Raw genomic sequence first — 57216 nt, 5'->3', positions numbered from 1 at the left:
CTTCCCCGGACTGGACCGTGACGGCCCCGCCCCTCCGCGCGCAGATCACTTGTGTCAGCGCCAGCCCGTAGCCACGGGCGCGGGACTGACTGTCTTTAGTGGAGTATCCGCGTTCGAAAATCTTCGTGTGGTGTTCCTCCGGGATTCCTGGACCCGTGTCGCGCACCCGCACACTGACCGCCCCGGCATGGTCCCCGAGAGTCACCTCCACCTGTCCCGGGCCGCTGTGCTGTGACAGGGCGTCGAGCGCGTTGTCGATGAGGTTTCCGGCCACCGTGACGACATCAGCGACAAGGGGGTCGGGGAGGGGGCCGAGCGCCGACTCATCGGAAACGGCGAGTGTGCTGCCCTGTTCGGTTGCGAGGCTGGTTTTCGCGATCAGCAGCGCCGCCACAGCGGGATCCTGGATCAAGAACTTGACGCTATCGGTGAGTTGCGCACGCGTCCCGCCGACCTTGCGGACGTAATTCTGAACCTCCTCATGTTCGCCGAGTTCGAGCAGTCCCGAGATCACGTGAAGCTGGTTACTGAATTCGTGTGCTTGTGCGCGCAAAGCATCGGTCGTGGTTTTCGACACCGTGAGTTCGCTTTGCAGCGCGAGCAGATCCGTGCGGTCGCGCATCGTCGTGACTGACCCGGCCGGTACACCCGCTTCTGTCAGCGGCATCCGGTTGAGCGTGATTACACGGTCACGCACTGCAATGACCTGTTCCCCCTGGGGTTCGTCGCTGACAAGCGCAGCCTGCAACTTCGGGTCAAGCCCGAGTTCTGAGATGTTGCGCCCGGTGGCATCGGGCGGCAGGCCCAGGAGTTCGCTGGCTGATTCGCTGACGACAGTGATTCGTCCCGTCGCGTCCAAGCCAAGCACACCTTCGCGGATACCATGCAGCATCGCTTCGCGGTGCCGGACAAGCCGCGTGATCGCGTCCGGTTCTAACCCGAGAGTCTGACGCTTGACCCGGCGTGCCAGCAGTAGTGACCCCGCGAACCCAATGACGCCCGCGATAGCGAGATACGCGAAGATACCTGGCGCGGCGGCAATCAGACGCTGCCCGATAGTGGGAACCGCCCGGCCTGCCGCGACGATGCCGATGACCTCACCGTTAGCAATTACGGGGACGTGCGCGGCGATGTAGTCAACATTGTTGTGTTCCGTGGAGCCGGACCACGCGCGTCCGTCTAACACCGGGCTGGAGCCAACCTGAAAGCGGCGCTCGAGGTCGCTCGGGTCGGGTGAGGCGTAGATTCGACGAGCCGGGTCAGCGATGATGACGAAATCTGCCCCGGACAGACTGCGGAGGCTTTCACCAGCCGGGGGCAGGAGGCCATGCTGCGCAGGATCGGCGAGGCCGATGCGAATGGTTTCGGTCGATGCGCCTGTTTCGGCGATCGCGCTCATCCGGCGGCCTTCATTCTGGCGGAACGCGGCGTCGAACTGAGCCAGAGCTACCCCAGTCACGACGATTAGCACGATCATGATGATCGTCAACTGGAGGGCGAGGAACTGCCCGGCGAGCGTAAGCCTGGGGCGCACGAGCCGAGACTCTCACATTTCCGCCATCTCCGGCGAGCATCTCGCGTGAACAATATGACCACAATGTTCACTACGAACAGTGTTCCGAACTACTTACACAACATTCACGTGACTCAGGTCACGGGTTGACGATGTGAAGCGCATCACAAGTCCACGTTGGGAGTTCGGAATGAGGAAACGCCTGGCCTTCCCCGTTTGTGCGGTGGCTGCGTTCGCTGTCTTCACCGCGACCGCCTGCACAGAAGCGGAAGTCTCTGAAGACGGTGCGTGGTCGCCTTCCCAGCCCATCGAAATGGTCGCCCCCGCGGCCACCGGCGGTGGCTGGGACACACTCGCACGAACCAGTACGAGGCTGCTTGATGAGGCGGGTCTCGCCGACAAGCAGTTCCGCGTCATCAACAAGCCTGGTGCGGGAGGCGCAATCGGATGGGCATACATGGCCGCTCATTCCGGCGATCCGCACAAACTCTTCGTCACAAGTCCACCCATGCTGCTTGTCCCAATGACGGGTCAGGCACAAAACGAGTACACCGAGTACACGCCGATTGCCCGACTCGCGACCGACTACATGGTGTACGTGGTCCCAGGAGACTCACCGATCACCTCGTTCGACGAGGCAGCGGAGCAGCTGCGCTCACGCCCGCAATCTTTCGCTGTAGCGGGCGGGTCGTCACCCGGAAGCATGGATCACGTCGCCGTCGCGGGGGCGTCGCTCGCCGTCGGCGCGGATCCAACGGAGCTCAACTACGTCGCTTTCAACGGTGGCGGCGAAGCGATGACAGCGCTACTGGGCGGTCACGTCGATATGGGCGTTACTGGTGGTGGTGAGGCAACCGGGCTGATTGACAGCGGGAAGATACGGGCCCTGGCGGTTTCCGCGCCCGAACGCGTCGAGTCGATGCCTGACGTGCCGACGCTCACTGAGCTCGGATATGACTTCACGTTCGATATCTGGCGCGGGGTGATGGCTCCCGGTGACTTGACCGCCGCCCAGGTCGAATATTACGAAAACCTCTTCAGCCAGCTCGTGGAACTCGAATCCTGGAAGGTCGAATCCGCACGGCTGGGGTGGGTTGACTCGTACCTCGGCTCAGCAGATTTCGCCCAGTTCCTCGACGAGACCAACGACGAGTTCGCTGAAATCCTCGATGAGGTCGGGCTGGCCAGGAACGCGGGAACCTCATGACAAGCTTCACATTCACTCAGCGGACGCTGGCACTCGCCGTAGGTGTCCTCGCGCTGGCCTATTTCTTCTTCGCCACACAAATCTCTGAGTTCACCGCGGTTGAGGTGCCCGTTCAGCCTTCAACATTGCCGAAGGGGCTCGGCGTCGTGCTTCTGCTGCTCGCTGCGGTGTTGTTCTTTCAGCGTGGGGAGCCGAAATCAGTGGCGCAGGCGGCGGTGCCTGCGGTCGTCAAAGCCCGGACGGCGGCGACGGAAGCTGTTGCAGCCGAGGACGAGGGACCCCGACTGGGCCGTACCGGCAACCAGGCGTACGAAATTGGTTTGTTCGTTGCATCGACGTGCGTGTACGCCTTCGCGTTCGAGCGTCTGGGCTTCATCATCGCCACCGCCGCCTACGTGTTCCTCGTCGCCTGGTACCTCGGATACAAGAGGCACCTCGTGAACGCAGTTGTGAGCATCGCCGTCCCGCTCATTCTCTACCTGAGCATCACCACAGGACTCGGTGTGGCGCTGCCAACCGGCGTTCTGCCTTTCTGATCAGGACACTCTCATGGATACATTTGACCAGTTGATGCAGGGATTCAGTGTCGCACTGACCCCGCAGAACTTGCTGTTCGTCTTCATTGGTGTGCTCGCCGGAACGATCATCGGTACTCTCCCCGGCCTGGGCCCAATGAGCGCGATCGCACTGATGATTCCCGTTGCTTTCGGGATGGACCCCACTACGGCGATCATCATGCTCGCGGGTGTCTACTACGGTGCAATATTCGGTGGCTCCACGTCGTCGATTCTTCTGAATGCCCCCGGGGTAGCAGGGACGGTGGCGACATCGTTCGACGGTTACCCGATGGCGCAGCAGGGCAGAGCCGGCAAGGCACTAGCGATCGCCGCAATCTCCTCCTTTGTCGGAGGCACGATCGGCATCATCGGCCTGATGGCCGTCGCGCCCGCGCTGTCGAGCCTCGCTGTCAGCTTCGGCCCTGCGGAATACTTCGCGCTGATGATTCTCGGTCTCACCGCTGTGGTCACCCTCGCCGGCAAGAACATCACGAAAGGCCTGATAGCAGCCGTCGTCGGCGTGATGATCGCACTTGTCGGCATCGATACGCAGACCGCGAATCAGCGTTTCACCTTCGGTTTGCCGGACTTGCTGGAAGGCATCGATTTCCTGATCGTCGCCCTCGGCATCTTCGCGCTCGCGGAAGTGCTCGTCATGCTGACGAAGCGGGGCAAGGAAGGTGAAAAGCGTAAGGTCACGTCGCTACGCCTCACTCGGAAGGAAGCGAAGACGATTGCGCCACCAGTCGCGCGCAGCTCTGTGCTGGGATTCTTCACCGGCGTTCTCCCCGGCGCGGGCGCAACCGTCGCATCTTTCCTCTCCTACTCTTTCGAAAAGCGCATCGCGAAGGACGGCAAAACATTCGGCAAAGGCAACATCAAGGGTGTTGCTGCTCCCGAGTCAGCCAACAACGCGGCGGCCGTCGGATCGTTCGTTCCGCTGCTGACGCTGGCGGTCCCAGGGTCCGGAACTACCGCGATTCTGCTCGGCGCGCTGCTCGTCCTCGACGTGCAGCCGGGCCCGATGATGATGACCGACCGCCCCGAAGTGTTCTGGGGTGTAATTGCCAGCATGTACATCGGCAGCATCGTGCTGCTTGTGCTGAATTTGCCGCTCATTCCGTTGTTCGCGAAGGTTCTGGACACCCCAAGAACGCTGCTCCTGCCGCTGGTAGTCGTCTTCTGCGTGGTTGGCGTGTATGGACTGAGCTTCTCCACGTTTGATTTGTGGCTGCTCATAGCGTTTGGTGCGATCGGCTTCTTGATGCGAGCCAATGGGTTCCCGGCAGCACCGCTGATCTTGGGGCTGATTCTCGGCGGCTTGATGGAACGCTCGATGCGCCAGGCATTGCAGATCTCCGGCGGAGACTGGACTGTCTTCGCTACGCAACCAATCCCCGCGATCTTGCTCGGGCTTGCGATACTGTCCCTGCTCCCCGCAGTGATCGGAACAGTGCGACGGTCCCGCCGCGGCGCAGAGCAAGACATCGACGGTGGGCAGGAAAAGGAGAAGGTCTCCGAAAGGATCTGACAGTCGTGACACACAAGCTCCGTTCCCTCCCAGGGAAGTTCGCTCTCTTGATGATCGCGCTAGTGTCGATTATCGCGGGATGCGTCCCTGGCGGGGGAACGGAGCTTTCGCCGCTACGCATCATTGTTCCAACCCCACCAGGCGGGGGATTCGATCAGACCGCGCGCTTGACGGGCATCGCTTTAGAAGATGAACGGCTCGTGGAGAGTGCATCGATAATCAACATGCCTGGTGATGGAGGCCTCGCAGCCCTGCATCGCGCGCGTTTTGAGGAGGGCGCCCCTTCGCTGCTGCTTCAAATGGGTCTCGCGACGATAGCGAACGCTGAAGTCTCCGGGCAGGGAGAAGTGCTCCGCGAGCTGACACCGATCGCACAATTGATGGACGAGCCGGGTGCGATCCTCGTGCGTCCCGATTCAGAGTTCGCGACCATCGATGACCTCGTGGCCGCGGTACGGGCTGAACCGGACGCTGCCCAGATCGGTGGGGGCTCGCAGCCTGGCGGCCCCGACTATCTCGCCGCGATGTTGTTCCTCGAAGCTATCGGCGTCGAGCCCTCCCAGAGTGGGTATCGCGCGTACGACGGGGGTGGCGATATGCTCGGCGCTCTGGTCTCTGACCAGGTTGATGTTGCCTTCACCGGTATCTCGGAGCATCTTTACGAGATCCGGGATGGTGAAGTGCGTGTCCTCGCAATCACGGGGGCGGAGCGATTGCCAGGAATCGACGCCCCGACCCTCATGGAACGGGGACTGGACGTGGAGTTCCACAATTGGCGCGGCCTCATGGCACCACCAGGCATCTCACCATCTGAGCGTGACGCGCTCGTCGACATGTTCGCCAGCCTTGCCGGGTCAGCGACTTGGGGCCGCACGGTGCGTGACAATCACTGGAACAACACATTCGTCGCCGGAGACGATTTCGCGGACCACATCGACCGGGAGACACGCGAACTGCATGAGTTGTTGCGGCGCTTCCCGGTGGGTGGATGAGTTGTGGCTCGTCAGGCAGCCGCGGATCAGCGAACCATTCGAGCACGGGGCCCGCAGTTGCTAAATGTTTGTCCATCCGCTGAGGGGGTAGGCAATCAATGGCGGGGCGTGTTCTCCAGCCGCTACCACCTCATTCTGCCGGTTAAGCAGCAGCTGGCAGGGCCGATCTTGGCTCGTCTTGGGCTGTTGCGGCCAAGCGGGCCAAGGTCACTAGGCCCTTACACGCCGTGGCTGCTTGTGCCATTCTGGAGATGTGAACGAGGAGCACGGCAGCAGTAAATTGGCCAATGCCCTTGGCGCGTTGGCCGTGGAAATGCAGGCCCGCACGAGTCGCGACGCGACCCTGCAGGCTATTGTCCACGGCGCGGTCGAGGTCGTGCCCGGTGTCCGCTGGGCCGGGGTCTCGCTAATACGGGGCCGCCAGATCGTCCCTGAGGCGCCCACTGACCCTGTTGTCGCCGAGCTCGATCAGCTGCAGTCAAGCCTGGACGAAGGCCCATGCATGAGTGCGTTGCGCGAGCATCACACCGTCCGCATCGACGACCTCGCTACCGACTCTCGCTGGCCCCGTTTCGCCAGCGCGGCCTTTGCTCGCGGCGCGCGGAGCATGCTTTCGTTCCAGCTTTTCGTGCGCGCTGAGAACTTTGGCGCGCTCAACCTCTATGCCGACGTGCCGCACGCGTTCACCGACGAGTCCACCGCTGTCGGAACAGTGTTCGCCCAGCATGCTGCCGTCGCGCTCGCCGGGGCAAACCAGCGCGTTCACTCAAAAGCCGCCCTCGACAGCCGCGACGTCATCGGCCAGGCCAAGGGCCTCCTGATGCATCGCAACAAAATTAGCGGGCTACAGGCGTTTGAGTTGCTCGTGCGCGCCTCTCAGGACACCCAGCTCAAACTTACCGAGGTCGCCCGCTGGGTGGTCTCCGAGCATGAGGGCCAGATCAAGGGGAGCGACCCGCTGTTGGATGAATCGCACTGGGCGGGGGAGGCGGGCCGGAAACAGTCTCCTAGATCGCTTTAAAGGCCACTCGCGCCGCCTTCTCAATCACGAAGAAGTCGTGAGCGAGCAAGAGCGGTCGCGCTGTGTTCAAGGGCCATCCATAGTGCGGTTATGTCGTCGATTAGTTGGTCGCGGGTAATCGGTAGATCTCCGTTGGCCCAGGACAGGATTGCCTGGGCGGATCCGCCGATTACGAAGGCGGGAGCAGTCGAGGCCAGGGAGTCTTGTTCGAGCGCCACATCGTGGGTTGTGCGCGCGTGTGCGATCAGTGCGGCGGTGAGGCTGGCGATTACGGCGGTGCGTTTCTCGTGTGTCACCGGTGTGGCCGGTATGCCGCCGAGGAGGACGAGTGCTTTGCGGGGGTCGTCGCCGAGAATGTCGACGACGGCGGTGATGGCGCCGCGCGCCTGCTCTTCCACGGGCCGGTCGAGCAGTGGGATGTAGCCGCTGATGGCTGCCTCGGCGACCTCGGCCGCTATGGATTCGATTACGGCGTCGGCCAGTGCGTCGAGGCCGTCGAAGCTTTCGTAGAAGTAGCGTTTGTTGAGCTTGGCTGATCGGCACAGTGCGTCGACTGTCGCTGTGCGCCAGCGGTTTTCGGCCATGGTGGTCAACGCGACGTCGACCAGCGCGGTGCGTCGGCGCAGTGTCCGCTCCCCGGCGGAATCTCCTGCGTACTTGCGTTTGGTGGTCGACACGCGATCATCCTCCCATTTCTGGCGCCGAGTCGTTGACAGACCTCACAGCAATCTGGCACAGTTCCGTACCAAATAAACTGGTACGAACTCGTGCCAGAAGGGAGAGGGTGATGTCGGTACATCTGGAACGAAACATCTCGGCGCCGCGAGCGATGCTGGAGGAACTGCGGGACCGGGCGGTGGCGCATCCGGTTTCAGTCCGTGCCGCGGCGTGGGATTACCTCGCCGGTCTCGGTGCACGAAATGACCGCGACGCGCTGGCGGAAATGTTCGCCGCGGGTGCCGCACCCCAGGGGCCGGACGGAAAGATGGAAGGCCTGATCGTCGGGAAGTTATTCGGAATCCCCGAAGCGCATCTGGCGAACCCGTTGATGCGCATCGAACCGACCTGGCGTGGCAAGACCTTCGACCTCGAACGCGGGATCGGCTGGAACAGGCTCGCGCCCCTCGCCCGTTTCGTGATGCCCATCATCACCGCGGGCTACCTCGGACTGCGCCGTGCCGGCTCGGAAATGGAAGGCTTCGACTTCGCGCACGCACTGGCCGCGAGCTGGATCGAACCAGACAAGACGGTTCGCGCCCTAGACTACGGAGTACCCGAATACCGCAACCCCAGCATCCGGACGTTCCCGATCGCGCGGACCCGTGACGAGGTTGTGGAAGTGGTCCCCGGCGTCTACCTGGGCCGTGCCCTGCTGCGGATGTACAACGGCGAGATCCGGCTTATCGCCTACTTCGCGCTGCGCGAGCCGATCGGCAGCCACCTGTGATCGAGCTGCGCGGCGCAAAGGTATGCGTCACCGGCGGGGCCCGCGGGATCGGGCGGGCCACCGCCGAAGAGCTGATCGCCCGCGGCGCCGAGGTGTGGATCGGCGACCGCGACCTAGCGGCCGCGGCAGAAACCGCCGTAGAGATTGGCGCCACCGCCCACCCTCTCGACGTCACCGATGAGGTCAGCTTCCGCGCCTTTCTGGCCGCCGCGGGAGCCGACGGCCCGATAGACATGCTGGTCAACAACGCCGGTATCCAGCTCATGGGCGGTTTCGCCGACCAGAACCTGGCCGCGGTGCGGCGAGAGCTCGCCGTGAACCTCGGCGCTGTCCTTACCGGTGTGCACCTGGTCCTTCCTGGGATGCGACTGCGCCGCCGCGGGCATATTGTCAACGTCGCTTCCATGGCAGGCAAAGTCACCACACCCGGGATCGCAACCTACTGCGCATCCAAATTCGGCGTCGTGGCCTTCTCGCGTGCCCTGCGCGCCGAACTCTCAGGCTCGGGCGTCACAGTCACCTCGGTACTGCCCGCCGCCACACAAACCGACCTCACTTCGGGTGTGCGTCTGCGGCTGCAACCCATCCTGACACCGGAACAGGTCGCAGCTGCCGTCGCCGACAGCGCCCACCACAACCGTGGCGAGGTGACGGTGCCCCGCTGGCTCGCGCCGCTAGGACTCGTGGAAGAACTCACGCCGACACCGATCCTGTGGTGGCTCAAACGCTTCGTCGGCGGCGCCGAGTATGGCGGATACGACCCTGTGCAGCGGAAGGACTACCTGGACCGCATCTTTCTAGGGTGAGGCGCTCCACCGTAGTGTGCTGAGGTATGGATCTGGAGGCGTACCGGCACCTCGAACTGACCTACCCGGAGGTTGGAGCCACCGCGAAACAATTACCGTCGGGGTACCGCAACATGCTGGTGAGTCGTCGAATCGGTACTGGCCGAGAGTGCTTTGAGCGGGCCGCCGAACGTGTCTCAGCTTGGGGTATGCAGCGTGGCGTAGGGCTGTCGGTGCGCGCATCCTCCCCCACGGCGCAGCAGCACACGATTGTGGAAATGCGGATGTTGTGGATGCGCATTCCGTGCCGGGTTGTGTATGTGGTGCGCGAAGAGAATTGCAGTGGGTTCGCGTACGGCACGTTGCCGGGGCATCCCGTAAGTGGGGAAGAACTGTTTCTCGTTCGCATCGATCAGCAGAGTGGCGCGGTTTTCGCCTCGGTCACCGCGTTCTCACGCCCAGCGTCCGCTTTCGTGAAGTTGCTTGGCCCGCTCGCTGGATTGGGCCAGAAGCTAGCTGCCCGAATGTACGTGCGCACTCTGGTCGGTTGAGGTTCTCCGGTTACGCAGACGTGGCGCTATCAGGCGGGCCATCGTCACGAAGCAGTTGCGTAAGGCCGAGTTTCGCGCAAAGGCGAGCAGCGGGCGCGAGCACCGCAGCAGATTCTTCGAAGTGGCCGGCGGCATGGAGGCACATGGCGTGCAAAAGCTGCGCTTGGAGAAGCGCCCTCGGTCGGCGTGCGTCTGCGAGTCGGGTGACCAGATTCTTCGCATGGCGGCATGCGTCTTCGATCTCAGCGGGGGAGCTGCATCGGATATTCGCGCGAAGCGCAGAATTGACTCCGAGTTCAGCCGTACGCAGGGCGATTGCGTAGTTCTCCGCATCGCTATCGGGGTAGGCCGGGACGTCCAGGTAGCCCTGGTGGAGTCCGGCGCGCACCCTTTCGTTTTCGATCCTTGCGGCTAGCCGCGGCAAGGAGAGCGTCTGGGCAATGCGGGCACCGTCCTGAAGACGAGCAGAAGCCGCTTCGTGGTTCTCGCGCAACGCCTTGACCCGCGATCCTGTTCCGTAGCTAGCCAGCATGAAGTCAACGGTTCCGCCCTCAGGTCCGAGCGCGTAGCTGTCATCGAGCAGCCTCTCGGCCTCGTCTATCGCGCCCTGTTCGTACAGCAGGTCACCGAGAACCGCGCTGGCGAGCCTTGCCGCGTGGGAATTGGCGCCGCCAGTCGAGGTGTGTGCCGTATTCAGCGCCGTTCTGAAATGCAGTTCAGCTGCCGCGATATCGAGTTGCTCGTGTGCTGCCAGACCTGCGATGCAGTTCCCGTAGACGACGGTGAACGGTCCCTCCGTGTGGTCGAAGTAGCGGCGTGCTCGTTCGTGCCATTTTCGTGCGGAATCGAAATCGAAGTCGTAGTACGCCGCGACTGACGCAACGTTTGCTGCGGCGGCGGCAACGAAAGGTCGCATAGACTGTGGACGCATCAGGCAGTCTTTGACGGAGTCCCGGATCCCGTCAGTGCGGTCCTTGAATAGTTCCTGGATCCCCTGCAGGAGCGTTGTTTCGCGTGATAGTGAGTCACGCTCGCTATCGGACAGCGATGCCGCTTCAAGACCTGACGCAATTGCGCTGAATGTGTCTTTCACCTGCTGGTCGGGGCGGCGGAGCAGCACCTGGGCCCACGCTAGGTTGAGGAGAAGGCGTGGTCGCGTGGCCACGAGGTGGGGCGACAATTTAGAAGTCAATCCAACAATCGTTGACAGGTGTGAAAGTTCCAGAAGATCAAGTCCGGAACTCTCCACGAGGTCGGCGGCCAGGTCGGCGGCCCCTGCCGCGACAGCATGGTCGACGGCTTCGCGGAGCATCGAGCGGCTAGCGAACCAGTCGGAGGCGGCACGGTGCAATTCGGTGGCCCGCCCAGGGCGGTCGCGCTCAAGTCGGCGCTGCAAGAATTCCGCGAAGAGGTGGTGGTAGCGGAACCACTGGCGTTCCTCGTCGAGCGCATAGAGGAACAAATCGTTGTCTTCGATTTCCTCCAGTCTGGCCTGGCCATGAAGGGTGCCGCTGAGGCTCTCCGCCAGGCTGCCGCAGACCCGTTCCGTCACCGAGATCGACAGCATAAAGTCCAATGTGGGTGGGTCGAGAGTGTTGAGCACGTTCTCTGCAAGATATTCGGCAATGGCGCGATGCCGCCCTGACAAGTGACTGATCAGGTCGGCGGGATTGTCCTTGCCGCGTAACGAAAGCGACGCTAGTTGCAGTGCGGCAACCCAGCCGTCAGTGGTAGCGCACAATGCCGCGGCATCCGCAGGGGTGAGGGAGGCATCGCCAGATTCGGCGAGGAACTGCTCAGCTTCATGAACGTCGAACCGGAGATCACGGGCGTCGACCTCGATGAGTTCTCCCCGCACTCGCATTCGTCCGAGAGGCAGACCCGAGCGCGAGCGGCTCGTGACGATCAGTGTCAAATGGTCGCAGCCGTTGTCGAGGAGGTATTCCACGGCCCCGATCGTCGCTTTCGAGGTGACTCGGTGCCAGTCATCGAGTACCACCGTGATGTGCTTGCCGCTCTCGTGGATCTCGTTGATGAGCGCCGTCAGGACATACCGCTGGGCTTCACTGCCGTGCTCTTCGAGTGTCTGCTCGAGACCCGCGGCCACGATCGGTTCCGCTTTACGGACCGCCTCGATCAGATGCGCAAGGAACCACACGGTGTTGTTGTCGTCCGGGTCGATACTTAGCCACGTCCACTGTGCGCCCTGTTCTCGAAGCATGTAGCACAACTGGCTCGCCAGCGTGGTTTTGCCGAATCCGGCTGGCGCGTGAATGAGGATGAGGCGGTGGCGTTCTCCATCGATAGAGCGGAGGAGTCGATCGCGCTGCACGAGCGTCCGAGGGGTTGTTGGTGGCCGGAACTTCGTCGGGGCTGTAGGTGGTGCCAGTTGTGTCGCCCCCGGTCGGCTCACGCCTACTGCCGGAGTCTTCTGTTTGGGCGGTTCGTCTAGCTCTCCGGACCGCGCAGAAGACTGGCCGAGGATGGCCATCTCGTCGGTGCCAAGCCGGTGGCTCTTCTGGACCGCGCGGAGCAGTTCGCCGAACTGTGCTGCTGATTGAGGCCGCTGCTCAGGCTCGATCGCCATCGCATTATCTATGACCTGGCAGAAGTCATCTGGCACCCCGTATGGCCGCAGGTCCGGTACAGGCTCGCTGGTGATCCGAAGAAACTGTGCAACGACCTTCTCTCCGGCCTTGCGCGTGAACGCCGCCTGGCCGGTGGGAGGCAGTAGAGAGTCGCGGCAAGTCCATACACGTCTGAGGAGACCGATGGCGTGTCACCACCCAGAATTTCTGGTGCGGTGAATGCGGGCGTGCCTGCGCCGAGTCCTTGCGTGGTTTCGAACGCACCTGCCATGCGAGCGATCCCGAAGTCGGTCAGTTGGGGTTCTCCGTAGTTGGTGAGGAGTATGTTCGCTGGCTTCACGTCCCGGTGGAGAATGCCGTGCTGGTGTGCGGTTGCGAGCGCACCCGCGAGCCGGACACCGATCCGGAGCACTTCTGGCCATTCGATTGGCCCCGATTTGTTGAGTACCGACTGTAAAGAACCGTGTGCATGGAAGGGCATTACCAAGTAGGGGCGGCCGGAGAAGGTCACTCCGGCGTGAAGCACGTCGACGACGTGCGGGTGGCCTGATAACCGTGCCATTGCGTGCTCCTCGCGGAGGAACCGTGCACGACTTGATTCATCGAGCTCGGAGTGCAATATTTTGACAGCAACTGAGCGCCCGAGTGACGTTTCGCGGCACCGGTACACCACGCCATAGGCACCACGGCCGACCTCGGTAGCCGAATCAAATCCCTCGTCGGCGAGTTCGGCGGCAATTCCCATAGGAACGCCGGACCGAAGGTCCTGCTGAGTCTCCTCAGGTTCGCGCGTGCTCATCGGCGAAGCACCTCGGTCCCAGGCGTCGACCGTGCTGTGAATTCCTGTCGTGTCCAAATTCTACGTCAGGCGACCTCTGTAAGTTTCGGTACTCAGTCATGCGGAACCTGCCACGCCAAACTCGTCGAAGGCGCCGTCGAGATGGATCAGCGCTTCTGCCGCAGACTGCGCCGAGGTCACCCGCCTAGGATGCATCAACCTCGTTCGGCGACGTGCCTTTCGATTTGGACATCCATCGTCGGGATGCGGCCATCGCTGCCGGGTGCCGGGTGCCGGTTCTCCACGTGAGCCAGCTAATCGGGGCCGGGAATGCACGGGCGAACGGCTCGACCGCGGCCCAGCGCCAGGGCGTGTGAACGTCACGTCTGCCCTTTTCGAGAGTCCGGATGACAACTCGGGCGACCTGATCCGGAGTCATCGTGCCGAGGAGCTTCTCAATCGCGGGAATACGATCTTCGGCACCGGGGTGGCGATCGAAATACGGGCTTGACACCTTGGCTGGAGTGAGCGAGCTGACGCGTATTCCAGTGCCGCGGAGGTCCTGACGCAACGCGTCAGTGAAGCCGCGCAGCGCGTAGCGGCTGGACGCGTAGCCAACAGAGCCTGGCCAGGGGATCGTGGCAGCCGGGGTGTTGATCTGCAGGATGGTGCCAGACCCGCGCTCGAGCATCCCTTCGATGAAGGCCCGGGTGACGTAAAACGCGGCGAAGTAGGGCACGGTCATCATCGCTACGGCCTCTTCGGGGTCCGTTTCATCGATGAACAGGAACCGTCCGGCACCCGCGTTGTTGACGATCACATCAGGCACACCCCAGCGCTCGAGGACCTGGCTGGCCATGGCTCGAACGTCGTGAATCGACCCGACATCTGCCGGTATGGCATCGGCACGGCCACCGGCACGCCTGATGCTCGCCACGACTGAGTCCAGTGGCTCCGGGGTCCGGGCGACGAGGATGACGTGCGCACCCTTTTCTGCGAGGGCGAGTGCTGTCGCCTCCCCGATGCCCGACGAGGCTCCGGTAACGAGCGCGAGCTTTCTGTCAAGTTCCATTGTGCTGTAAGTCCTTCTCATTGATCACTGGTCGTAGTTGTTGGGCCTGCGATGTAGCTGATGGCCATTCGAACGACTCCTCGGGCGAGAATGCCTGTGTCGTGGGGTGCAGTATCGAGCCAGCTCGGCAGGCTCCGTCAGGCCGTTTCCGGGAGCATGTCGCGGACCATCAGCTCAGTCCGCGACTTGTCCATGTAGACCGGAACCGCGTAATTCCAGTGGGTTTCGCTCATGGCGCGTTCGACGATCTGCGCGATGTCGGCGTCCTGGAGTTTGTCGACCTGTGTGGGGATGCCGAACTGGACATTCAGTGCGCGGACGTGCGCAATGAACGCATCCGCCAGAGCAGACTCGTCCGTGCCCTCGAGTCCGCTCACCCGCGCCAAATCCGCTAGGCGCGCTTGGCATACCGGTCGATAAAGATCGAGAACGCGCGGCAGGATGATGGCGTTGAGGTACCCGTGCGGCAAGTGATACAGGGCGCCGAGATTGTGCGAGATCGCGTGCACCCAGCCGATGCCCGCGGTCGTGATCGCGACGCCGGCCTTGTAGGACGCAATCGCCATGCGCTGGCGTGCCTCGAGATCGGTGCCATCTTGCAACACCTGAGGAAGGTTCTCGACGACCAGCCGCGTCGCCTCGAGTGCTTCGGCGTCGGTGTCCGAAGTTGCGTTGTTGGAGAGGTATGCCTCGACCGCGTGAGTCAATGCATCCATGCCGGTTGCAGTGGTTCCCGCTGCTGGGAGACCTGTCATCAGGGCGGCGTCCAGCGCGGCGGCGAGCGGTACGAGCTTCGGGTCCATGACGACGAATTTCCGGGTTGTTTCCGGGTCCGAGATCACCGCCCCGATCGTCGCTTCTGACCCGGTGCCCGCAGTCGTCGGAACGGCATAGAGCGGCAGCGGCGGCATGATTACGCGGAACAGGCCACCCATGTGGACGATTTTGTGCGGGTTCCGGGCGCGCGCGGCGACCATCTTGGCGGCGTCGATCGACGAGCCGCCCCCGACTGCCAGTACTGCTTCGCTGCCGTGCTGACGAAGCATTGCAAGACCGGCCTCGACCTGCTCGATCGTAGGATCAGGCTCGACGCCGGTATACGCGACGACGTTAACGCCGTGCGACTCGAGGCGGTCGATCATGGGTTGGAGCAACCCGATCTGCAGCAGAAACTCATCGCTGACGAGCAGCACCTTGCGGACGCCGGACTTCGCGATGTGGTCGCACAGATCGAGCGACGACCCCGGTCCGCTGAACAATTCTGGCTGCCGGAAGTTCAGGATCTTCGCGCTGATCTTCAGTGCGGACTGAAGTTGTTTGTAGGCGAATACCTGGATCGAGTACGGAATCACTGCATGTCTCCTGTTATCGGGTGTGTGTCCGGGCAGCCACTGCCCGCGATCGATTTGTTCCCTCACAGATCCAGGTCGATGTCCGAACAGGCCAGACTGTCGCACACTGTGATCCTCTGGACTTCGGTGCCGGAGTCTTCGTTCTGCGTCGTCCCGCTCAGCTTCGGAGTCACGCACGCTCGGCACAATCCGCGACGGCACCCGGTCGGCACTGAGATGCCGGCACGCGTAGCCGCTTCGAGCAAGGTTGTTGCGCCGTCGATCTCGACCTTGCGATCGCTGCGCCGGAACGTCACGGTGTAGCGGCGACCGTCGTCGACGGGTCGAACCAACTCTGGCGGTGTGAACGATTCGGTGTGGAACAACGGTGCCGGTTGCCCCATGTCAGTTAGATATCCGCGAACCGCGTCGACAAGTCCGCTTGGGGCGCATACGAACGTCTCGCGCTCGTGTGCGTCGGGAACGAGTTGCTCGATCAGAGTCGCCGACGCCAGCTCACCGGTGAACAGGTGCACCCGGATGCCGACCTTGCGCCCGAGCTCGCGAATCTCGCGCTCGAAGAGCGTCGACTGTTTGTCGCGGTTGAAGTACAGGAGCACCGCGTCTGATGGTCGCTCCGCAGGCTCCGCTCCTGTGTCTGATGGTCGCTCCGCAGGCTCCGCTCCTGGTTCGCTGGCATTGCGTTCGCGTGCGATTCGTCGCAGCTGGCTGATGATCGGCGTGATCCCGACGCCACCGGCCACGAACAACGATTTCGCAGGAATCTCGGTCATGATGAGGCCGCCGGTAGAGGCAGGGGCACCGACGAGGGTCACGTAGGCGCCTGAGTTCAGCGTGTCGTTCAACAAGTTCGAGACTCGTCCGCCGTCAACCCGCTTGATACAGATGTCCATCGTGTCCGAACCGTCGCTGTCGTTCACAAGGCTGTACTGGCGAACGAGCGACTCTCCACGATGCTCGACCCGCACCGAGATGAAGGCGCCGGCATCCCATCGCACGTCATCCCACCCGTGCGGCCTTTCGAGCCGAACCAGCCGGGCGCGACCGTCGGCCAGTTCCTGCGTCGCGACGACGCGCGTCGGAACGTTGTACCAGCGCGGTTTGGCGAGGTAGGGGCCATCGGGGAGCATGCGATACTTCGCGCCGGCAACAACGCGTCGAGCGAGGGACAGCGGCTGCTTCAACAAACGCAGCGGGCTCGAGTTTTCGCGTTCACCAACCGGAACCGACAGCCCGGTGAGGGCCTGCACCAGCAGCGCCGCGGTGTCGCCGATCGGCGTCTCGTGGTAAGGCAGACCATGGCGGAGCGCAATGTCCTTGACCTGCGGCGCAATCTCGCGCTGCCGGTTGGGTGGTAGGTCAGGAAACAGGTGGTGTTCGACGTGAGTGTCCAGGCCTCCGTAGAAGATCCGGAAGTCCGGTCGGTTCTCGAATGGCACTTCCTCCTCGAGGATGCGCTGAAGCATGGAATCGAGTTTGTCGTTGCGCAGGAAGTTCCGCGTCGCACGGATCTGCCTGGTGTAGTACTGGTCGCGCGTCTCGTCGGGACCGGGCTCCGGGAAGACTTCGACATCACCGGCATGGTGCTCGATGATCACCAGGAACAGCACGGCGAGGTAGCCGACGACCCCACCGACGTGATTGCCGAGCAGCGTCGGAAGAAACCGCGAACCTGCTGCGCGGGGTTCGGTGATGAGCCGGCGCACCGTGTCGCGGTAGGCGACCTTGGCGGGGACACGCAAGGTATCGACACTGAAGAAGGGCGAGTTCGTCATCTGCCGGGCCGCATTCGACACGACGAACGGCGCGACCTGGGTGAAGAACGGCGTTGCCCCGCCGACCAAGAGAAGCTGCAGCGCGTGGTGGCCGAACCAGTCCTGTCCGGCCTGAGCGCGCACGACGCTATACCCGAGATCGTGGTCCCGGCCGAGAATGTTCGTGTTCGGATGATGTCCCTCGTGATGCATCACCTTCCACTCGGCAATGTCGACGTTGAAGTCCCAGTCGTAGCGGTCGGAATGAAACTCACCCGCGTTCGGCAGGTGGTCATAGGAACCGTGAATGATGTTGTGGCCCAGCTCGGAGAACTGAAGAAGCCGATACAGCATCTCGAGAACCACCGCCCGGCTCACCGCCTTCGGGCCGCCCGAGCGGAGCAGTTCGCGGCGCCGGGCGTCGATTGCCTTCGAGTAGGCACTGACGGCACGAATGTGGGCAAGGTCCTCTTCGCCGACCTTCGCCTTTGTGCGGGCGTAGAGGTCCTGGATTTCCTCTGAGAGGGCTCTTTGTCGGACGACATCGATGGCGGTCATGAGAACAACGGTATGGCGATTGAGGTTTCAGATGAATGTTCGCTTCGGGCAGTTATTTGATAAATTCGGACAATGGCTATCGCTGCAGCGCCCGCATGGTCAGTGCCGCGCGGCACCGAAGGCGTGCGAATCATGGCACAAGGCGTCACCGGTCACATGACCATCGCCGAGGTCCTGGCGGGGACCGGACTGACCGAAGCGGATCTGGTTGACGAGACCGCCGAGATCTGGGCACACCAGGAGTTCGCCGTCGTCCGCAACATCATCGGCAAGCTCGGCGACCACACCGGCCAGGGGATCGAGGTCGGCGGCTTCAGCACCTTTGGCAGGGCTGGGATCGTCGGTTTCACGTTCCTGGCCAGCGCCACGGTACGCGAAGGCGTCGAACGTATTGCTCCCTACCTTGCGCTCGCGCCGTCGCACGTTCGCCTGTCGGTCGACTCCGACGCCACTCACTCGTACATCGTCGCTGACGACACCGAGATTCCCGCCGATGTGCGGCCGTTCATCGTCGAGCGAGACCTCGCGGGCATCGCCGCTGTACTACGGGGAGCCGGTGTCGAACTCGCGCCGGAGTGGATTGAGACCACCCTCGACGAAGAGCGGGCTGAGCGTCTCGTGCGCACGTGGTCAGCAACGGCTGAAATCCGACCTAACCAGTCACGCAACCGCATAGCAGGGCCGCCGGGAATGCTCGATGCTGCTCTCCCGCAGGCTGATCCGAACACAGCCAGACTCTTCGAACGGCAGTGTGCTGAGGTCCTCGATCGTCGGCTCGCCCGTGTTGGACTGTCCGGCCAGATCCGCAGCCGACTGCTCCACGATCCAGCGCATTTCCCATCGATGCAGACAGTCGCCGACGAACTCCATCTCGACCCGCGGACGCTCCGTCGCAGACTGAGCGACGAAGGCACGTCGTTCCGGGCGCTCGCCGACGATGTTCGATGGACCCTCGCCGAAAGGCTTCTAGCAGAACACATGCCGATCGAAGAGATTGCGCTGCGTCTTGGCTATGCGGAAACGGCGAGCTTCACGCATGCGTTCACCCGATGGACTGGAGTGGCTCCGAGTCGGAGTCGCGCTCGAAGCCGTCGGCGCAAACGCGACGGTCAGTCAACCTAGGGATTCATCGAGTAGGCGCTCGCCAGTTCTACGATCTCGTTCCACACACGCCGAGAAGCCGAGCCTGCTCGAGGATGAGCTAGCCGTCCGCGTTGTCGCCCTGCCACACCTGGCCGAGACCCAGACATGTCACCTGCCACGGGTACCAGTACGACATTGTTTCGAGGGCGGTGCCGACCTCGATGAACTGGGCATTGCCGGGCAGCACGATCCCGCGCTTTTCCGGCCGCACGTGCCTCGTGCTGTTCACTCCCGCCAGCGGCATTTTCCCGCGGCGACCAGCGAGGTCAGACCCGCTCTCACATCCAGGAATGCAAAACCGCGTGGCCGCAGCCGCACAGCACATCACCTATCTACTCACCTGACTTCGTGATGAGGGGGGCGTAGAGAGCTGAGCAGGCCTTCGATCGGTCTGCAAGCGCTGGTAACGGGGTTCGCGTGCTGCTTGACGAGAGTGAAGGCGAATCCCGCTGACCGAATCCGCTACGGCTCAAGTAGATCGATCAGTATACTGAGAATCAGTCATACACCTCGGGAGGAGGCCCAGTGTCAGCACGGGAATCCCTCATCGCAGCCACGATCGATCTGGTGCGCCGCCACGGTGTCGCGGCGACCGGGCTTGCGGAGCTGATCGAACGCAGCGGCCGGTCACGCCGCACGATTTACCTCAACTTCCCCGAGGGGAAGGCGGAACTGGTCGCAGCCGCGGTGAGTGCGGCAGGAGCCGCGGCCGCGCAAATGATCAGATCTTTCGCAGAGAAGCCGACCGTCGGGGCAGCTTTCGCCGCTTTCGCAGACACATGGACTCAGGTCCTCACAGACAGTGGTTTCACCGCGGGATGCCCGATCGTTGCCGCAACGCTCGGGCGTTCTGACGCTCCCGAGGCGGCTGACGCTGCTGGGGAGGCTTTCCGCGATTGGGAGACGATCCTCGCGACGCGCCTTCAGGAGGACGGCGTTGCGCAGGAGGCGGCGCAGTCGCTCGCGACCACCATCATTGCCGCGACTGAGGGCGCGGTGATCATGTCGCTTGCTGCGCGATCAACCGCACCGCTCGAGCGCACTAGTCAGCAAATCGCCACGCTGATCGAGCACCAACTCCGAGCGGGCGCACCCGCAGTGTAGAGCCCGCGCGGAGTTCGTTTCGGGCTCAGGAGTCGGTAAACGAGATCCGCACGGATATCGGCGTGCTTTGCAGCGCCTGGAATCCGGCAGCAGTAATACCTGCGATTGCTTGAGGACCGAACGTCCGGGCGCGTGCGGTGACGTCGTCGTCGGGCCGGAACTCCGCGATTCCGGTGCGCCAGCGATTGCCTTGCCTGATTCGGACTGTCGGTGTCGCGGTGATGTTGAGCCCCCACCCGGACCGTTTGCCGTGCTGGGAGATCACCCAGGCGCCGGTCGCGTCGAAGGCTGCGGAGACGGGAACGCGGCGCGTCAGCCCAGATTTGCGGCCAATTGTCTCGAGTTCGGTGGCGAATGAGGTGCGCACGCCCAGGTTACTGAGCACGCGGACAGCGGGGTTGGCTATGTAGCGCCCAACCGCGCGTTCGAATTTGAACTTGCGCAGCGTCGTGTCTTTCGCGGGCACGCCCGGTGCAGCTGAGCGGCGGCTGCGGAACGCGTCGAATCCATTGCGCTGCACCATGGTCACCGCAGTTCGCCACTTCGCACGCGAGGGGTCAGTGTCGGCGCCATTGCCAAGGCGATGCAGTTGGTCGGTGTGCCACTGCAGGTCGAGTGCGCCGTCGAGTGCTTTCATCGGCCCTGCCGCGAGCTGTCGCGGTAGGCCGAGCGTGACATGCGGAGAGTGGAGGCGGTCGCTGCGCTGCTGCAGCAGTACTGCGCCCGCATCGGGGATGACCGCTGCAGGACGCCCGATGCCCACCACGTCACAGTCGCCGCTGCGGACTGCCTCGCTCATGCCGGAGAACGTGCGGAATCCGCCAGTCACGGCGAGTGGCACGCCTGCGGTCACGCTGCGAACGGTACGGGCATATTCGAGGAAGTACGCTTCCCGTGCCTGAGTGCTCGCGGACGCAACTTTCGGGCGCCCCATCATCGCGGGGGATTCGTAACTGCCACCGCTGATTTCGATCAGGTCGATACCTTCACCCGCCAGCCGCTGGGCGACCAGCCGTGATTCGTCCTCCGTGAACCCGCCGCGCTGGAAGTCAGCCGAGTTGAGTTTGATCCCGACTGCGAAGCCGGGACTGACGGCACTCCGGATTCGCCGGACTATTTCGAGGACGAACCGCATGCGGCGCTCCGTGTCACCACCCCATTGATCCTCACGCTGGTTGGCGAGCGGTGACAGAAACTGGGAAACTAGATAGCCGTGCGCGCCGTGGATCTGCACACCGTTGAATCCCGCGGTTTCCGCGATGTGCGCGACACGGGCGAACCGGTCGATGATGTCTTCGATCTCGGTGTGCGTCAGTTCACGGGGGACCGGAACCCCTGGGATGTTCGGTGCGATCGCGGAGGGTGCCACGGGGCGGCTCTTTGACGCGAGGGGATTCGCCTGGCGTCCAGGATGATTAATCTGCATCCAGATCGGCGTGCCGCCATCCTGCGCTGAGTTCGCCCACCTGGCCAGGGCGTCAAGGTCGGTCCTGCTGTCGACGACAACATTCCCGGGTTCTCCCAGGTGTGCGCGATCGACCATCACATTGCCTGTGATCACGAGACCGAATCCGCCTGTGCCCCAGCGCGTATAGAGCCGCTCGAGTCGTATGCCGGGTCCGTGCGCGCTATCACCGAGTCCCTCGCTGAGCGCCGCCTTCATCAACCGGTTGGGGAGTACCTGCCCGCAGGGCAGAGGCAGTGGATCACTCGGCGAGTCGCCCGCGAGAGCAACTGTCTGAGCAGTGTGGGCAGGGTGCGCAGTGCCTGCCCCGTCAGTCCCGCCTGTCCTGTCAGCACGACGCTGTGCCATACGAACCTCCAAGGTATACCGAACGGTTTACTCGCGAGCCTAGTAGACCGAGCGGTTTACCACAATCCCTGGGATCCGTTCTAGTGCCCACAGGCTTCCCGGCAGGCTCGAGACTGAGGAGACTCGGTCATGGTGGATGATCAATAGCGGAGATTCTGGGTGACGCTCATGCGTCCGGCAGGTGAGAAAGGCGGCAGTACATGGTTGGTGCTGGCGGAATGTGGCGGCGGGGTGCTGCACTTGGCGGGTTAGGCCTGGCAGTTGCGGGGTCGACCGCGTGGGCGATGCACCGCAGACTCATCTACTATCCCGACGATCTTCCAGTCCCGCCCGCGTCAGCGCTCATCCATGGTGCGGAGGACGTGCAGTTCACTACCGATGACGGGCTGACACTGCACGCCTGGTTGGTTCCACCGGCCACTGATGTGACGAGCCGTGACATCACGGTGCTCATGGCGCATGGCAATGCCGGAAACCGAGCGGATCGCGCACCGCTAGCCGCGGAGCTGGCGCGCCGCGGCATCGCCACCTTGCTCCTCGATTACCGGGGTTATGGGGGCAATGCGGGTCAGCCGTCCGAGCAGGGCCTCGCGCTCGATGCCCGCGCGGCCTACTGGTACCTCCGCAACAATCGCGGCGTCGCCCCAGAGCGGATGATTTACTTCGGTGAAAGTCTCGGATGTGGAGTCGTGGCGGAACTCGCGCTGCGCTACCCGCCCGGCGGCGTGGTCTTGCGCTCGCCTTTTACTGACCTGGTCGAAGTTGCCAAGCTGCACTACCCGATGCTTCCGGCGCAATTGCTCCTGCGTGACCGCTTCCGGGTCCTGGAGGCTGTCCGGAAAATCACGGTCCCGACAGTGGTTGTGTACGGCGCCTCGGACGTCATCATTCCAGCTGAGATGAGCGCTAAGGTCGCGGACGCCACCAGGAATCTGAACAGCACCGTCGTAATGCCCGGGGTAGGGCACAACGACCCGCACATGCTTGTCGGCGAGGAACTGATCGACGCTGTGGAGTCCCTCATCCCGGACTAGTCATAAGAATCTCACTAATTCTAGGACTCTCCGTAGAGAGTCATAGATATCGGTAGCGTCGGCGGTACGGTGGCCGCATGGATCCTGTGCGCAACCCGTACGCCCCAGGTGCCGGGCAGAAGCCACCCGAACTCGCGGGCCGGGCAAAACAGCTTGCCGCGTTCGATGTGGTGCTGGAACGAATAGCACGTGGACGGCCGGAACGCAGTGTCATGCTCACCGGACTGCGCGGTGTTGGGAAGACGGTGCTGCTCAACCAGATGCGCTCCGCCGCGATCAGCCGCGGATGGGGAACCGGAAAGATCGAGGCGCGACCTGACCAGGAACTACGGCGTCCCTTCTCCTCCGCCCTGCACATGGCGATCCGCGAGATAGCTGCCGCGCACCGTGACCCCGAGCGGGTCGACGAATTCCTCGGTGTGCTCAAAGCTTTCGCGCTGCGCGCGTCAGCTGACAAAGGAATGCGCGAGAAGTGGCAGCCAGGCATCGACGTTCCCGTCGCCAAAGGCCGCGCAGATTCCGGGGACATCGAAATCGATCTGATGGAACTACTGGTTGATGCGTCATCGCTAGCGCAGGATGTGGGCGTTGGAATCGCGATCTTTATTGACGAGATCCAGGACCTCGGCCCCGCTGACATTTCGGCGCTGTGCGCAGCATGCCACGAACTCAGCCAGCTCGGCGCCCCGCTGATCGTCGTCGGAGCGGGCCTTCCGCACGTCCCAGCGGTCCTGTCAGCCTCCAAGAGCTACTCGGAACGCCTGTTCACCTACCACCGCATCGACCGGCTTGACCGAGCCGCATTTGACCTTGCGTTGCTCGCTCCGGCGGAGCGAGAGGAGGTGACGTTTGAGCCCGCGGCGCTCGACGCTCTCTATGCCGCAGCGGACGGCTACCCCTATTTCGTGCAGGCGTACGGCAAAGCGACATGGGACATGGCGGCCCAGTCACCGATTACTCCCAATGATGTGCGTGTCGCAGCGCCCGATGCCGAAGAGGAACTGGCTGTCGGGTTCTTCGGATCCCGCTACGAGCGCGCCACCCCCGCGGAGCGCGAATACATGCGAGCGATGGCTGATCTCGCTGGCGACGACGGACCTGTCCTGACTGCGGAAATCGCGAAACACCTCGGGCGGCGGCCCGCGTCCCTCTCCCCGTCGCGGGACGGGCTGATCAAGAAAGGCCTCATCTACTCCGCGGAACGGGGATCGATTGGATTCACCGTCCCGCATTTCGGGCGTTACCTGCGAAGTCAATCAGACTGAATGCCCGAACCGGGGAATTAGGGGATGCTGGTGCAATGACGGTTTCACCGATGTTTCCGCTTGGAACGGCGTTGCTGCCGGGCGGACGGTTGCCGCTGCACGTGTTCGAGCCGCGCTACCAGGAATTGGTGCGCGATTGCCTCGCCGCGCCGGAAGGCCCTTTTTTCGGAGAGGTGCTGATCGCCCGTGGCGCCGAGGTAGGTGGCGGTGACCTCCGGAACGAGGTAGGGACACGGGCCGAAATCGTCGCCAACGTCGACCTCGGAGGCGGCCGGATCGCGATGGACTGCCGTGGCCGCGAACGAATCAGGGTGACGCGGTGGCTGCCCGACGACCCGTATCCGAAAGCAGAGGTCGAGCCGTGGCCGGACGAGGACCAAACTATCGGCGAATCTGATTTTCACGCGTTCAGCGCCCGCATCGCGGAGCTGTACAGTCTGCTTGCCCGTTTAGCCGGCAAACAGCACGTGCCGTCCCCGCGCGTGCCTGACCTCGGAGGTCTGCCCGAAGATCCTGCCCTGCATCTCTATTCGCTCGCAGACCGGGTACCGCTCGGTGATGCGGACAGGTATGCGCTGCTCGCGGCGCCAGGTTTGAGCACGAGGGTAACGGTTTTCTCAGACGCGCTCGATGGGCTAGTCGAACTCGCCGAGTTTGGGCTCACGAAGTGAGTGTCCGACCTCCATGCGCCCTAGGGAGAAATGTCATGAACACAAACGCCTTGGTAGACCGTGGTGCCAAGCTGCTGAACCTCGCTCACCGAATAATCCTCAAGGTGAGTGGGAACCGACTGCTGACGAACCCATTCGGGATGCCGGTGGTCGAACTGCACACAGTTGGCCGCAAATCGGGGCTTCCGCGGTCCTGCTACCTGACCTCGCCGGTTCACGACTCCAATCGAGTCGTGCTCGTCGCGTCGAAAGGCGGTGATGATCGCAACCCGGACTGGTACCGGAACCTTCAGTCGAATCCAGATGCGGAGCTGGTGATCCACGGCAGTCGGCGGAAAGTACACGCACGTACCGCCAGCGCTGACGAGAAGGCCGAACTCTGGCCTCAGATCGTTGCGGCGTACAAGGGCTATGCAAACTATCAACAACGAACCGACCGCGACATACCGGTGGTGATCTGCGAATTCCGCGACTAGTTCGCTCGGTGGGCGCCTAGCCGCGCCGCCCCAGATGGGACCCATCACGCACCTTTCATGGCCGCGCTGGATGTGGCTGCCGTAACATTGGGGCCGCCGTTACCGCGGAATACTCCTGAAGACTTGCCACCAGCGAATGCGAGACGAGACAACCATGAGTGCTCAGCAGCCGACCATCATTTACACGCTGACCGACGAGGCGCCGCTACTCGCGACAGGTGCCTTTCTGCCGATCATCCGCACTTTTACTGATTCGGCGGGTATCAAGATCGAGACCAGCGACATCTCTGTCGCGGCGCGTATCCTGGCCGAGTTTCCGGATTACTTGACCGACGAACAGCGCGTGCCGGACAACCTGGGTGAGCTGGGGCGTCTGACACAGCTGCCGGAAACCAACATCATCAAGCTGCCGAACATCAGTGCCTCGGTGCCGCAACTCGTGGCCGCGATCAAGGAACTGCAAGCCAAGGGCTACGAGCTTCCGGACTTCCCGCAGGATCCGAAGACGGACGAGGAAAAGGAAATCCGCGATCGCTACGCAAAGTGCCTGGGCAGCGCGGTGAACCCGGTGCTGCGCGAAGGTAACTCGGACCGTCGCGCACCCAAGGCGGTGAAGGAGTACGTGCGCAAGCATCCGCATAGCATGGGTGAGTGGTCCATGGCCTCGCGCACACATGTGGCCCACATGCGGCACGGCGACTTTTACCACGGCGAGAAGTCCATGACCGCGGACCGCGCATGCAAAGTGAAGATGGAACTGCTGACGGAAAGCGGCAAGACCATCGTGCTGAAACCCGAGGTATCGCTCGGGGAAGGCGACATCTTCGACAGCATGTTCATGAGCAAAAAAGCCTTGTGCGATTTTTACGAGGAGCAAATGGAGGACGCGCGCAAGACGGGCGTGATGTTCTCGCTGCACGTCAAGGCAACGATGATGAAGGTCTCGCACCCGATCGTGTTCGGCCATGCGGTGCGAATTTTCTACAAGGAGGCCTTCGCCAAGCATCAGGAACTATTCGACGAACTGGGCGTGAACGTCAACAACGGCCTGGGTGATCTCTACGACAAGATCGAGACGCTGCCCAGTTCGCAACGTGATGAGATCATCAAGGATCTGCATGAGTGCCATGAGCACCGGCCCGAGCTGGCTATGGTGGATTCGGCCCGCGGAATCTCGAACTTCCATTCACCCAGCGACGTAATCGTGGACGCCTCGATGCCTGCGATGATCCGGTCGGGCGGCAAGATGTATGGCGCTGACGGGCGAACGAAGGACACGAAAGCGGTCATTCCCGAGTCGACGTTCGCCCGCATCTACCAGGAGATCATCAACTTCTGTAAGACCAATGGTGCGTTCGATCCGACGACGATGGGGACCGTGCCGAACGTGGGCCTTATGGCGCAGAAGGCGGAGGAGTACGGGTCGCACGACAAGACCTTCGAGATTCCCGAAGCCGGTGACGCCAATATCGTGGATCTCGACACCGGTGAAGTGCTGCTCACCCAGCATGTGGAGGCCGGGGATATCTGGCGCATGTGCACCGTGAAGGATCAGCCGATCCGTGACTGGGTGAAGCTGGCTGTCACACGCGCGCGGGACTCCGGCATGCCGGTCCTCTTCTGGCTCGACCCGTACCGCCCGCACGAGAATGAACTGATCAAGAAGGTCCAGACGTGCCTGAAGGATCACGACACGAGTGGTCTCGACATCCAGATCATGTCGCAGGTGCGTTCGATGCGATACACGCTCGAGCGTCTGATACGTGGACTCGACACGATCGCTGCGACAGGCAACATTCTGCGCGACTACCTCACCGACCTCTTCCCGATCCTGGAACTCGGTACGAGCGCAAAGATGCTCTCCATCGTGCCGCTGATGGCCGGTGGCGGTCTGTACGAAACGGGTGCGGGCGGTTCGGCTCCCAAACACGTCAAGCAGTTGGTGGAGGAAAACCACCTGCGCTGGGATTCGCTCGGCGAGTTCCTTGCGCTGGCTGTCAGCCTTGAAGATGTAGGCCGCAAATTCGATAACAAGCAGGCCGCCATTCTTGCCAAGACTCTTGATGCGGCGACCGGGAAACTACTAGAAAACAACAAGAATCCCTCCCGCAAGACCGGCGAGCTAGACAACCGCGGAAGCCAGTTTTATCTCGCCCTGTACTGGGCGCAGGAACTCGCCGCGCAAAGCGAAGACGCAGATCTGCAGAAGCACTTCGCAGCACTGGCGGAGAAGCTGGCGGAGACCGAGGAAACCATCGTGCAGGAACTCGCCGAGGTGCAGGGCAAGCAGGTGGACATCGGTGGCCACTATGCACCCGACCTCGACAAGATCAGCGCGGTGATGCGGCCGAGCAAGACGTTTGACGATGCGTTAGCGGCAACAGTCGACTAGTGATCGAGGTACTTCAGCGCACTCTTCGCGGCGTGGTATCCGCACATGCCGTGCGCGCCAGGCCCCGGAGGGGTCGCGGCTGAGCAGATGTACATGCCGGGCACGCCGACCGAGTAGGGCGCTAGGGTGGCTCGCGGCCCAAACACTAACTGCCGGATGTCTTTTGATCCAGTGAGGATGTCACCGCCGATGTAGTTGGAGTTGTATTCCGCCATCGCCGTCGTCGAACGCACCGCGGTCCCGACGATGCGCTCGCGGAAGCCTGGTGCGAAGCGCTCGATCTGGGTGATGATGGCCTCGGTTGCGTCGCCGGTGTAGCCGTGCGGCACATGTGCGTACGCCCAGAGCGGGTGGACGTTACCCACGGATCGCTGCGGGTCGGCGAGATATTGCTGGCCAACGAGAACGAACGGGCGTTCTGGCATGGTCCCCGCATGGATGGCACGTTCGGTTGCGGCCACTTCCGCGTATGTTCCGCCCACATGCACGGTTCCTGCCTTGCGTGCCTTGGGGTTTGTCCAGGGCACGCCACCCTCGATTGCGAAGTCGACCTTGTACGCCCCCGGTCCGCGCCGGAATCGTGTGAATGGGCGTGCGACGCGTCGAGGTAGCCGGTCGCCGAGGATGCTGGCGATCGCGCCTGGCGCCAGGTCGAACATGGTGACGTCCGAGGTGGGCAGTTGCGACGCGGTGTCGATTCGTACCCCGGTCTCGATCTTGCCGCCGCGGTCGGTAAGGGCCGCTGCCATCGCGTTGGTTATTGCCTGCGAGCCCCCTTTTGCGACGACCCAGCCGTTGTGATGACCTGCAGTGACGATACCGATACCGATCGCGGACGTCATGGGATAGTGCAACGGACGAAACGCATGGGCCGCGATACCCCCGAACAGTGCTCGTGTCTGTTCAGTGCGGAATAAACGGGCCACGACCGACCCGGGCAGCGGAGCCGGAAACCCGAAGCGTGCCATGGCCAGGGGGTGGCGGGGAACACGAAGAATCGGCTGCATCATTCCGTCGGCGAGTTTGCTGAAGTTCGCCGAGGTGCGGCCAAACAGGAGGTGCCACAGATCGCCATCTTGCCCAAGGCCTGCGGCGGTCTCGGTGACGGACCGGTACAAGACACCAGCTGTCCCATCGTCTAGCGGATGCGCACAGTCAATTTCGGGGTGGCACCATTCGAGGCCATACCGGGCCAGCTCGGCCTCCACCATGAAGCGGGAGCCGACCGCCATTGGGTGTACTGCCGAGCAGTGGTCGTGGAGCAAGCCCGGCACGATGGCCTCACTGGAGCGGGCACCGCCGCCGATCTCGTCCGCGGCCTCCAGAACGGTGACTTGCACACCCGCGCTCGCGAGGATCACCCCGGCAGCGAGCCCGTTGGGCCCGCTGCCGACCACCGTTGCGGTGCTCACTTGGAGGCTCCTTCGAGGATCCAAGTTGGGTTGAGCGGAATAGGGCCGTTGGGTAACCACGGCTGCTCGACGACCGCGTCCGCCACGTTCCACGTTCCCTTCTCGATCACTCCGATTGCGGCATCTATCACTTTGTAGTGTTGCACGCCACTGCCGAATGCTTCGGACTCCACCCACACGACGATCAGTTCACCGGGCTCGAACTGTGCTTCGTCCTGAACGGCCTGGATCATGTCGACGTCGTGCATGTGGCCGTCACCAAAGTTGAAGCCAAGCACCGAGTTGCAGAGGAATTCAGCTTCACGAACAGTGCGCGTTTCGATATCAGGCAGGCGGGTCAAAAGCAGTGAAAAGAGTCCGCGAGCTTGGCTGTGCAGCGAACGCCAGGCGATGGTTTTCTGCATTGTGACTTCTGCCCATTCGCGTTCCGTCCCGGTTTCGATCAGCTGGTCAATCTGGTTTCCGGCCGAACGGGTGACGCGGTTGAGTTTGTCTTCGCACCCCGGCTTGAAGGCCCACAGGGCGGTTGCCCAGTTACCGGCGTACTGCCGCATCGAGGGAAGGAACGACACTTTATCTGGGCGGAGGTTGCCGAGTACCGGGAAGAAGAGCAGACCGCCCACAACTAGGACCAGCAGCCACGGTGACGACATATCGGTGATGTAGTAGCCGTCCCGGTTCGGGAAGCCGAGGAACAGGAACGCGGTGGCGTACGCGAATAGCACATTCCATTCCAGCGGCACAGCGAGTGGGAATGTCGAAATGATGAACAGGTGGAAGGCGATCATGAGCAGCGCGGCAGCGAGGCTGACCCACTTGTTTGTGGAGAAGAACAGCACCAGCGGTGCAGCGATTTCGACAGCAGTTCCGTTGACGTGGGCCATGAAGTGCGCCAGTTTCGACGGGCGCAAGTCGTTCGGGTAGTTGCGGTAGTGCGCGCGTTTGAGCGACTTGAATGGCGTCGACGGACTGTTGCTGACCATTGGTGGGACAACGTTGGCGAAGTGCTTGCCGAACTTAGAGAATCCGGCACCGACCCACACGACGAGGATCAGAACCTTCAGCGCGATGATCATGTCGGTGAACGACAGTGCGGTGAAGAAGATCATCGCTGGCAGATACTGTTCCCCGCGTGCCGCAAGAAACACGACTTTGTCCCGTAAACCCAGGACGATCAGTAGGACAACGGAGAGTCCCACTAGTGCAGGGCTGACCAGTCCGCTCGTGTTGTTCGGCAGCGCCTGGCTCAGCGATTCGCTGGAGACTCCTGGCATCGCCAGGGCAACAACGAGACTGGCAAGCAAAGCGAGGTAGAGTCCAACATCAACGCTGGTGCGGCGATCACCGCTGGTCAGCGGCACCCATTTCCATGGCCGGAGCCGGATTGTGCCCCGTTTGGCGTAGAACCGCCAGCCGCCTGTCATGGGTTTGAATTTGCCAGCAAGCGGCCCCCATGAGCCCGCTACGTTCAAGCATTCCAGTAGCACAGTCCAGAGGATGAGCTTCTGGTAGACGATCGGCTGGTTCCACCATTCGGTGACGTTCCAGAACGCTGGCAGCCCCGAGGTAGTAGTTGCGAAGATGACGCCACCAAGCGCATACAACACGACGATCTTGAAAATGTAGATGGTGTGGACCATCTTCGGGGCACCGAAGCCATAGTCAACCCAGTCGGTTGCCAGGATGCGCATGCGCTCCATCAGCGGTTTCTTCAAGAATTCTTCGGGCACGACCGGAGGGACGTGCGGTTTTGTGAATCCCATTGTGGTTTCTCCTCGTGCGGGATGATCAAGCGTCGGCGAGCGACCGGCGCAATGTGGGCTTGTCGAGCTTGCCGACGGGGTTCTTTGGAAGCCCGTCGAGGATGGTGACTTCGACTGGGACTTTGTATTTCGCGAGATTGGTGCGGAGGTGCGCCAGAACGTCGTCGACAGTGAGGTCAGACTGAGGCGTGAGGGAGGCAAAAAGGACGGGCTCTTCGCCGTAGACGTCGCTGGGACGTCCCACCACCGCGACCTCCGCGATACCGGGCATTTGATAAGTGACGGCTTCGATCTCTTTGGGGTAGATGTTCTCGCCGCCCCGGATGATCATGTCCTTGGCGCGGTCGACGAGTATGAGGTAGCCGTCCTCATCGAGCCGGCCGATGTCGCCGGTGCGTAGCGATCCGTCGACGATGGTTTTGGCGGTCTCCTCGGGGCGGTTGAGATAGCCGCGCATGATGTTCGGGCCAGTGATGAAGACTTCACCAACCTCGCCGGCCTCAACCGGGGTGCCATCCGCGTCGACGATCCGAACCTGTTGCCCGGGAAATGGCTTTCCCACGGTGCCGGGTTTCCGCACTCCGTGCAGCGGGTTGATGGTGCTTGCACAGGTTCCCTCGGACAGGCCGTAACCTTCGATGATCGGGACACCGTACCGGCTCTGGAACTTTTCGATGAGTTCAACGCTCGCTGGTGCGGCGCCACAGATGCCGAAGCGGATCGAGGACGTGTCCGGCTGCACCTCATCGGGCAGGTTGGACAAAATCGTGTAGATCGTCGGCACGGCCGAGAAGTAGGTGGGACGTACCCGTTCGACCAGATGGAAGAATGTTTTCGGGCTGAATGTCCCGGCCACAACAGTGCTACCGCCGGACAGTAGCGGTGACAGCGTCGACACCACAATGCCGTTGACGTGGAACAGCGGGAGAATCAGCAAACTGCGATCGGCTTCTGTCAGTTCGAGGGCTTCAATGACCATGCTGCACATGGCATTCAGGTTCTTGTGGTCGAGCATCACGCCCTTGGGCCGGCCGGTGGTGCCGCTCGTGTAAATGACGAGGGCCAGTGCATTCTCCGAGTAGCTGACGGCACGTGAGCCACCATTGGAAGCGCCTTTCGCCAGATCTGCTGTGGTCACAACCGTTGCAGGCGAGATGATTTCGTCGTCGGTGACGAGCACCTTCGCCTCCGCGTCCATTACTTGATACGCCACCTCAGCGGGCGCTAGTGCGGGATTGATGGGTGTGACTGCGGCGCCCAGGCGCCATGCCGCGAATAGGGTGGTAACTAGGGCTGCGGTATTCGGGAGCATGACGGCCACCACATCTCCAGCCGCTACCCCGCGCGAAGCCAGCGTCGTAGCATGGCGCTTCACCGCGTCGAGGAACGCAGCGTTGTCCAGATCAGTGTGGTCGTCCGCAACGGCTGACCCTGTTGGTGACTGTGCGGCCCGCAGATCGGGGACTTCGGTGAGGTTCATTGTTCTCCTCGTTAGAGATTCGCGGTGATGTGCAACACAAGATATGGCCGAGGTGGTGGTCGTCACACCGTCGCGACGCGATGAAGTTCTCTGCCGCCTTTGTCTTGCGGAGACAAAACCACCTTCCGAAAGGTCAGGTTTCGTCAGTAGTCGGAGTTACGATTTGGCGGTGCGCAAAAACCCCCGCCCAGAAGGAACCGCTGCAGAAGGAACCGGTGCAGAAGGAACCGGTGCTGCTGCAGCAGCGATCATCAGCAAGCTTGACAGTCAGTTGAGCGAGGTGACGGTGGCAGTCCAGCAGTATCTCGTTGCCCAGATCACTGAGCTGCGCGGTGACGCACAACTATTGGACTTGCTGCGTGACAGCGTCGAAGGGAACATCGAGACAATATTTTCGGCGATCGAGCATGCCATCCCGATCAGCCAAGTGGAGCCTCCGACGGCAGCACTCGAATACGCTCGACGTCTCGCGCAGCGAGGAGTCTCCGCGAATGCGCTCGTGCGTGCTTATCGGCTGGGCCAGCAGGAGTTGCTGCGCGTCTTGCTCGACGACATTCGCAGTGCCGACCTTCCGGCGCAGAACAAGCTCGATGTGTTCGAGCAGGTTTCCTCGACCACGTTCGGCTACATCGACTGGATTTCGGAACAAGTCATTGCGGTGTATCAAAACGAGCGTGAGCAGTGGCTCGAAGATCGCAACCGTGTTCGTGCACTGCAAGTTCGTGAGGTCCTCACTGCAGATGCAGTGGACGAGGACACGATGACCACCGCGCTGCGCTACCCACTTCGCCGCTTTCACCTCGCACTGGTCGTCTGGCGACCGGGAGTGGACAGCGCAGCTGACCTTGGGCACATGGAACGGTTCGTTCGTGACCTTGCAGAACACCTAGGCGCAAGCCACAACCCACTGTTTATCGCGGAAGATCGGCTCACCGGCTGGGCGTGGATCCCCCTCGCGGCTAAAAGCGCAGCAGCCGAAGCGGTTTCGGCAGCGCGCGCATTCACTCGCGGGCAGCCGGACCCACCGTCACTCGCCCTCGGGGAAGCATTGCCAGGTTTTGCGGGTTTCCGCCGCTCTCACCACCAGGCGCTTGATGCACGAGCGGTCGCACTGGCATCGAATACCGAGGGTGCCGCAGACCCTCATGGTGTCGTCGCGATCTCGGACCTGGGTCTTTCTGCTGCCGCGTTGCTTGGTGGGGATGTGAACGCGGCTCGCGTGTGGGTGTACGAGGTACTCGGCCCACTCTCGTCGGACACGGAGAACGACGAAAGGCTGAGGAACACACTCCAGGTCTTCCTCCGGAGCGGTTCAAGTTACAAAGCGGCGGCAGGACAACTCAATCTCCACTACAACTCGGTGAAATATCGCGTCGCGCGAGCCATTGAGCGGCGTGGCCTACCTATCGAAGCCGATCGGCTAGAGGTGGAGATCGCCTTGCTGTTATGTCGGTGGTACCGGGGCGCCGTCCTGAGCTGACATAGTCACTGCACTGCTGGGAAAATGCGCGGCTCTCTTCCCCAGGAATGCGGCTACGCCCTCCCTCCCATCCGCGCTCGCTGCCTGCGCACGAATCGTGAGGGTCTCGCGCCGGAGTGCCGCGTCCTCGTCGGGAAGCGCCTGCTCACGTAGTAGGCGCTTCGCCATCACCTGGGCCTCGCGTGACCCAGCACGCAGTTTCCGCACCGTCTCAGCGACGCCCGCGTTGAGGTTCTGGCCGGAATACAGGCCTGTGACAAGCCCCGCTGCTCGGGCGTCCTCACCAGATAATTCGGTGTTGAGCAGCGCGAGAGCTAACATCCGGTGCAGCCCTAGCGACGCCGTCATCAGCGATGTACCGCCGTCCGGCGAGAATCCGATCTTCGTGTAGGCGAGGGTGAACTTCGCTGACGTGCTTGCGAGAACAATGTCCGCGGCCGCGGCGAGCGCTACTCCGGCACCCGCTGCGGGACCACGGACGATAGAAACAACGATCGCGTCCATCCGGTGAAGTTCACTGATGACGCGATGCAGGCTGTCGGCGAGGTCATCGAGCATCGCCTGGTTGACGGGGTTACCGCGGTCGCTGTTGCACAGTTCGACATACGCGACTCTGTTCCGGACCGTGTAAGACACGAGCGTCATTTGGTCAGCCCACGGCAGGGTCAAGGAAGATGTCAAGCTCCAGCTCGCCATCACCGGGCGCCGTGCGATAGTGCTCGAAGTCGGTCGTGCCGTGCATCGCGAGGACAGCGTCATCGATGAAGAAGTTCGCTGTCTCCGCGGTGTTCAGGATCAGGTATGCGGCGTCAGCCATGATCTCAGGCTTACGCGACACAGCTATCGAGGTATCACCACCGAGCACGTTCTGAACGGCAGCCGTGGCGATCAGTGTCCGCGGCCATAGCGAGTTCACCGAGATGCCATTACCTTTCAGTTCTTCCGCTAAACCCAGCGTGGTGAGTGACATTCCGTACTTCGCGATGGTGTATCCAAGGTGTTTACCGGCCCAGGCCGGGTTCAGGTTGAGCGGTGGAGACAATGTGAGGATATGCGGGCCGCGCCCAGCCTTCGCGGACGCCTGAAGATGCGGGAGCGCCATCTTAGACAGGAGGAAGCTGCCCCGGCAGTTGATGTCCTGCATCAAGTCGTACCGCTTCATCGAAATCTCGTCGGTGGTCGACAGATCGATGGCAGAGGCATTGTTCACAACGATGTCGATGCCGCCGAACTCGTCGACGGTACGGTGTACCGCTGCTGCCACAGATTCGTCGCTTCGCACATCCCCGACGATCGGCAAGGCTTGCCCGCCCGCGGCTTCGATCTCGCTCGCCGCCGAGAAAACCGTACCTGGAAGTTTCGGGTTAGGGGTATCGGTCTTCGCGAGCATCGCAATGTTCGCGCCATCTCGCGCTGCACGCAGCGCGATCGCCAGGCCGATACCGCGCGATCCGCCCGACATGATGAGGGTTTTACCTTCTAGCGACACGATGTACTCCTTCAGGACGCGAACGTAGATAGCAGGCCGTCAATCTGTACCCCGTGCCGCGCGGATCGTTAGGGCTCTCGTGACGAACTTGATTGTTGTTTGGCCACAGTGCCCGAGCGTGTTTGGTGCTGCAGCAACTCCACCGCGACACAAAGATCCAAGCGGTGTTGCTGTGGATGAAAAGACGCTCGGCTGCGGCTTTCGCGTTCAGGTCGGATTCAACATACGCCCGCAGGGTATCGACGTACGTGCCGCCTTCAGCGGGTCGGCGGCGGTCGTTGGCGGGCCGGTGCACCTTCCCAACGGGGCGACATAAACTCCTGTGTGCTGTCACGTCCAGATTCGCGGTGTACCGATCGGCGGGTGCGCATTTCCTCGGCGGGTGCACGTTTCCTCGGGATACCGCACATTTCCTCAAGAATCTCCTTGCGTAAATGTGCAGTATCCCGCGGAAATCGAGGGGGCACGTCCTCTTCGGCCACCTGCACCAGCCGGTGCTGCCTGAAGCGGTGGACGATTCGACACCGAAGGCAGTACGGGAGTTCTTCGACTACTACAAGACCCCGCGAGCACAGCACCCGCGCTCGATCGGCAAATTCGCGTTGCGCAGTGTCGACCAGCTTGATCAGTTCGATGCGTACGCCGGCGTCGGGAAGATCGCGCCGCGGCCGCTGCTGATGGTCGCCGGTACCGAGGCTGAGACGAAGGCTTCAGTGACGGTGCGGTCTCCGCTGCGGGGGAAACCGCCGAGCTGTTCGAGATCGACGGCGCTACCCATGTGGACCTGTATGACGTCGAGCAGTACGTCGCCCAGGCGGTGGAGAAGCTCAATACCTTCTTCGCGAAGCACCTCGCTTCGTGATCTAGCCAGGCGGTATACCTGCCTCAGTCCAGGCAGAACTCATTCCCCTCCGGGTCGGCCATGACGATGAAGCCAGCGTTCATCGGGGGTGCAGGCTCGTCGCGTCGTATCCGGGCCGCGCCCAGCGCGACGAGTCGTTCGCACTCTGCCTCCAGCGCCGCCATCCGCTCCTCTCCCTCCAGTCCCGGAGCCGTCCGGACGTCTAGGTGAACGCGATTCTTGACGACTTTGTCCTCCGGCACCTGCTGGAAAAATAACCGGGGGCCGTGTCCGTCTGGATCCTCGATTGCCGATCTGGTGTTGCGCTCCTCCTCTGGTACGCCGATCTGCTTGAGAAAGTCGTCCCACGCAGATAGGGGATCGGCATTCTCAGGCAGGTCAATCCCAGGAGGTGCAGGGTGAACGTACCCGAGTACGTCACGCCAGAACGAGGACAGCGCCCGCGGATCATGGGCGTCGAAGGTGACCTGGATGTGGCGGCTCATCTGGTTGCTCCGTTCGGCTCGGAAGGCAGGGAGGTCCATCGTGCCCGTAGCTCAACGGTAAGCCCGCAGAGGGGTGAAAGGGGGCACTATCAAAACCAGGCTCAATCGTGTCAGCCACCTTTTCGAATCCATCTGCGGAGGTCGCGATAACTCACCGAATACGGGTGGTTTTGATGACACCCGCAGATGGATTCGAAGGGAGCATGCTCAGCCCCTTTGCGCTTCACGCCATAAGGGCAGAAAAGCGCCAATCGAGGACCTGTGCGGGCGCAGACGAAGTATGTGAGTAAACGAGAGACCGCAGCTGGAGAGTGCCTCCGCCGTTCTCGGCCGGAGTTGCGGATTCGACGTGGAGTTCGCTGGTGAGTGTGTCCCCCTCATGTACCGGCCCGACATGGTCGCAGGACGTCCAGTCCAGGACAGTGACTATGTTCGGCAGCGCTCGGGTTGCTTGTGCCAGCGCGATTCCAATGGTGTGCCCCCCATAAACCAGGCGTCCGTTGGCACCGACTCGTTCGTCGTGGTGCGTCGCTGCGATGTTGAGAGTGAGCCGTGCGAGTTCGGGTGCGTTCGTGACTGCATCACCGCTGCTCGTAAAGACTGTGCCCGCCACAGCTGGGGAGAAGTGGGAGCCGGGTACCTTCGCGCGGTAAACGGCGAGGTCCCAGTCGGGGAGGATCGGAGCGGAGTTCTCGGACGATCCAATCTGACTGAGGTTGTCCGCGTGAATCGTCCGATCCGGAGAGGGGTTTTCGCTTAGCGGCAGCATCGCGCAGCGGTAGAAGTCCAGCACGAGGTTGCCGTCCTGGTCGGTCGACGTGATACGAAGCGCGGCAAGGCCCGTTGGTTTGCGGCCATCCTTGGGCCGGTTTTCACGCAGCCCGACGACTTCAGTGCGCGTGTGGAGGGTGTCGCCCATATGCGGGAAACGGAAAAAGCGCAGGCCACGATAGAACAGATTCGCTTTAACACGGTGGGTCACCAGTGTTGACTGGCCAATTGCGATGTCGCAGACGAGAGACGGGCTGGCCACTGTACTCAAGCGGCCGGTGACCGCTTGACTGAGATGATCCTCAAGAGGCAGACGCAGGCGGGTGCCCAGGATCGCCTGATGTGTGGCAGCAAGACCGCTGGTCAACGTCACAGCGGGAGCGGCATCAAATATCTGGCCGACCGAGAGTTCGTCGAAGTAGGGTCCGCCGACGTGAATACTCACCATTTCTCTCCTGCCTTTGCGAATGGCTCGGGACAATGACCGTATATCCATTGTGGAAGGCGGATGAGACGTGAGTGACCTCAATCGGGACGAGGCGTACCTCGTCAGCATGGTGCGTGAGTTCATCGACCGGGATGTCAAACCCACTGTTCGTGAGGTCGAGCACGCGAACGAATATCCCGCCAAGTGGATCGGCCAGATGAAGCAGATCGGCATTTACGGGCTCGCGATCCCGGAGGAGTACGGGGGCACGCCCGTATCGATGCCGTGTTATGCGCAGGTCACTGAAGAGATCTCTCGCGGCTGGATGAGTCTCGCGGGAGCGATGGGCGGCCACACAGTCGTCGCAAGACTGCTGACGCTATTCGGGACCGAGGAACAGAAGCACCGCTATCTCCCGAAGATGGCCACTGGTGAAATCCGTGCGACGATGGCGCTAACAGAGCCCGGTGGTGGATCCGACCTTCAGAGCATGACGACAACAGCGAAGCCGGACGGCGACGAGCTCGTCATCAACGGGGCGAAAACGTGGATCAGCAACGCTCGCCATTCCCAACTCGTCGTATTGCTATGCAAGACCGATCCGCATGCGAAACCGAAGCATGAGGGTATTTCGATTGTGCTGGCGGAGAAGGGCGATGGCCTTTCTGTTTCCCGCGACTTGCCCAAGCTGGGCTACAAAGGTGTCGAGTCATGCGAATTGTCATTCGACAACTACCGGGTGCCCGTCACCTCGATCCTCGGCACTGAGCCTGGCCACGGTTTCGCTCAAATGATGAAGGGGCTGGAAACCGGCCGCATCCAGGTCGCGTGCCGTGCCCTCGGCGTCGCTGCTGCAGCGCTGGAGGATTCGCTCGCGTATGCCCAGCAGCGCGAGAGCTTCGGCAAGCCGATCTGGAAGCATCAGTCCATTGGAAATTACCTGGCAGATATGGCGACGAAATTGACTGCCGCCCGCCAGCTCGTGCGATACGCCGCGGAGAGGTACGACTCTGGTGAACGCTGCGACATGGAGGCAGGGATGGCGAAACTGTTCGCCTCCGAGGTCGCGATGGAGATCGCGCTCAACGGTGTGCGCATCCACGGCGGATATGGTTACTCGACGGAGTATGACGCCGAACGCTACTTCCGCGACGCGCCGCTGATGATCGTTGGTGAAGGCACGAACGAAATTCTCCGGAACATCATCGCATCCCAGCTCGTCAAGCGGGGTGGCGCTTAAACCCCTCAAATCCATCTGCGGACGTCACCAAAACAACCCGAAAACCCCAGGTTTTTGTGACCTCCGCAGCTGGATTCTGGGAAGGGAAGGCATTTACCGCTTCGCCCACCGCAGGACGTGCGGCTTGTATTTCATGAATCGCCGCAGCCGCGTTGATTTCACCGATTTGATCGAGAACGCAGGATGGCTGCCGAGGATCTCCGCGAGGTTCCCGTCGATCAATGTGTCACCGCCGCGGGCGGCGCTTGTCAATCGTGCCGCCGTGTTGACGACTGTCCCGTATAAATCTCCGTACCGTGCCAGCGCCTCACCGTAGGCGAGACCGACATGGAGGAGCGGCAGCGATTCGTCGTCCTCTGTCGCCGCGTGGAGTTCGAGGGCGATGCGCGCTGCCGCTGCGGGCTGCTCCACGGAGAACATGATCTCGTCACCGACATTTTTGATCACGGAACCGCTGTGGTTCGCGATGATTGAGGTGACGGTCGATTCGAACGATTCCAGCAACTCGGCAAGTCCAGTGACGTTGTTGAGGCGTGTCAGGTCAGTGAAGCCGACCATGTCAGCAAAACCGACCACCAGTGATTGGCTGGTCGTGTCCTCGCCAGGGCCTGCCAGGTAACGGGCCGCGCGCGCCGCTAAGTGGCGCCGCCACACATACGTTTGCAGGGAGTGGACGACCGGGACCCATTCGTCGACGAGTTCCGCAGCGTCGTCGAGGATTTCGATGGGGGAGATCGGTGGATTGAGTTCCATGCGTTCCCGCACCAGTTCGAGGACGAGCTCGTTCAGGAGTGGGACTTGCCATTCCGCCGTCCGCGAATAGGTCTGGCCGAGAGCGCGGGTCAGGCCGACCGCGAGATCGCGGTCGAGAACCCCTGACGACTGCAGATTAGTGAGGGTTTTCAGAGCGTCGATGTCGCTTTCGGTGAACAACACGGCCTGCTCGTTTTCGGGGCTCGCGAATCCGAGTGCGCGCCAGAGTGTGCGTGCATACTCGGGTGTGACGCCCGCCCGCTCAGCAACCTGGTTCCGCGTGTAGCGGCGCGCTTCACCGAGCAGGCTCTTCTCAACTTCTGTTTGAATGAGCCGCATGATCAGCGGGCGAGGCTCGGTCTGTTCCATCCCGCTCTTCGTCCGGCGCGGCACGATGAACAGCGGCTCGGTGGGCGCATTCGCATTAGCGATGTCGTCGTTCGGTGCCATCTGAGAGGTTCCCTGCGGTCGCGTCGGTGATGTCTTACAGATACTCCCCCAGATCAGTCTCGGGTACGACGAAAGCGACGTGATTGTCATCTCAGAGTGGTATCTGAACCGTAACAAGATCAGACGTGGGCCCGATGTTCCGGCCGTAGCGAGAAATTACCTTCTACCTGGGTAAACAATCTCATTCGGCAGGGGTGGACTGTGATCAGCAGTGTTGAAGTGGTGACGGATGTGTGGGCGCAGGCGGATCCGATGGTCTTGACGGTGGCTGCCGGCGTGTTGGCGCTGTGCGCGAGCGTGGCCACCTGGGGGGTGGCGACCGACGAGCGCTGGCGCAGCTTATGGCTCATGCCATTCCTGCTCATTGTTGCGGGCGGGACAGGTTTCGTCGCGGCGGTGCTGTTCGATGCTGGGTCGCTGCTTCCCGGATCATGGCCGGTTTTGCCGGAACTCAGCGCGCTTGTCGCGTTCGCGGCGGTTCCCGCCACGGCATTCGTCCTTGTGACGACGCAAAGCACGCGGATCGTGCGTGCGGTAGCGCAGGCTTCCGAGTCGCGGGATATGGCAGCTAGCGCCTCATAGCTGTTGGACGAATTCGATACGGGCGCTGCGGTCGGGCTCAAGGAACTTCAGGAGCCGGACCGCCTCCGCTTCGACGGCGGGCTCTGCACTGCGAGGCACATCGATGAGACGGATGCGCATCTCTGCGGGTTCTCGCGTCTTCCCTGTAGTGACGCGATAGCCGCCCTTGATGAACCCATCGATGAGCACCGGAGATATGTTTCGGGATTCGCGCTCCCAGATCTGGGCCGTCACCGCAGTGCTCACAATGCGGGAGCGGTCTTTGTGGCCGAGGAAGACGTTGTCGTACCAGCCGAGGAATCGGACTGGAGCCTCAAGTTCTGGATCGGCTAGTTCCGCGTCAGCCACGTCGTACAGGGTCTGGCCACTCGCGGTCTGGTACGTGCGCAGTCGCGTGCCCAGCTGCTCAACGAGCTCGGCGATTCCAGGTAGCCGCGCCCACACGGCGATGTCTTGCGTTGACGCTGGCCCGAACGCCGCGAGGTAACGTGCGACAAGGTCGGCAGGCGAATAGTCGGTGATCAACGGCTGTTCGAGCCATGAGTCGATCCGGGACCATATGGGCCGCCCGGCTTTACGCCACATTCCTCGCGGTGGCACCTGCAGCACGGGCACCTGGTAATACCACGCCTGAGCAACGGCTTGGGGGTCGCGGTCCGGGAAGGCGGCCTCCGCGGAAGCGCGAACCTGCGCTGCTGTTCGCGGCCCGTCATCGAACGCGGCTTCTCCATGTTTGCGGAGCTCGTCTGTGTCGAGTCCGGAGAGCGCGCCAGAAAAGAACCCGGGCCGCTCGAGGGTCTTCTCGAACTCGGGCTGGAAAATCGATCGCATGCGCAGCGCGTCTTCAGCGACGACGAGGTGAATGGTGCCGCGCATCAGCGTTGCCCGGACCAGGGAGCGCGACTCGAGCCCGCCGGAGAGGGTCAGCGGGTCAAAGTTCGTGACGCGGCTGAACATTCCGATATATGGGGGCAGCGAATCTTGCGCCTGCAATCCAACGAGGTGGACGGCGAGTTCCTCCGCCGATAATGCGGCGCGTTCGAGGAGGAGTTGACGCTGCAGCAGCGTGCGGTTCAGGGTCTGCAGCTCATCCGAAAGACGCATGTGTCCCGCCGATGCCGTGCAAGATCGTGTGCACGACCGAATCATCCAGGAAGTACCTCATGTTTCGCCCGTCGCGCTGCACGCTCACCCATTCGTGATGCCGAAGCAGGCGCAGCGCATGGGAAACTGCGGTGTTGGTCATCCCCAGGGCAGCGGCAAGTCCGTTGACTGTGATGCCAGGTGCGCGATGGATCGCTAACAGTAGGCGCAGCCGGTTGGGATCAGAAAGTAGGTCGAACCGGCGGGCCCACCCGTCGAGATCCTCGACCGCGTCGATCGACGCGCGGGCTTCGCGTTCAAGCAGCGGATCCTCAGCGATGGGCTCGGGCATGGTTACATTGTGCCGCTTCACGTGGCATCCCGGGTGCTCCGCACGCCGTGCCACGCGGCAGAAGTGACGTGGCCCCGGACCAGCTGGGGGTCGGTCCGGGGCCACGGGATGAAAGAGCACCTTTGATCCTTCACACCAATGAGGAGTGCCTGGACCTCGACAATGAAATCCGGCTGTGATTCTCCTGAGACCGAGTCTAGGAACTGGGAGCGCAGAATGAAAAAGATTCACCGATGAATGTTTATGAATTAAGTCACCCGATAGATTCCAGAAATTTCACATCACATTGCTCACCCTAAATGTGGCTCGTAAAAACCAGGATTGCGTGATTCACGTAATCCAACAGTGCAATTGTGATCTGTCGCATAGTCCGCTGCCACGGGTAAGGTACTCAGTGTTCTCGCCCCGGCCGCATCCTGAGGAGACCGGAACCCATGAATGTCGCGTATCTCGTGGTGCCCTTCGTCGGTGGACTCATAGCTATGGGGCTGCGGCTCCCCCCACTGGTAGGTTTTCTCGCGGCGGGTTTCGCACTCAACTTCATGGGATACGAAGAGACCGATGCGCTGAGCGTCATCGCAGACCTGGGTGTGACCCTGCTGCTCTTCACGATCGGCCTGAAACTGAACGTCCGTACGCTGCTGCGTAAAGAAGTGTGGGGGACTGCGACCGGTCACATGGTCATTTCCACTGCCTTTATGGTGGGCGTGCTGTCACTACTAAAAGTAATCGGCTTTGCGGCGCTCGCTGACGCTGACCTGCGCGTGCTCGCGATCCTCGGTTTCGCTCTCTCCTTTTCAAGCACCGTGTTTGTCGTCAAAGTTCTCGAGGAACGCGGCGAGTCGCGTGCGCTCTACGGCCGTCTCGCCATCGGCATCCTCATCATGCAGGACATCTTCGCCGTCGTATTCATCACCGCTTCCACGGGTGAACTGCCCAGTCCGTGGGCGTTCGCCCTGTTCGCCCTGGTCCCCCTGGCACCGGTGATGCGCCGCCTGCTTGAGCACGTCGGCCACGGTGAGATGCAGATTCTGTATGGGGTCGTTCTCGCGCTCGCGGCGGGGTACGCGCTGTTCGAGTTCGTGGGCATCAAGGGCGACCTCGGTGCCTTGATCATTGGCATGCTCCTCGCGCCGCACGCATCCGCTGCCAGTATGTCCAGGGCGCTATTCAATATGAAGGAGCTATTCCTCGTCGGATTCTTCGTCTCAATTGGACTCGCTGATTTGCCGACATGGGGAACATTAGGGGTCGCTTCTTTACTGGTAGTGCTGATTTTCGCGAAGGCGGGCCTGTTCGTCGCAATCTTTGCGATCTTCCGGCTCCGCCGCCGCACTTCATTTCTCGGCTCACTGGCGCTGACCAATTACTCAGAGTTCGGACTCATCGTTGCGGTGCTCGCGGGCAGCAACGGGTGGCTCACCGACGACTGGCTCGTGACACTGTCCATCGCGGTGGCGCTGAGCTTCGCCGTATCTGCGGTTCTGAACCGCCGGTCCACGCAGGTCTACGAGAAGGCAATGGAACTGCTGCCCGATCAGGATCCGGCCAAGCTCAACCCAATCGATCGCCCCATCGGGGTTGGTCAGGCTGAGGCCGTCGTGCTCGGAATGGGCCGTGTTGGCAGGGGCGCGTACGATCGGCTCGTTGAGCATTACGGCCTGAACGTACTCGGGCTCGATACTGACGACGAACGTGTTGTTACGCTTCGCGACCAGGGCTACACAGTCATCGAAGCGGATGCCACCGACCCAGACTTCTGGGAGAAACTGACCCTCGCCGACACGGTCGACATCGTCATTCTGGCGCTTCCGCACCACGATTCCAATGTTGTTGCGCTAGATCAGCTCCGAAAGCTCGATTATGACGGTGAGATCGCCGCGGTGGTGCAGCACCGGGATGAGATTGAATCGATCCGGGAGCATGGTGCGGACGACGTATTCCATCTGTACGCCGGTGCGGGTATTGCACTCGCGGACGGGGCCGCTGAAGCTGCTGGGCTGGAACTCCGGTAACCGGAAGCGGCCACGGTTTTTCACCCCGGGTGGCTGACCGCGTGCGCGACCGCTTCCTTGGTCAGTCCTAGTTCTGCCATTCCCGCCATTTCGTCTCCATCAAGAACTGCGAGAACGATGTGGTCCGGATCGACGTAGTCGCTTCCGCGCCGGAGGGCTTCGCGGAATGTCAGCTCGAGCGCTTTCTTAGCGGCACCATCGAACGGGATCAGCTCCGGGACGGTGTCCGCGGCGTCGGGGAGCTGCTTCACCACTGCTCTGCGGATGTCGTCATCGCTGATATTCAGAGCGCGCGCTCCTGGGAACTCGGAAGCGGTGAGAACGCCGAGGATGAGGTGCGCTGGTGAGATTTCGGTGTTCCCGGCGGCGCGGGCCTCATTCTGGGCGGCCACAATCGCATTACGCGCATCAGGCGTGAAGCGCCGAAAGTCTTGCGGTGCATCCTTGGGTACGAAACGTTTCTGCGCGGCCTGTTTGGAAACACCCATACTTTTTCCGATATCGGTCCACGATGCGCCGGATCGCCGTGCCTGATCGACGAAGTGGCCGATGAGGTGATCAGAAATTTCGTCGAGATGCTCAGCGAGCAGCATCGCTCCGGAGAGGCGGTCGAGCGCATCAGAGTGTGCTGATGTGATCGCTTCGATCAGGGTGTCGAGACTTATGGGGTTGTCGACAGGTGTAGGTGCGGTCATGCGTCAACTTTAGGTTGACGAACCGCAATCGTCAACTGTTGGTTGACGATCGCTGGGTTGTGGGTGTCACCAGGTAAACGGGGTGCTCGCCGTCGAGTCCCTTCAGTGACACTCGGCGTTCCTCGCTGAACCTGACGGGAACCCCGTCGCGGATCGCTGCACGTACTTGCCCGCTGACCAGTGTTTCTCCGCCGCTGGCCTGGTCCGCGACGCGCGCGGCGAGGGCGACGTTCCGGCCGAAGAGATCGTCACCGCGGCGAACCGACTTCCCCATGTGGATGCCGATCCGGACCCGGATGGCATGGCGCCGGGACCAGCTGAGCGTGTCGAGTGCGTTCTGAATCTCCATGCTGCACAAAACAGCCTGGTCAGGGCGCGAAAAAGCAACCATGAAGCCGTCACCCTGGCTTTTGATCACGTGTCCCCCATGCGCGTCGACACACTGCCGAATCAGCTTCTCGTGCCGTTCGAGTAGTTTCACCCATGCGCGATCACCCAGCTCCTCGTTGAGGGCAGTCGACCCCTGTATGTCCGAAAAGAAGATGACGACGGAGCCGTTCTTGGTGAGTCGCGCGAGGTCTGGCCGCTCAACTTCAGCCCAGTTGGCCAGTTCCTCGACAGACGTGCGCATCGCTGCGCCTAACCCTTTCGAGCGGACGAGGTTCGCTGTCTGCCACACCGTCTTGACTGCCTCGCGACTGCCGCTGAGGAGACGCTGGGCTGGCTTCCATTCGAGCTCACGCTCCAGTTGGCTGATTCGGCGCTGAGCGTGAAAAAGCAGCACACCAAGCACGATGGCAACAACAATTGCACAAGTCGCAATCGTTGTGAGTGCTGTTTGACTCATGCCACAACCATCTCCCTGTCTGCCCGGCAGCCGACGTCGCAATAGTAAACACGTGTACACTCAACCGGCAAGGTGGGGGCAGATTCATGCTGCGAATTCCACGATGACGGGACGGAGCGCGCCCCTGTGGCAGACGATGGCAACGCCTGGGAGCTGAGTGACATGCGCATGCGTATCAAACAGCTCGAGCACGAAAATGCGCAGCTTCAGCAACTTCTCGCGCAGCACGTGGGAAGGGACGTCGCTCACCAGGCGCTCGTAAGTGGCTCGGCGATTGGTGGCGAGACCCGATTCGTTGCGGTCTTGTTCGTCGACCTCGTCGGTTCGACGTCAGCGGTGTCGACGATGCGGCCCGCCGAAGTCGTGGCGATGCTCAACACGTTCTTCGAACTGGTGATCAGGGTCGTCGAACGTCATGGCGGATTCGTCAACAAGTTCGTCGGCGACGAGGCGCTCGTCATCTTCGGTGCGCCCGCGTACAGAGCGGATGCTGCGACCTCAGCACTGACAGCGGCCCGCGAACTCGTCGCCGAACTCGAGGCAATCCCCGGCATACAGGTCGGGATCGGCGTTTCGGCTGGCACAGTCCTAGCAGGCAACATCGGCTCCGCGGAGCGCTTCGAATATACGGTCATCGGCGACCCTGTGAACGAGGCTGCCAGGCTCACAGAGCTGGCCAAGAAACAGCCAGGAAGTATTCTCGCATCTAGTTACGCCGTCGACTTTTCCGGAGACGGTGAGCAAGCACTGTGGGAGACAGGCGAATTGGTGAAACTGCGTGGCCGGAACAAGCTCACTCGGCTCGCATGGCCGCGCGCGAACTGAGCGGGCCTGTGCGAAGTAGCCGCCCCGAGCGGCATCGGCACTATTCTGTGAGCGTGACGGACGAACTAACCGATGATGAGGGCCGCGGATCCGAAGAGTTGCTCGACGCACTGACGGACTACATTCTCGATCAGCTCAGCGGGGACGCTTTCGTCAAGTGGGTGCACGTCGAAGTTGGCCACGCGCTCAAAGCAGCGCAGCAGATCACTCTTGGTGATGTCGTGACGTCTAAACAGGTCAGCGGTGCAGCGATCAAATACGCGCTGGAGTGGCGCATCGAGGGCACAATTCCGGAGCTTGTCGGCGAGATCGCAAGCCGGATCCATGAACGCACGTTCAATGACGCCGACGACGAGGTCGATTTCGTTTCGGAGCAGAGCTTCGCAGCGATCGCGGAAAAGTTCATGTCGAACCCCGCATTCCAGCGGGTGGTGGACCTCTTCTATCACAGCCCGCTGGTGCGGAGTTCGGTCGCATGGCTGCTGTACCGGATGGCAGTGGATTCGTTGCAGCGCAACCGCCAGCAGGCTGCCACGGTGCCGGGTGTGGGGGCGCTCCTGCGACTTACAAGTTCAGTGAGCACACGGGTGGCGCCGGGGATCCCGCACAAGGCGGACGAAATCTTCCGGGAGCTCATCGCGCGCATCGTCTCCGGCGTGATCTCGCACGTCGATACACCTGACATGAGTGACGCCAGGGAACCGGTTGTCGCGGCTGCCATGGAGATGTTCGAACAGCATGCATCGGAATCCTTCAGCACAGTCGGCGCAGCCATCGGCCCCGACGATATCGAAGACTTCCTGATCCTGGGCTTCGAGTTCTGGCGCGAATTCCGCGGCACGCGGTCGATTCGTACGGCGATCGAGGAAGGCGTGGCAGTCTTCTTCAGCAAGTATTCACGCCATACCCTCGCTGAATTGCTCGACGAGATCGGTGTGACCCGAGAAGACATGATCGAAGAAGCACTCCGGTTCGCGCCACGAGTGATCAGTGTCGTTCAGGACAACGGGATGCTCGACGCTTTCGTGCGCCGGCAGTTCAAAGACTTCACGGAGTCAGAGCGGGTGCTGAAACTACTGAAATAGACATGTCGTTCGCTACATATGCGAATACCAGCAACATGCCTTTCACCAGCGCCGCTCAGCTCACGAACGAAGATGCTCGCTCAGCCAGGTCGAGCACACTCTGCGGCATTACACCCAGCACGACTGTCACCACCACACCAATGGCGACAACAGCGGAAGTCATAGTCTTCGGCGCAACTATCGCGCCCTCTTCCACTGGCTCGCTGAAGAACATCAGCACGATCACCCGGATGTAGAAGTACGCCGCGATCGCGCTGCTCAGGACACCGATGATCACCAGCACGGCTGCTCCGCCTTCGACAGCGGCCGAGAAGATGACGAATTTGCTGATGAAACCGCTTGTCAGGGGCACACCAGCCAGCGCGAGCAGGAACAATGCGAACGCCCCAGCGATGAGCGGCGACTGTCGGCCGAGCCCGGCCCATGCGTTCATATCCGCAGTTTCGATCCCACCCCGGTCGCGCACCAGGCTTACCACAGCGAACGCGCCAAGCGTGCTGAACCCGTATGCGACGAGGTAGAACAATGTCGCTGAGACACCCGCGTCGTTGGCCGCGACGATGCCCGTCAGCAGGAACCCTGCATGCGCCACCGAGGAGTACGCGAGCATGCGCTTCACGTCGGTTTGAGTTACCGCGATGATCGTCCCGACCAGCATGGTGATCGCGGCGATAGCCCACAGCATGGGCCGCCAATCGACCTGCAACTCGGGCACTGCGACGTAAAAGACGCGCAGCATCGCTCCGAACGCGGCGATCTTCGTCGCAGCCGCCATGAACCCGGTGATCGAGGTGGGCGCGCCCTGATATACGTCGGGTGTCCACGTGTGGAACGGCACTGCGCCCACCTTGAAGAGCAGCCCCACTGACAGCATGCCCACACCGATCAGCGCCAGGGGGCTGCTGCCCTGTTCGGAAACGGCCTCCGCGATGCCAGCAAATTCGAGGGTCCCCGCGAACCCGTACAGCAGCGCCACCCCGTAGAGGAAGAACGCCGAAGAAAACGCCCCGAGCAAGAAGTATTTGAGGGCCGCTTCCTGTGAAAGGAGGCGACGGCGCCTTGCCATCCCGCACAGCACATACAGGGGCAGGGACAGAACCTCGAGCGCGATGAACATGGTGAGGAGGTCATTCGATGCGGGGAACAGCATCAGACCACCGACCGCGAACAACGCGAGCGGGAAAACCTCTGTCTGCATCACCCCCGCTTTGGTTGCTTCACGCTCGGCGACACTGCCCGGCACAGACGAAGTTTGCGGTGCGAACGCATCCATGAGAGCGGCACTTTCTCGGGTGCGTTCTCCCACCATCAGCAGCGACACGACCGCGACGAGCACGATGGTGCCTTGCAGAAACAGCGTTGGCCCGTCAACAGCCACGGAACCGACTGCGGTGACGCTGCTCGTTCCGGCCAGCATCAGCAACGCCACGAAAGCAACGACGAGACCGGTGAGGCTCAGCACCATCTGTGTCATGTACCGGTGACGAGCGGGCAGAAACGCCTCGACGAGCACGCTGACGATTGCCACACCGAACACCACGAGCATCGGTGTGAGCTGACTGTATGCGATGTCAGGGGTCACTGGCGTCCATCTCCGATCAACTGGTCACCGGCGAGGGCAGGGGCTGGATCCTGCAGGTGCACGGTGGTGAGGGTGTGTTCGACGGCCGGGGTGATCACATCGAGCGCCGGCTTTGGGTAGACACCGAGGACAATGAGCACCGCGATCAACGGTCCCATCACTGCGGCTTCTCGTAGCCGCAGGTCGCGGATGTGCTCGTTCCCGGTGGTTACGGGGCCAGCCATCATTCGCTGATAGGTCCACAATATGTAGATCGCGGCGAGCACGAACGTTGTTGTCGCAAAGATCGCGGCGACCGGGTATCGCCCGAATGTGCCGATGAGGACGAGGAACTCGCTGATGAATGGGGCGAGCCCAGGCAGCGACAGCGTCGCGAGGCCGGCAACGAGGAAAGAGCCAGCCATGATCGGTGCGACTTTCTGCACACCGCCGTAGTCGCTGATCGCGCGGGTCCCGCGACGCGTCACGAGGAAACCGGCGACCAGGAACAGTGCGGCAGTAGCGACGCCATGGTTGACCATGTATAGCGCCGAGCCCGCTTGGCTCTGGCTGGTCATCGCAAAGATGCCGAGGATGATGAACCCGAAGTGTGAGATCGAGGTGTACGCGATCAGTCGCATCACATCTGTCTGGGCGATCGCGAGCACCGCGCCGTAGATGATTCCGATGACTGCGAGCGTGATGATGAGCGGCGCAAAGTACTGGGATGCGTCGGGGAACAACTGCAAGCTGTAGCGCAGCATCGCGAACGTCCCGACCTTGTCGACGATCGCCATCATGAGCACCGCGCTCGCGGGTGTCGCTTGGACGGCGGCGCCCGGCAGCCAGGTGTGGAACGGCCACAGCGGCGCCTTCACGGCAAAGGCGAATGTGAATCCGAGGAACAGCAGCTTCGCGATGGCGGGGTCGATTCCGAGCTCACCAGTGGAGACAGCGGCGACCACGGTCCGGAAGTCGAACGTGCCGCGGCCGTTCTCCCCGATGTCGGCGGTGACGACGAACAGTCCGATGACAGCCGCGAGCATTATCAGCCCGCCGAACAGGTTGTACAGCAGGAACTTCACGGCAGCGGCTGCGCGGTTGGGGCCACCGAAACCACCGATGAGGAAGTACATCGGGATCAGCATCGCCTCGAAGAAGATGTAGAACAGCAGGATGTCGAGCGATGTGAAGGTAACCATCACCATCGCCTGCACCATGAGCATCAGTGCGACGTAGGTGTGGGTCGGTCGGCGCCGTCCGGGGAAACCTCCGCCGGGGAGGCTGTCGTCGTCATCCCGCCATGCCGCGAGCAGAAGCAAAGGCATCAAGGCGGCTGTAAGGAGGACGAGGATCAGGCCGATACCATCCAGTCCCAGCGTGTAGCTGGCGCCAAGCGCGGGGATCCACGTGCGCGACTCGACGAACTGGTATTGCTCGCCCGCCGGGTCGAAGCTGACGAGGAGTGCGACGACGATGCCGAGCACCACGATCGACGCGCCCAGTGCGATGGATTTTGCGAGCTGCCGAGCCGGTGCGGGCACGAACATGATCGCGAGTGCGCCGATGAGTGGTGTCACCCATAGGGCCGTCAGCCAGGGGAAACTGTTCATAGCGCCCCTCCTAGCAGCATCGCCGCGATGACGAGGGCCGCCCCGATCAGCATGTACAGCGCGTACGACCGCGTGAAGCCCGTCTGTATTCGCCTGACCTGCGATGATAAACCGCCGACGAGTACGGCAACGCCGCCCACGGCGCCGTCCACGACCTTGTCGTCAACGACAGCTGCGGTATGGGTGAATTGCTGCCCGGGCCGCATGAAGACCGTTTCGTTCACTGCGTCCCCGTACAAGTCTCGACGGGCCGCCACGGTGACGGCCGAAACGTCGGTGGGAGCGACCACCGGAATGTCGCGGCCCGCGTACTGTCGTACGGCCACTGCGACGCCGATGGCGACAACTCCGAGCGCAAGCGTCGTGATGACCCACACGGGGACCACATGCTCACCGTCGTGGGAACCGACAACGGGTTCCAGCCAGTGCTCGAGGCGGCCGCCGAGTGCGAGGAAGGCGCCGGACGCGACGGAACCGATGGCGATAAGGATCATCGGCGCGGTCATCACGCTGGGGGATTCGTGCGGGTGTAGGGCTGTAAACTCCCCGTCGCTTCGCTCGCCCAGGGAGGGTTCCCAGCGACGGTCCCCGAAGAACGTCAAGATCATGACGCGGGTCATGTAGTAGGCCGTGAGACCTGCACCGAACAGCACTGCCGCGCCGAGCACGACGCCCTTCACGCCGCCCGAGTCGATGGCAACTTCGATAATTCCTTCTTTGGAGAAGAACCCGGCGAACGGAGGGACACCGATGATGGCAAGGTACCCCAAGCCGAACGTCACGAACGTGATCGGCATGACGGTCCGCAGTCCGCCGTACCGGCGCATGTTGACCTCGTCATTCATGCCGTGCATGACGGAGCCCGCGCCGAGGAAAAGCCCGGCTTTGAAGAAGCCATGGGTGAGCAGGTGCATGATCGCGAACGCGTAGCCCGCGGGCCCGAGCCCAGCTGCCAGCACCATGTAGCCGATCTGGCTCATCGTCGATGCAGCGAGCGCCTTTTTGATGTCGTCTTTCGCGCAGCCGATAATTGCACCGAACAGCAGCGTCACCGCTCCGACGATCACGACGGCCATCTGCGCGGTGGGGGAAAGGTCGAAGATCGGGCCGGACCTGGTGATCAAGTACACGCCTGCGGTCACCATCGTGGCTGCGTGGATCAGTGCGGACACCGGTGTCGGGCCTTCCATGGCGTCTCCGAGCCAGGATTGCAGCGGCACCTGTGCTGATTTACCGCACGCACCGAGCAGCAGCAGGAAACCCAGGGCAGTAAGTACGCCGTCGCTGGCGCCATCCGCGCCAGCGAAAACTTCGCTGAAGGCGACCGTACCGAACGTCACGAACATGATCATCATCGCGATGGCGAGACCCATGTCTCCGACGCGGTTGACAAGGAACGCTTTTTTCGCGGCGGTCGCCGCGGACGGCTTGTGCTGCCAGAACCCGATCAAGAGGTATGACGCAAGACCCACGCCTTCCCATCCCACGTACAGGCCGAGGTAGTTGTCGGCGAGCACGAGAAGCAGCATCGCGGCGAGGAAGAGGTTCAGGTACGCGAAGAACTTCCGGCGTTCGGGATCATGGTCCATGTACCCGATCGAATAGACGTGAATCAGGGAACCGACACCGGTGATCAGCAGGACGAAACACATGGAGAGCTGGTCGAGTTGCAGACCGAAGTCCACCTGCAGTTCAGCCACTGGCACCCAGCTGAAGAGGCTCTGGTGCATGACACGGTCGGCCTTATCACGTCCCGCCATGTCGAAGAACAGCGCAACCCCGAGCGCGAACGACGCGATGGCGGTGGCGCAGCCGAGCAGGTGACCCCACGGGTCACTGCGCCGGCCAGCTAGGAGCAGCACCAGCGCGCCGACCAGAGGGAGGGCCGGCAGCAGCCACACGGTCGACGCGATTCCCCCGCTCATGCGGTCTGCCCCATCGTCCGGGCGTGGTTTATGAACACAGTCACCTTCTTCTGCATGGCGTCAGTTCTTCAGGAGGCTGGCTTCGTCGACCGAGGCCGAACGTCGGGACCGATAGATGGCCATGATGATCGCAAGACCGACGACGACCTCCGCCGCTGCGACGACCATGGTGAAGAATGCGAAAACCTGACCGTCCAGGTTTCCGTGCATCCTCGCGAACGCCACGAACGCGAGGTTCGTCGCGTTGAGCATCAGCTCGATGCACATGAACACGACGATCGCGTTGCGGCGAAGCAGAAACCCTGCCGCACCGATCGTGAAAAGCAGGGCTGAGAGGAAGAGATAGTTCTCGGGACTCACCGGGGACTGTCCTCCTCACCTGATTCGAGTTCAGGGTGGGACGACGCCTGTTTGCGGAACACTTCGCTGACCGAGCTCTGCGCGTACGAGCCGTCAGGGAGCCGTGCGAGCTGGTTCACGGCGTTGTGCCTGGCGTAGACCCCGGGGCTTGGCAGCGGCGTAAGGTGTCCGCCCTCGCCGCGCTGCCAGGCCTGGAACCGTTCTTGTGACTGTTCCTTCTGGGTACGGCGGGACGTGAACTTCTCGCGGTGCGCGAGAACCATCGCGCCCAGGGTGGCGATGATGAGCAGTACACCCGTCAGTTCAAATGCCCAGACGTACCGGACGAAGAGCAGTTCGGCGAGCGCCGGTACATTGTTTTCCTGCTCTTCAAAACCGGCGAACGTGGGGAGTGCCGCTCGTGCGATGCCTGCCGCGAGCAGGAGTCCGAAACCGAGACCCGCGGCGACAGCGGCGATGCGGTGACCGCGCAGAGTCTCGACGAGTGAGTCCGACGACTCGATTCCGATCAGCATGACGACAAAGAGGAACAGCATCATCACGGCGCCCGTGTACACGACTACTTGCACGACGCCGAGGAAAAGCGCGCCCTGTGCGATGTAGAAGATCGCCAGGATGATCATGGTCATGGCGAGGAACATCGCCGAGTAGACGGCCTTTTTCGACGCCACTACGCCGAGCGCCCCGACGACGGCTATGGCGGCGAGTATCCAGAATTGGACCGCCTCACCAGTGGAGGTCTCGGTGATCGGTTGCCCAAGGACGAGCGCAGACGCTGCGGCACCCACTAGCGGCTCTCCTCTCGAGACGCGTCACCCTGCTGCGGCGACGCTTCAGTGACGGAGCCACGGTAGTAGTCGTCTTCGGTGGTGCCGGGATACATGGGATGCGGCGGTGCGATCATCCCGTCGTTCAACGGAGCGAGCAGCCGATCCTTCTCGTAAATCAGATCTGCGCGGTTATCGTCTGCCATCTCGTAGTCATTGGTCATCGTCAGTGCGCGAGTGGGGCAGGCCTCAATGCACAGTCCACAGCCGATGCAGCGCAGGTAGTTGATCTGGTAGACGCGGCCGTACCGTTCCCCGGGCGAATACCGTTCGGCTTCGGTGTTGTCGGCCCCTTCGACGTAGATGGCGTCGGCGGGGCACGCCCACGCGCACAGTTCGCAGCCGATGCACTTCTCGAGACCGTCCGGGTGGCGGTTGAGTTGATGCCGCCCGTGGTACTGGGGGCTGGTCGGCACCTTCTCTTCGGGGTATCGCTCTGTGATCGGCTTCTTGAACATGGTGGAGAAGGTCACACCGAACCCCGCAAGGGGTTCGATAAATCTGGGGGTCTTAGGCATTTCGGGCCTCCTCAGCCTGCGCGGATGTCTGGCCGGGTAGCGGCGGCACGGGGAAACCGCCCGCCATCGGGTCGAACTGGGTGTCCTGGCCTGCTACGGGAACTCGGCTTTCCCGTGCCCGTGCACCCTTCATCCGGAACCACACGGCGATGAGGATGATCGCGGCGAGGGTGACACCCGCAACAACGAGGGTGAGAGTCTGTGCATCGTATCCGGCGTTGTAGAAGCCGCGAACAGTCGCGACCACCATCACCCAGGCCAGCGAGACGGGAATCAGGATCTTCCAGCCCAGGTTCATGAATTGGTCATACCGGAGCCGCGGCAGCGTGGCGCGAAGCCAGATGAAGACGAAGAGGAATCCCCACACTTTGAGTACGAACCACAGCACCGGCAGCCAGCCGGTGTTGGCACCCTCCCACATGCTGAAGGGGAAGGGTGCGCGCCAGCCGCCGAAGAACAGCGTGGTCGCGAGCGCTGACACAGTAACCATGTTGATGTACTCGGCGAGCATGAACATCGCGAAACGCAGGGACGAGTACTCCGTGTGGAAACCTCCGACGAGTTCGCCTTCCGCTTCGGGTAGGTCGAACGGTGCGCGGTTGGTTTCGCCCACCATCGAGGTGATGTAGATGAGGAAGGATGGCAGCAGAAGGAAGACGTACCAGGTGCCTTCCTGCGCGGCGACGATCCCTGAGGTCGACATGGTGCCCGCGAAGAGGAACACACCAACGAACGACAGCGCCATAGCGATTTCGTAGGAGATGACCTGCGCTGTCGAGCGCAGCCCACCGAGAAGTGGATACGTCGAGCCTGAGGACCATCCTGCGAGGACGATTCCGTAGACGCCCACGGAGGTGACTGCCAGGATGTACAGCACCGCAACGGGCAGGTCAGTCAACTGTAGTGGGGTCTGGTTCCCGAGGATCGAGACTTCGGGACCGAATGGGATCACCGCGAATGCCATGATGGCGGGCACCACGGCGATGACGGGGGCGAGCAGGTAGAGCGGCTTGTCGACGCCCTTGGGAATGATGCCCTCTTTCAATGCCAGCTTGACGCCGTCAGCAAGGCTTTGCAGCAGGCCCCACGGGCCGACCCGGTTGGGCCCGAGGCGCATCTGCATCCAGGCGATGATCTTGCGTTCCACCAGGATGGCGACGAGCACAGTGAGCACGAGGAACGCGAAGACCGCGACCGCTTTGGCCACCACCAGCCACACCGGATCCTGGCCGAAAAGGGACAGGTCCGCGTACCCGACTGCGAGGGTGTCGTCGTTCATCAGTCGCCCTCCCGGCCTCGACCGTTGAGAGCCGCGCCAACTTGGACGACACTGCCGACGGGCGCGGCGAGGACGGTGTTGACGAGCGCGCCAGGGGAGTTCTGTGGCAGCCACACCACGCGGTCTGGCATCTCCGTGACCCTGAGGGGGAGTGTCACCGTGCCGCGCGCGGAACTCACTGTGACGAGCGTGCCCTCCTCAGCCCCGATTTCGGCCGCGGTAAGGGCAGAAAGCCGAATGACAGGTTCGCGTGCCGTGCCCGCGAGGTGCGGCTCACCGTCTTGCAATCGGCCTGCGTCGAGCAGCATCCGCCAGGTCGCAAGAATCGCTTCCCCTGGCCCTGGCTGCGGTATTGGTCCGGCGGCTACCTGTGGTGGCGCGGCACTCGGCCCATCCCACAGGCTGAGTGTGGCGAGTTCGGCCCGTGCGGTCTCCGCGTCGGGCAGTCCCAAATGAACACCCATTTCGTCGGCGAGCGAGTTGAGCACACGCTGATCGGGCATCGCGCCTGTGTTCCGGAGCGCCGCCGCGAAGGGTCGTTCGCGGCCCTCCCAGTTGAGGAACGTTCCTGCTTTCTCCATGACGGGGGCAATGGGGAAGACGACGTCCGCTCGATCTGTGACGACGCTTCGGCGCAACTCGAGACTGACCACGAACCCGGCTGCATCGATGGCTGTCAGCGCTGCCTCTGGGTCGGGCAGGTCAGTAGGTTCGACTCCGCCCACAATCAGCGCATCGAGGTCTCCATCGGCTGCAGCGGTGAGGATCGCGCTGGTGTCCCGACCGGTTTCGCTGGGAAGGTCAGACGTGCCCCATGCTGATGCGACCTCACGCCGGGCGGCGGGATCGCTGAGAGGACGCCCACCGGGCAGCAGGTTCGGCAAAGCACCCGCCTCGACGGCACCGCGCTCTCCCGCTCTACGCGGCACCCAAGCGAGCGCGGCGCCGGTGTCTTCCGCAAGCTGGCTTACAGCTGACAGCCCGCCCACGGCGCCTGCCAGCCGTTCTCCGGCGAGGATCACGGCACCGGGAGTCCGCAGCAGGTCGGCCACCTCCGCAGGTAGAGACCCAAGAGTGTCCGCTTCGCTGCCAGGGATTGTCCGGATCAGCTTTCCGGCCATCTTTGTAAGGCCCGGCGTCGAGTAGGCGGCGAGGGAGTAGACCTTGAGCTGGTTCTTCCGGACCGCTTTGCGCAGCCGGAGGAACACTATCGGTGACTCTTCTTCTGGTTCGAAGCCAGCCAGTAGTACGACAGGTGCCTGTTCCAGGCTCGTGTAGGTAACTGCGCCGCGTCCGGCGACACGCGCCGCGAGGAAGTCCGCTTCCTCCGCGGAGTGGAAGCGGGCACGGAAGTCGACATCGTTCGTGCCCAGTGCTACTCGCGCGAATTTCGCGTACGCGTAGGCATCCTCATAGGTCACGCGGCCGCCAAC

At 62.2% G+C, this 57216-nt stretch carries 54 protein-coding genes (2 of these 54 only partly in view); 22 read left to right on the top strand and 32 right to left on the bottom strand.

Annotation, left to right across the window (positions count from 1 at the left end):
* Positions 1 to 1534: the 5' portion of a sensor histidine kinase gene (locus AS9A_RS21430; RefSeq protein WP_013809264.1), read on the bottom strand. It extends 95 nt beyond the left edge of the window; the window shows 1534 of its 1629 coding nt (coding positions 1-1534); it begins with the start codon at positions 1532 to 1534; its stop codon lies off the left edge, out of view.
* A gap of 169 nt (positions 1535 to 1703) precedes the next feature.
* On the opposite strand from AS9A_RS21430, the gene AS9A_RS21425 reads away from it, so the two are divergent.
* From AS9A_RS21425 to AS9A_RS21405, 5 genes are all read left to right on the top strand, one after another.
* Complete coding sequence (locus AS9A_RS21425) at positions 1704 to 2720, top strand: tripartite tricarboxylate transporter substrate binding protein (RefSeq protein WP_013809263.1); 1017 nt, start codon at positions 1704 to 1706, stop codon at positions 2718 to 2720.
* On the top strand, positions 2717 to 3256 hold the full coding sequence (locus AS9A_RS21420) for a tripartite tricarboxylate transporter TctB family protein (RefSeq protein ID WP_013809262.1): 540 nt from the start codon (positions 2717 to 2719) through the stop codon (positions 3254 to 3256). The genes AS9A_RS21425 and AS9A_RS21420 overlap by 4 nt, the downstream gene beginning before the upstream one ends.
* A 13-nt stretch (positions 3257 to 3269) precedes the next feature.
* Positions 3270 to 4808 carry a tripartite tricarboxylate transporter permease gene (locus AS9A_RS21415; protein ID WP_013809261.1) on the top strand — a complete coding sequence of 513 codons (1539 nt, stop codon included), beginning with the start codon at positions 3270 to 3272 and terminating at the stop codon, positions 4806 to 4808.
* 5 nt (positions 4809 to 4813) lie between these two features.
* Positions 4814 to 5800 (top strand): Bug family tripartite tricarboxylate transporter substrate binding protein, encoded by a 987-nt coding sequence (locus AS9A_RS21410; RefSeq protein WP_013809260.1) that lies wholly within the window; start codon positions 4814 to 4816, stop codon positions 5798 to 5800.
* A gap of 253 nt (positions 5801 to 6053) precedes the next feature.
* The gene (locus AS9A_RS21405) at positions 6054 to 6821 is read left to right on the top strand and encodes a GAF and ANTAR domain-containing protein (RefSeq protein ID WP_013809259.1); all 768 of its coding nucleotides are present in this window, start codon (positions 6054 to 6056) and stop codon (positions 6819 to 6821) included.
* Between the two features lie 20 nt (positions 6822 to 6841).
* Here the strand turns inward: AS9A_RS21405 and AS9A_RS21400 are convergent, their stop codons facing one another.
* Entirely contained in the window at positions 6842 to 7498 is a 657-nt protein-coding gene (locus AS9A_RS21400; RefSeq protein WP_013809258.1) for a TetR/AcrR family transcriptional regulator, read from the bottom strand.
* Between the two features lie 110 nt (positions 7499 to 7608).
* Here AS9A_RS21400 and AS9A_RS21395 point away from each other — a divergent pair, with 110 nt between their 5' ends.
* The 3 genes from AS9A_RS21395 to AS9A_RS21385 are packed head-to-tail and all read left to right on the top strand — an operon-like array spanning position 7609 to position 9604.
* Complete coding sequence (locus AS9A_RS21395) at positions 7609 to 8268, top strand: hypothetical protein (protein ID WP_013809257.1); 660 nt, start codon at positions 7609 to 7611, stop codon at positions 8266 to 8268.
* A complete protein-coding gene (locus tag AS9A_RS21390; protein WP_013809256.1) occupies positions 8265 to 9074 on the top strand; it encodes an SDR family oxidoreductase in 810 nt (269 codons plus the stop codon). Before AS9A_RS21395 ends, AS9A_RS21390 begins: the two co-directional genes overlap by 4 nt.
* Positions 9075 to 9100: 26 nt before the next feature.
* Complete coding sequence (locus AS9A_RS21385) at positions 9101 to 9604, top strand: DUF1990 family protein (protein WP_013809255.1); 504 nt, start codon at positions 9101 to 9103, stop codon at positions 9602 to 9604.
* A gap of 10 nt (positions 9605 to 9614) precedes the next feature.
* Here the strand turns inward: AS9A_RS21385 and AS9A_RS21380 are convergent, their stop codons facing one another.
* The 6 genes from AS9A_RS21380 to AS9A_RS21365 all read right to left on the bottom strand — a co-directional run bounded on the left by AS9A_RS21380 (position 9615) and on the right by AS9A_RS21365 (position 17706).
* Positions 9615 to 12191, bottom strand: a complete 2577-nt coding sequence (locus tag AS9A_RS21380) for an AAA family ATPase (RefSeq protein ID WP_013809254.1) — start codon at positions 12189 to 12191, stop codon at positions 9615 to 9617.
* An 8-nt stretch (positions 12192 to 12199) separates the two neighbouring features.
* Positions 12200 to 12991, bottom strand: a complete 792-nt coding sequence (locus AS9A_RS24715) for a serine/threonine-protein kinase (protein WP_237707852.1) — start codon at positions 12989 to 12991, stop codon at positions 12200 to 12202.
* 184 nt (positions 12992 to 13175) lie between these two features.
* Positions 13176 to 14042 (bottom strand): SDR family NAD(P)-dependent oxidoreductase, encoded by an 867-nt coding sequence (locus tag AS9A_RS21375; RefSeq protein ID WP_013809253.1) that lies wholly within the window; start codon positions 14040 to 14042, stop codon positions 13176 to 13178.
* Between the two features lie 17 nt (positions 14043 to 14059).
* Positions 14060 to 14173: a hypothetical protein gene (locus AS9A_RS25030; protein WP_158307397.1), complete on the bottom strand. Its 114-nt coding sequence runs from the start codon at positions 14171 to 14173 to the stop codon at positions 14060 to 14062.
* 6 nt (positions 14174 to 14179) lie between these two features.
* A complete protein-coding gene (locus AS9A_RS21370; protein ID WP_013809252.1) occupies positions 14180 to 15394 on the bottom strand; it encodes an iron-containing alcohol dehydrogenase in 1215 nt (404 codons plus the stop codon).
* A 62-nt stretch (positions 15395 to 15456) separates the two neighbouring features.
* Positions 15457 to 17706 (bottom strand): fatty acid desaturase, encoded by a 2250-nt coding sequence (locus AS9A_RS21365; protein WP_013809251.1) that lies wholly within the window; start codon positions 17704 to 17706, stop codon positions 15457 to 15459.
* Positions 17707 to 17778: 72 nt separating this feature from the next.
* Here AS9A_RS21365 and AS9A_RS21360 point away from each other — a divergent pair, with 72 nt between their 5' ends.
* Positions 17779 to 18828: an AraC family transcriptional regulator gene (locus AS9A_RS21360; protein ID WP_013809250.1), complete on the top strand. Its 1050-nt coding sequence runs from the start codon at positions 17779 to 17781 to the stop codon at positions 18826 to 18828.
* A 79-nt stretch (positions 18829 to 18907) separates the two neighbouring features.
* Here the strand turns inward: AS9A_RS21360 and AS9A_RS24230 are convergent, their stop codons facing one another.
* Complete coding sequence (locus AS9A_RS24230; RefSeq protein WP_158307395.1) at positions 18908 to 19078, bottom strand: hypothetical protein; 171 nt, start codon at positions 19076 to 19078, stop codon at positions 18908 to 18910.
* A gap of 296 nt (positions 19079 to 19374) precedes the next feature.
* Between AS9A_RS24230 and AS9A_RS21355 the strand changes: the two genes are divergently transcribed.
* Complete coding sequence (locus tag AS9A_RS21355) at positions 19375 to 19953, top strand: TetR/AcrR family transcriptional regulator (protein ID WP_013809247.1); 579 nt, start codon at positions 19375 to 19377, stop codon at positions 19951 to 19953.
* A gap of 25 nt (positions 19954 to 19978) precedes the next feature.
* Here the strand turns inward: AS9A_RS21355 and AS9A_RS21350 are convergent, their stop codons facing one another.
* Positions 19979 to 21766 (bottom strand): nitroreductase family deazaflavin-dependent oxidoreductase, encoded by a 1788-nt coding sequence (locus tag AS9A_RS21350; RefSeq protein WP_013809246.1) that lies wholly within the window; start codon positions 21764 to 21766, stop codon positions 19979 to 19981.
* A gap of 200 nt (positions 21767 to 21966) precedes the next feature.
* Here AS9A_RS21350 and AS9A_RS21345 point away from each other — a divergent pair, with 200 nt between their 5' ends.
* The 5 genes from AS9A_RS21345 to AS9A_RS21325 all read left to right on the top strand — a co-directional run bounded on the left by AS9A_RS21345 (position 21967) and on the right by AS9A_RS21325 (position 27604).
* On the top strand, positions 21967 to 22800 hold the full coding sequence (locus AS9A_RS21345; protein WP_013809245.1) for an alpha/beta hydrolase: 834 nt from the start codon (positions 21967 to 21969) through the stop codon (positions 22798 to 22800).
* 77 nt (positions 22801 to 22877) lie between these two features.
* Entirely contained in the window at positions 22878 to 24065 is a 1188-nt protein-coding gene (locus tag AS9A_RS21340; protein ID WP_013809244.1) for an AAA family ATPase, read from the top strand.
* Positions 24066 to 24100: 35 nt separating this feature from the next.
* Complete coding sequence (locus AS9A_RS21335; RefSeq protein WP_013809243.1) at positions 24101 to 24736, top strand: LON peptidase substrate-binding domain-containing protein; 636 nt, start codon at positions 24101 to 24103, stop codon at positions 24734 to 24736.
* Between the two features lie 35 nt (positions 24737 to 24771).
* Positions 24772 to 25212 carry a nitroreductase family deazaflavin-dependent oxidoreductase gene (locus tag AS9A_RS21330; RefSeq protein WP_013809242.1) on the top strand — a complete coding sequence of 147 codons (441 nt, stop codon included), beginning with the start codon at positions 24772 to 24774 and terminating at the stop codon, positions 25210 to 25212.
* A gap of 154 nt (positions 25213 to 25366) precedes the next feature.
* Positions 25367 to 27604 carry an NADP-dependent isocitrate dehydrogenase gene (locus AS9A_RS21325; RefSeq protein ID WP_013809241.1) on the top strand — a complete coding sequence of 746 codons (2238 nt, stop codon included), beginning with the start codon at positions 25367 to 25369 and terminating at the stop codon, positions 27602 to 27604.
* Here the strand turns inward: AS9A_RS21325 and AS9A_RS21320 are convergent.
* The 3 genes from AS9A_RS21320 to AS9A_RS21310 are packed head-to-tail and all read right to left on the bottom strand — an operon-like array spanning position 27601 to position 32259.
* Positions 27601 to 29016, bottom strand: a complete 1416-nt coding sequence (locus AS9A_RS21320; protein ID WP_013809240.1) for a phytoene desaturase family protein — start codon at positions 29014 to 29016, stop codon at positions 27601 to 27603. The genes AS9A_RS21325 and AS9A_RS21320 overlap by 4 nt on opposite strands.
* Entirely contained in the window at positions 29013 to 30779 is a 1767-nt protein-coding gene (locus tag AS9A_RS21315; protein WP_013809239.1) for a DUF3556 domain-containing protein, read from the bottom strand. The genes AS9A_RS21320 and AS9A_RS21315 overlap by 4 nt, the downstream gene beginning before the upstream one ends.
* Positions 30780 to 30804: 25 nt before the next feature.
* A complete protein-coding gene (locus tag AS9A_RS21310) occupies positions 30805 to 32259 on the bottom strand; it encodes a class I adenylate-forming enzyme family protein (protein WP_013809238.1) in 1455 nt (484 codons plus the stop codon).
* Positions 32260 to 32302: 43 nt separating this feature from the next.
* Here AS9A_RS21310 and AS9A_RS21305 point away from each other — a divergent pair, with 43 nt between their 5' ends.
* Positions 32303 to 33739 carry a PucR family transcriptional regulator gene (locus AS9A_RS21305; RefSeq protein WP_013809237.1) on the top strand — a complete coding sequence of 479 codons (1437 nt, stop codon included), beginning with the start codon at positions 32303 to 32305 and terminating at the stop codon, positions 33737 to 33739.
* Here the strand turns inward: AS9A_RS21305 and AS9A_RS21300 are convergent.
* Genes AS9A_RS21300 through AS9A_RS25025 form a run of 3 tightly spaced genes read right to left on the bottom strand, consistent with a single transcriptional unit; the run spans position 33704 to position 35439 of the window.
* Positions 33704 to 34384, bottom strand: coding sequence for an enoyl-CoA hydratase/isomerase family protein (locus AS9A_RS21300; RefSeq protein ID WP_013809236.1), 681 nt, complete (start codon positions 34382 to 34384; stop codon positions 33704 to 33706). The genes AS9A_RS21305 and AS9A_RS21300 overlap by 36 nt on opposite strands.
* 4 nt (positions 34385 to 34388) lie before the next feature.
* Positions 34389 to 35228 carry an SDR family oxidoreductase gene (locus AS9A_RS21295; RefSeq protein ID WP_013809235.1) on the bottom strand — a complete coding sequence of 280 codons (840 nt, stop codon included), beginning with the start codon at positions 35226 to 35228 and terminating at the stop codon, positions 34389 to 34391.
* On the bottom strand, positions 35212 to 35439 hold the full coding sequence (locus AS9A_RS25025) for a hypothetical protein (protein ID WP_407636581.1): 228 nt from the start codon (positions 35437 to 35439) through the stop codon (positions 35212 to 35214). The genes AS9A_RS21295 and AS9A_RS25025 overlap by 17 nt, the downstream gene beginning before the upstream one ends.
* Here AS9A_RS25025 and AS9A_RS24710 point away from each other — a divergent pair.
* Positions 35401 to 35544: a hypothetical protein gene (locus AS9A_RS24710; RefSeq protein ID WP_013809234.1), complete on the top strand. Its 144-nt coding sequence runs from the start codon at positions 35401 to 35403 to the stop codon at positions 35542 to 35544. The genes AS9A_RS25025 and AS9A_RS24710 overlap by 39 nt on opposite strands.
* 309 nt (positions 35545 to 35853) lie before the next feature.
* Here the strand turns inward: AS9A_RS24710 and AS9A_RS24225 are convergent, their stop codons facing one another.
* From AS9A_RS24225 to AS9A_RS21275, 3 genes are all read right to left on the bottom strand, one after another.
* On the bottom strand, positions 35854 to 36078 hold the full coding sequence (locus AS9A_RS24225; RefSeq protein ID WP_013809233.1) for a hypothetical protein: 225 nt from the start codon (positions 36076 to 36078) through the stop codon (positions 35854 to 35856).
* A gap of 35 nt (positions 36079 to 36113) precedes the next feature.
* Entirely contained in the window at positions 36114 to 36575 is a 462-nt protein-coding gene (locus tag AS9A_RS21280; RefSeq protein ID WP_013809232.1) for a VOC family protein, read from the bottom strand.
* Positions 36576 to 36798: 223 nt separating this feature from the next.
* The gene (locus AS9A_RS21275) at positions 36799 to 37794 is read right to left on the bottom strand and encodes a MaoC family dehydratase (protein ID WP_041451271.1); all 996 of its coding nucleotides are present in this window, start codon (positions 37792 to 37794) and stop codon (positions 36799 to 36801) included.
* A 67-nt stretch (positions 37795 to 37861) separates the two neighbouring features.
* Between AS9A_RS21275 and AS9A_RS21270 the strand changes: the two genes are divergently transcribed.
* Positions 37862 to 39013, top strand: a complete 1152-nt coding sequence (locus AS9A_RS21270) for an acyl-CoA dehydrogenase family protein (protein WP_013809230.1) — start codon at positions 37862 to 37864, stop codon at positions 39011 to 39013.
* A gap of 93 nt (positions 39014 to 39106) precedes the next feature.
* On the opposite strand, the gene AS9A_RS21265 is transcribed toward AS9A_RS21270, so the two are convergent.
* A complete protein-coding gene (locus AS9A_RS21265) occupies positions 39107 to 40216 on the bottom strand; it encodes an adenylate/guanylate cyclase domain-containing protein (protein WP_013809229.1) in 1110 nt (369 codons plus the stop codon).
* A 201-nt stretch (positions 40217 to 40417) separates the two neighbouring features.
* Here AS9A_RS21265 and AS9A_RS21260 point away from each other — a divergent pair, with 201 nt between their 5' ends.
* Positions 40418 to 40798 (top strand): hypothetical protein, encoded by a 381-nt coding sequence (locus AS9A_RS21260; protein ID WP_013809228.1) that lies wholly within the window; start codon positions 40418 to 40420, stop codon positions 40796 to 40798.
* On the opposite strand, the gene AS9A_RS21255 is transcribed toward AS9A_RS21260, so the two are convergent.
* Positions 40793 to 41902, bottom strand: coding sequence for a winged helix DNA-binding domain-containing protein (locus AS9A_RS21255; RefSeq protein WP_013809227.1), 1110 nt, complete (start codon positions 41900 to 41902; stop codon positions 40793 to 40795). The genes AS9A_RS21260 and AS9A_RS21255 overlap by 6 nt on opposite strands.
* Entirely contained in the window at positions 41886 to 42233 is a 348-nt protein-coding gene (locus tag AS9A_RS21250) for an ArsR/SmtB family transcription factor (RefSeq protein WP_013809226.1), read from the bottom strand. Before AS9A_RS21250 ends, AS9A_RS21255 begins: the two co-directional genes overlap by 17 nt.
* A gap of 434 nt (positions 42234 to 42667) precedes the next feature.
* Here AS9A_RS21250 and AS9A_RS21245 point away from each other — a divergent pair, with 434 nt between their 5' ends.
* On the top strand, positions 42668 to 44248 hold the full coding sequence (locus AS9A_RS21245; RefSeq protein WP_013809225.1) for a cation:proton antiporter family protein: 1581 nt from the start codon (positions 42668 to 42670) through the stop codon (positions 44246 to 44248).
* A gap of 20 nt (positions 44249 to 44268) precedes the next feature.
* Here AS9A_RS21245 and AS9A_RS21240 read toward each other — a convergent pair whose 3' ends face one another.
* Both AS9A_RS21240 and AS9A_RS21235 read right to left on the bottom strand, forming a co-directional pair.
* Positions 44269 to 44943 (bottom strand): Clp protease N-terminal domain-containing protein, encoded by a 675-nt coding sequence (locus tag AS9A_RS21240; RefSeq protein ID WP_013809224.1) that lies wholly within the window; start codon positions 44941 to 44943, stop codon positions 44269 to 44271.
* 31 nt (positions 44944 to 44974) lie between these two features.
* On the bottom strand, positions 44975 to 45790 hold the full coding sequence (locus tag AS9A_RS21235) for an adenylate/guanylate cyclase domain-containing protein (RefSeq protein WP_013809223.1): 816 nt from the start codon (positions 45788 to 45790) through the stop codon (positions 44975 to 44977).
* A 126-nt stretch (positions 45791 to 45916) separates the two neighbouring features.
* On the opposite strand from AS9A_RS21235, the gene AS9A_RS21230 reads away from it, so the two are divergent.
* Positions 45917 to 46615, top strand: coding sequence for an adenylate/guanylate cyclase domain-containing protein (locus AS9A_RS21230; protein ID WP_013809222.1), 699 nt, complete (start codon positions 45917 to 45919; stop codon positions 46613 to 46615).
* Between the two features lie 53 nt (positions 46616 to 46668).
* Positions 46669 to 47700: a hypothetical protein gene (locus AS9A_RS21225; RefSeq protein ID WP_148262525.1), complete on the top strand. Its 1032-nt coding sequence runs from the start codon at positions 46669 to 46671 to the stop codon at positions 47698 to 47700.
* Positions 47701 to 47755: 55 nt separating this feature from the next.
* On the opposite strand, the gene nuoN is transcribed toward AS9A_RS21225, so the two are convergent.
* The 8 genes in view from nuoN to AS9A_RS21185 are tightly spaced (at most 60 nt apart) and all read right to left on the bottom strand, a layout consistent with a single transcriptional unit that may run on beyond the window.
* Positions 47756 to 49246 carry an NADH-quinone oxidoreductase subunit NuoN gene (nuoN, locus tag AS9A_RS21220; protein ID WP_237707981.1) on the bottom strand — a complete coding sequence of 497 codons (1491 nt, stop codon included), beginning with the start codon at positions 49244 to 49246 and terminating at the stop codon, positions 47756 to 47758.
* A 32-nt stretch (positions 49247 to 49278) separates the two neighbouring features.
* Positions 49279 to 50874 (bottom strand): NADH-quinone oxidoreductase subunit M, encoded by a 1596-nt coding sequence (locus AS9A_RS21215; RefSeq protein ID WP_013809219.1) that lies wholly within the window; start codon positions 50872 to 50874, stop codon positions 49279 to 49281.
* Complete coding sequence (gene nuoL / locus AS9A_RS21210; RefSeq protein WP_041451269.1) at positions 50871 to 52799, bottom strand: NADH-quinone oxidoreductase subunit L; 1929 nt, start codon at positions 52797 to 52799, stop codon at positions 50871 to 50873. The genes AS9A_RS21215 and nuoL overlap by 4 nt, the downstream gene beginning before the upstream one ends.
* Positions 52800 to 52859: 60 nt before the next feature.
* Entirely contained in the window at positions 52860 to 53159 is a 300-nt protein-coding gene (nuoK, locus tag AS9A_RS21205; protein ID WP_013809217.1) for an NADH-quinone oxidoreductase subunit NuoK, read from the bottom strand.
* Positions 53156 to 53947 (bottom strand): NADH-quinone oxidoreductase subunit J, encoded by a 792-nt coding sequence (locus tag AS9A_RS21200; protein ID WP_013809216.1) that lies wholly within the window; start codon positions 53945 to 53947, stop codon positions 53156 to 53158. Before AS9A_RS21200 ends, nuoK begins: the two co-directional genes overlap by 4 nt.
* Entirely contained in the window at positions 53947 to 54504 is a 558-nt protein-coding gene (gene nuoI, locus AS9A_RS21195; RefSeq protein WP_013809215.1) for an NADH-quinone oxidoreductase subunit NuoI, read from the bottom strand. The genes AS9A_RS21200 and nuoI overlap by 1 nt, the downstream gene beginning before the upstream one ends.
* Positions 54497 to 55783, bottom strand: coding sequence for an NADH-quinone oxidoreductase subunit NuoH (nuoH, locus tag AS9A_RS21190; RefSeq protein WP_013809214.1), 1287 nt, complete (start codon positions 55781 to 55783; stop codon positions 54497 to 54499). The genes nuoI and nuoH overlap by 8 nt, the downstream gene beginning before the upstream one ends.
* Positions 55783 to 57216, bottom strand: partial view of an NADH-quinone oxidoreductase subunit G gene (locus tag AS9A_RS21185; protein ID WP_013809213.1) — the 3' portion only. The gene runs 984 nt beyond the window's last position; the window shows 1434 of its 2418 coding nt (coding positions 985-2418); its start codon lies beyond the right edge, outside the window; its stop codon occupies positions 55783 to 55785. The genes nuoH and AS9A_RS21185 overlap by 1 nt, the downstream gene beginning before the upstream one ends.

The sequence above is a fragment of the Hoyosella subflava DQS3-9A1 genome (genome assembly GCF_000214175.1).
Classification (GTDB): domain Bacteria; phylum Actinomycetota; class Actinomycetes; order Mycobacteriales; family Mycobacteriaceae; genus Hoyosella; species Hoyosella subflava.
The sequence above is the reverse complement of the archived record's forward strand: the minus strand, read 5'-3'. Positions and strand labels throughout refer to the sequence as shown.

Excerpts from the sequence above, each read along its gene's own strand:
- AS9A_RS21425 (WP_013809263.1), top strand. The coding sequence starts at position 1,704 with ATGAGGAAACGCCTGGCCTTCCCCGTTTGTGCGGTGGCTGCGTTCGCT.
- AS9A_RS21420 (WP_013809262.1), top strand. The coding sequence starts at position 2,717 with ATGACAAGCTTCACATTCACTCAGCGGACGCTGGCACTCGCCGTAGGT.
- AS9A_RS21415 (WP_013809261.1), top strand. The coding sequence starts at position 3,270 with ATGGATACATTTGACCAGTTGATGCAGGGATTCAGTGTCGCACTGACC.
- AS9A_RS21395 (WP_013809257.1), top strand. The coding sequence starts at position 7,609 with ATGTCGGTACATCTGGAACGAAACATCTCGGCGCCGCGAGCGATGCTG.
- AS9A_RS21385 (WP_013809255.1), top strand. The coding sequence starts at position 9,101 with ATGGATCTGGAGGCGTACCGGCACCTCGAACTGACCTACCCGGAGGTT.
- AS9A_RS21380 (WP_013809254.1), bottom strand. The coding sequence starts at position 12,191 with ATGGCGATCGAGCCTGAGCAGCGGCCTCAATCAGCAGCACAGTTCGGC.
- AS9A_RS24715 (WP_237707852.1), bottom strand. The coding sequence starts at position 12,991 with ATGAGCACGCGCGAACCTGAGGAGACTCAGCAGGACCTTCGGTCCGGC.
- AS9A_RS21375 (WP_013809253.1), bottom strand. The coding sequence starts at position 14,042 with ATGGAACTTGACAGAAAGCTCGCGCTCGTTACCGGAGCCTCGTCGGGC.
- AS9A_RS21365 (WP_013809251.1), bottom strand. The coding sequence starts at position 17,706 with ATGACCGCCATCGATGTCGTCCGACAAAGAGCCCTCTCAGAGGAAATC.
- AS9A_RS21360 (WP_013809250.1), top strand. The coding sequence starts at position 17,779 with ATGGCTATCGCTGCAGCGCCCGCATGGTCAGTGCCGCGCGGCACCGAA.
- AS9A_RS21350 (WP_013809246.1), bottom strand. The coding sequence starts at position 21,766 with ATGGCACAGCGTCGTGCTGACAGGACAGGCGGGACTGACGGGGCAGGC.
- AS9A_RS21345 (WP_013809245.1), top strand. The coding sequence starts at position 21,967 with ATGGTTGGTGCTGGCGGAATGTGGCGGCGGGGTGCTGCACTTGGCGGG.
- AS9A_RS21340 (WP_013809244.1), top strand. The coding sequence starts at position 22,878 with ATGGATCCTGTGCGCAACCCGTACGCCCCAGGTGCCGGGCAGAAGCCA.
- AS9A_RS21335 (WP_013809243.1), top strand. The coding sequence starts at position 24,101 with ATGACGGTTTCACCGATGTTTCCGCTTGGAACGGCGTTGCTGCCGGGC.
- AS9A_RS21330 (WP_013809242.1), top strand. The coding sequence starts at position 24,772 with ATGAACACAAACGCCTTGGTAGACCGTGGTGCCAAGCTGCTGAACCTC.
- AS9A_RS21325 (WP_013809241.1), top strand. The coding sequence starts at position 25,367 with ATGAGTGCTCAGCAGCCGACCATCATTTACACGCTGACCGACGAGGCG.
- AS9A_RS21315 (WP_013809239.1), bottom strand. The coding sequence starts at position 30,779 with ATGGGATTCACAAAACCGCACGTCCCTCCGGTCGTGCCCGAAGAATTC.
- AS9A_RS21310 (WP_013809238.1), bottom strand. The coding sequence starts at position 32,259 with ATGAACCTCACCGAAGTCCCCGATCTGCGGGCCGCACAGTCACCAACA.
- AS9A_RS21305 (WP_013809237.1), top strand. The coding sequence starts at position 32,303 with ATGGCCGAGGTGGTGGTCGTCACACCGTCGCGACGCGATGAAGTTCTC.
- AS9A_RS21300 (WP_013809236.1), bottom strand. The coding sequence starts at position 34,384 with ATGACGCTCGTGTCTTACACGGTCCGGAACAGAGTCGCGTATGTCGAA.
- AS9A_RS21280 (WP_013809232.1), bottom strand. The coding sequence starts at position 36,575 with ATGAGCCGCCACATCCAGGTCACCTTCGACGCCCATGATCCGCGGGCG.
- AS9A_RS21275 (WP_041451271.1), bottom strand. The coding sequence starts at position 37,794 with ATGGTGAGTATTCACGTCGGCGGACCCTACTTCGACGAACTCTCGGTC.
- AS9A_RS21265 (WP_013809229.1), bottom strand. The coding sequence starts at position 40,216 with ATGGCACCGAACGACGACATCGCTAATGCGAATGCGCCCACCGAGCCG.
- AS9A_RS21255 (WP_013809227.1), bottom strand. The coding sequence starts at position 41,902 with ATGCGTCTTTCGGATGAGCTGCAGACCCTGAACCGCACGCTGCTGCAG.
- AS9A_RS21250 (WP_013809226.1), bottom strand. The coding sequence starts at position 42,233 with ATGCCCGAGCCCATCGCTGAGGATCCGCTGCTTGAACGCGAAGCCCGC.
- AS9A_RS21245 (WP_013809225.1), top strand. The coding sequence starts at position 42,668 with ATGAATGTCGCGTATCTCGTGGTGCCCTTCGTCGGTGGACTCATAGCT.
- AS9A_RS21240 (WP_013809224.1), bottom strand. The coding sequence starts at position 44,943 with ATGACCGCACCTACACCTGTCGACAACCCCATAAGTCTCGACACCCTG.
- AS9A_RS21235 (WP_013809223.1), bottom strand. The coding sequence starts at position 45,790 with ATGAGTCAAACAGCACTCACAACGATTGCGACTTGTGCAATTGTTGTT.
- nuoN (WP_237707981.1), bottom strand. The coding sequence starts at position 49,246 with ATGCTCGTGGTGTTCGGTGTGGCAATCGTCAGCGTGCTCGTCGAGGCG.
- AS9A_RS21215 (WP_013809219.1), bottom strand. The coding sequence starts at position 50,874 with ATGAACAGTTTCCCCTGGCTGACGGCCCTATGGGTGACACCACTCATC.
- nuoL (WP_041451269.1), bottom strand. The coding sequence starts at position 52,799 with ATGAGCGGGGGAATCGCGTCGACCGTGTGGCTGCTGCCGGCCCTCCCT.
- nuoI (WP_013809215.1), bottom strand. The coding sequence starts at position 54,504 with ATGCCTAAGACCCCCAGATTTATCGAACCCCTTGCGGGGTTCGGTGTG.
- nuoH (WP_013809214.1), bottom strand. The coding sequence starts at position 55,783 with ATGAACGACGACACCCTCGCAGTCGGGTACGCGGACCTGTCCCTTTTC.